The sequence below is a fragment of the Bradyrhizobium sp. HKCCYLR20261 genome (assembly GCF_051168435.1).
Lineage (GTDB): Bacteria > Pseudomonadota > Alphaproteobacteria > Rhizobiales > Xanthobacteraceae > Bradyrhizobium.
This window is the reverse complement of the sequence record NZ_JBNPUZ010000027.1, coordinates 1-57322: the sequence shown is the minus strand read 5'-3', so window position 1 is coordinate 57322 and position 57322 is coordinate 1. Positions and strand designations below refer to the sequence as shown.

The 57322-nt window shown below is 66.4% G+C and carries 50 protein-coding genes and 1 pseudogene (1 of these 51 cut by a window edge); 27 read left to right on the top strand and 24 right to left on the bottom strand.

All coding sequences use genetic code 11. The features are described 5' to 3' along the window. On the top strand, positions 1–96 hold the 3' portion of the coding sequence (gene pyrE / locus ACQR1L_RS33685) for an orotate phosphoribosyltransferase (protein ID WP_434862209.1). Its footprint begins 462 nt before the window's first position; only the last 96 of its 558 coding nucleotides appear in the window; its start codon lies off the left edge, out of view; the stop codon is at positions 94–96. Between the two features lie 175 nt (positions 97–271). Further along, on the top strand, positions 272–1090 hold the full coding sequence (locus ACQR1L_RS33680; protein ID WP_434862208.1) for a DUF2865 domain-containing protein: 819 nt from the start codon (positions 272–274) through the stop codon (positions 1088–1090). Positions 1091–1222: 132 nt separating this feature from the next. On the opposite strand, the gene ACQR1L_RS33675 is transcribed toward ACQR1L_RS33680, so the two are convergent. Further along, positions 1223–1654: a hypothetical protein gene (locus tag ACQR1L_RS33675; protein WP_434862207.1), complete on the bottom strand. Its 432-nt coding sequence runs from the start codon at positions 1652–1654 to the stop codon at positions 1223–1225. Between the two features lie 178 nt (positions 1655–1832). Between ACQR1L_RS33675 and ACQR1L_RS33670 the strand changes: the two genes are divergently transcribed. The 3 genes from ACQR1L_RS33670 (at position 1833) to ACQR1L_RS33660 (ending at position 5770) form a co-directional block, all read left to right on the top strand. Continuing rightward, positions 1833–2135, top strand: coding sequence for a GIY-YIG nuclease family protein (locus tag ACQR1L_RS33670; protein WP_434862206.1), 303 nt, complete (start codon positions 1833–1835; stop codon positions 2133–2135). A gap of 219 nt (positions 2136–2354) precedes the next feature. Then, a complete protein-coding gene (locus ACQR1L_RS33665; protein WP_434862205.1) occupies positions 2355–4862 on the top strand; it encodes a glycogen/starch/alpha-glucan phosphorylase in 2508 nt (835 codons plus the stop codon). A gap of 92 nt (positions 4863–4954) precedes the next feature. Further along, on the top strand, positions 4955–5770 hold the full coding sequence (locus ACQR1L_RS33660) for an acyl-CoA thioesterase (RefSeq protein WP_434862204.1): 816 nt from the start codon (positions 4955–4957) through the stop codon (positions 5768–5770). A 15-nt stretch (positions 5771–5785) separates the two neighbouring features. On the opposite strand, the gene ACQR1L_RS33655 is transcribed toward ACQR1L_RS33660, so the two are convergent. From ACQR1L_RS33655 to ACQR1L_RS33620, 8 genes are all read right to left on the bottom strand, one after another. Beyond that, positions 5786–6223, bottom strand: a complete 438-nt coding sequence (locus ACQR1L_RS33655) for a hypothetical protein (protein ID WP_434862203.1) — start codon at positions 6221–6223, stop codon at positions 5786–5788. A gap of 84 nt (positions 6224–6307) precedes the next feature. Next, the gene (locus ACQR1L_RS33650) at positions 6308–6643 is read right to left on the bottom strand and encodes a hypothetical protein (protein WP_434862202.1); all 336 of its coding nucleotides are present in this window, start codon (positions 6641–6643) and stop codon (positions 6308–6310) included. Between the two features lie 96 nt (positions 6644–6739). After that, on the bottom strand, positions 6740–7006 hold the full coding sequence (locus tag ACQR1L_RS33645) for a hypothetical protein (RefSeq protein ID WP_434860615.1): 267 nt from the start codon (positions 7004–7006) through the stop codon (positions 6740–6742). Between the two features lie 382 nt (positions 7007–7388). Beyond that, positions 7389–8837, bottom strand: a complete 1449-nt coding sequence (locus ACQR1L_RS33640) for an autotransporter domain-containing protein (protein ID WP_434862215.1) — start codon at positions 8835–8837, stop codon at positions 7389–7391. A gap of 720 nt (positions 8838–9557) precedes the next feature. Further along, positions 9558–9824: a hypothetical protein gene (locus tag ACQR1L_RS33635; RefSeq protein WP_434860615.1), complete on the bottom strand. Its 267-nt coding sequence runs from the start codon at positions 9822–9824 to the stop codon at positions 9558–9560. A gap of 403 nt (positions 9825–10227) precedes the next feature. After that, positions 10228–11841 carry a phosphoenolpyruvate carboxykinase gene (locus ACQR1L_RS33630; RefSeq protein WP_434862201.1) on the bottom strand — a complete coding sequence of 538 codons (1614 nt, stop codon included), beginning with the start codon at positions 11839–11841 and terminating at the stop codon, positions 10228–10230. A gap of 254 nt (positions 11842–12095) precedes the next feature. Next, the gene (locus tag ACQR1L_RS33625) at positions 12096–14669 is read right to left on the bottom strand and encodes a CHAT domain-containing tetratricopeptide repeat protein (RefSeq protein WP_434862200.1); all 2574 of its coding nucleotides are present in this window, start codon (positions 14667–14669) and stop codon (positions 12096–12098) included. A gap of 478 nt (positions 14670–15147) precedes the next feature. Then, positions 15148–15876 carry a HugZ family protein gene (locus ACQR1L_RS33620; RefSeq protein ID WP_434862199.1) on the bottom strand — a complete coding sequence of 243 codons (729 nt, stop codon included), beginning with the start codon at positions 15874–15876 and terminating at the stop codon, positions 15148–15150. 217 nt (positions 15877–16093) lie between these two features. Here ACQR1L_RS33620 and ACQR1L_RS33615 point away from each other — a divergent pair, with 217 nt between their 5' ends. The 5 genes from ACQR1L_RS33615 to ACQR1L_RS33595 all read left to right on the top strand — a co-directional run bounded on the left by ACQR1L_RS33615 (position 16094) and on the right by ACQR1L_RS33595 (position 20160). Then, a complete protein-coding gene (locus tag ACQR1L_RS33615) occupies positions 16094–16795 on the top strand; it encodes a response regulator transcription factor (protein ID WP_006611449.1) in 702 nt (233 codons plus the stop codon). A gap of 197 nt (positions 16796–16992) precedes the next feature. Next, a complete protein-coding gene (locus ACQR1L_RS33610; protein WP_434862198.1) occupies positions 16993–18780 on the top strand; it encodes a stimulus-sensing domain-containing protein in 1788 nt (595 codons plus the stop codon). After that, positions 18777–19301: an HPr kinase/phosphorylase gene (locus ACQR1L_RS33605; RefSeq protein WP_434862197.1), complete on the top strand. Its 525-nt coding sequence runs from the start codon at positions 18777–18779 to the stop codon at positions 19299–19301. The genes ACQR1L_RS33610 and ACQR1L_RS33605 overlap by 4 nt, the downstream gene beginning before the upstream one ends. Before the next feature lie 131 nt (positions 19302–19432). Further along, positions 19433–19834 carry a PTS sugar transporter subunit IIA gene (locus tag ACQR1L_RS33600; RefSeq protein ID WP_006611446.1) on the top strand — a complete coding sequence of 134 codons (402 nt, stop codon included), beginning with the start codon at positions 19433–19435 and terminating at the stop codon, positions 19832–19834. After that, positions 19831–20160, top strand: a complete 330-nt coding sequence (locus ACQR1L_RS33595; RefSeq protein WP_434862196.1) for an HPr family phosphocarrier protein — start codon at positions 19831–19833, stop codon at positions 20158–20160. Before ACQR1L_RS33600 ends, ACQR1L_RS33595 begins: the two co-directional genes overlap by 4 nt. A gap of 204 nt (positions 20161–20364) precedes the next feature. Here the strand turns inward: ACQR1L_RS33595 and ACQR1L_RS33590 are convergent, their stop codons facing one another. Further along, positions 20365–21969 carry a glycosyltransferase family 39 protein gene (locus ACQR1L_RS33590; RefSeq protein ID WP_434862195.1) on the bottom strand — a complete coding sequence of 535 codons (1605 nt, stop codon included), beginning with the start codon at positions 21967–21969 and terminating at the stop codon, positions 20365–20367. Between the two features lie 116 nt (positions 21970–22085). Between ACQR1L_RS33590 and lepA the strand changes: the two genes are divergently transcribed. Continuing rightward, positions 22086–23897: a translation elongation factor 4 gene (gene lepA, locus ACQR1L_RS33585; protein WP_434862194.1), complete on the top strand. Its 1812-nt coding sequence runs from the start codon at positions 22086–22088 to the stop codon at positions 23895–23897. A 133-nt stretch (positions 23898–24030) separates the two neighbouring features. Further along, entirely contained in the window at positions 24031–25998 is a 1968-nt protein-coding gene (locus ACQR1L_RS33580) for a methyl-accepting chemotaxis protein (RefSeq protein ID WP_434862193.1), read from the top strand. Positions 25999–26188: 190 nt separating this feature from the next. Here ACQR1L_RS33580 and ACQR1L_RS33575 read toward each other — a convergent pair whose 3' ends face one another. Beyond that, positions 26189–26587, bottom strand: a complete 399-nt coding sequence (locus ACQR1L_RS33575) for a rhodanese-like domain-containing protein (RefSeq protein ID WP_434862192.1) — start codon at positions 26585–26587, stop codon at positions 26189–26191. A 101-nt stretch (positions 26588–26688) separates the two neighbouring features. Here ACQR1L_RS33575 and ftrA point away from each other — a divergent pair, with 101 nt between their 5' ends. After that, entirely contained in the window at positions 26689–27678 is a 990-nt protein-coding gene (gene ftrA, locus ACQR1L_RS33570) for a transcriptional regulator FtrA (protein ID WP_434862191.1), read from the top strand. Between the two features lie 9 nt (positions 27679–27687). Here ftrA and ACQR1L_RS33565 read toward each other — a convergent pair whose 3' ends face one another. Further along, complete coding sequence (locus ACQR1L_RS33565) at positions 27688–29907, bottom strand: putative bifunctional diguanylate cyclase/phosphodiesterase (protein ID WP_434862190.1); 2220 nt, start codon at positions 29905–29907, stop codon at positions 27688–27690. A 377-nt stretch (positions 29908–30284) separates the two neighbouring features. On the opposite strand from ACQR1L_RS33565, the gene mepA reads away from it, so the two are divergent. From mepA to ACQR1L_RS33545, 4 genes are all read left to right on the top strand, one after another. Continuing rightward, a complete protein-coding gene (gene mepA / locus ACQR1L_RS33560; protein ID WP_434862189.1) occupies positions 30285–31226 on the top strand; it encodes a penicillin-insensitive murein endopeptidase in 942 nt (313 codons plus the stop codon). Positions 31227–31391: 165 nt separating this feature from the next. Continuing rightward, complete coding sequence (locus tag ACQR1L_RS33555) at positions 31392–31901, top strand: hypothetical protein (RefSeq protein WP_434862188.1); 510 nt, start codon at positions 31392–31394, stop codon at positions 31899–31901. 66 nt (positions 31902–31967) lie between these two features. Next, positions 31968–32186: a hypothetical protein gene (locus ACQR1L_RS33550; protein ID WP_434862187.1), complete on the top strand. Its 219-nt coding sequence runs from the start codon at positions 31968–31970 to the stop codon at positions 32184–32186. Further along, complete coding sequence (locus tag ACQR1L_RS33545) at positions 32173–32403, top strand: type II toxin-antitoxin system RelE/ParE family toxin (RefSeq protein WP_434862186.1); 231 nt, start codon at positions 32173–32175, stop codon at positions 32401–32403. The genes ACQR1L_RS33550 and ACQR1L_RS33545 overlap by 14 nt, the downstream gene beginning before the upstream one ends. A 113-nt stretch (positions 32404–32516) precedes the next feature. Here ACQR1L_RS33545 and ACQR1L_RS33540 read toward each other — a convergent pair whose 3' ends face one another. Continuing rightward, positions 32517–34310, bottom strand: a complete 1794-nt coding sequence (locus ACQR1L_RS33540; protein WP_434862185.1) for a potassium/proton antiporter — start codon at positions 34308–34310, stop codon at positions 32517–32519. 209 nt (positions 34311–34519) lie between these two features. Between ACQR1L_RS33540 and ACQR1L_RS33535 the strand changes: the two genes are divergently transcribed. Together ACQR1L_RS33535 and map are read left to right on the top strand one after the other, a co-directional pair. Next, on the top strand, positions 34520–35839 hold the full coding sequence (locus tag ACQR1L_RS33535; RefSeq protein WP_434862184.1) for a mechanosensitive ion channel family protein: 1320 nt from the start codon (positions 34520–34522) through the stop codon (positions 35837–35839). Between the two features lie 313 nt (positions 35840–36152). Then, entirely contained in the window at positions 36153–36977 is an 825-nt protein-coding gene (gene map, locus ACQR1L_RS33530) for a type I methionyl aminopeptidase (RefSeq protein ID WP_009027481.1), read from the top strand. Between the two features lie 85 nt (positions 36978–37062). Here the strand turns inward: map and ACQR1L_RS33525 are convergent, their stop codons facing one another. After that, positions 37063–38172 (bottom strand): DUF3616 domain-containing protein, encoded by a 1110-nt coding sequence (locus ACQR1L_RS33525; RefSeq protein WP_434862183.1) that lies wholly within the window; start codon positions 38170–38172, stop codon positions 37063–37065. A gap of 184 nt (positions 38173–38356) precedes the next feature. Here ACQR1L_RS33525 and ACQR1L_RS33520 point away from each other — a divergent pair, with 184 nt between their 5' ends. After that, positions 38357–39160 carry an intradiol ring-cleavage dioxygenase gene (locus ACQR1L_RS33520; RefSeq protein ID WP_434862182.1) on the top strand — a complete coding sequence of 268 codons (804 nt, stop codon included), beginning with the start codon at positions 38357–38359 and terminating at the stop codon, positions 39158–39160. On the opposite strand, the gene ACQR1L_RS33515 is transcribed toward ACQR1L_RS33520, so the two are convergent. Both ACQR1L_RS33515 and mddA read right to left on the bottom strand, forming a co-directional pair. Beyond that, positions 39161–40351 carry an MFS transporter gene (locus ACQR1L_RS33515; protein WP_434862181.1) on the bottom strand — a complete coding sequence of 397 codons (1191 nt, stop codon included), beginning with the start codon at positions 40349–40351 and terminating at the stop codon, positions 39161–39163. It lies immediately after the preceding gene. Between the two features lie 185 nt (positions 40352–40536). After that, positions 40537–41322 (bottom strand): methanethiol S-methyltransferase, encoded by a 786-nt coding sequence (gene mddA, locus ACQR1L_RS33510; RefSeq protein WP_434862180.1) that lies wholly within the window; start codon positions 41320–41322, stop codon positions 40537–40539. Positions 41323–41467: 145 nt separating this feature from the next. Between mddA and ACQR1L_RS33505 the strand changes: the two genes are divergently transcribed. The 3 genes from ACQR1L_RS33505 to radC all read left to right on the top strand — a co-directional run bounded on the left by ACQR1L_RS33505 (position 41468) and on the right by radC (position 44392). After that, on the top strand, positions 41468–43018 hold the full coding sequence (locus ACQR1L_RS33505; protein WP_434862179.1) for an alpha/beta fold hydrolase: 1551 nt from the start codon (positions 41468–41470) through the stop codon (positions 43016–43018). A gap of 46 nt (positions 43019–43064) precedes the next feature. Then, positions 43065–43610, top strand: coding sequence for an MAPEG family protein (locus ACQR1L_RS33500; RefSeq protein WP_434862178.1), 546 nt, complete (start codon positions 43065–43067; stop codon positions 43608–43610). Between the two features lie 68 nt (positions 43611–43678). Next, entirely contained in the window at positions 43679–44392 is a 714-nt protein-coding gene (radC, locus tag ACQR1L_RS33495; protein ID WP_434862177.1) for a RadC family protein, read from the top strand. 33 nt (positions 44393–44425) lie between these two features. Here radC and ACQR1L_RS33490 read toward each other — a convergent pair. After that, a pseudogene (locus ACQR1L_RS33490) lies at positions 44426–45286 on the bottom strand (DMT family transporter). A gap of 104 nt (positions 45287–45390) precedes the next feature. On the opposite strand from ACQR1L_RS33490, the gene ACQR1L_RS33485 reads away from it, so the two are divergent. Further along, positions 45391–46854 carry a PLP-dependent aminotransferase family protein gene (locus ACQR1L_RS33485; RefSeq protein WP_434862176.1) on the top strand — a complete coding sequence of 488 codons (1464 nt, stop codon included), beginning with the start codon at positions 45391–45393 and terminating at the stop codon, positions 46852–46854. On the opposite strand, the gene ACQR1L_RS33480 is transcribed toward ACQR1L_RS33485, so the two are convergent. From ACQR1L_RS33480 to ACQR1L_RS33450, 7 genes are all read right to left on the bottom strand, one after another. Next, positions 46848–47189 carry a hypothetical protein gene (locus ACQR1L_RS33480; RefSeq protein WP_434862175.1) on the bottom strand — a complete coding sequence of 114 codons (342 nt, stop codon included), beginning with the start codon at positions 47187–47189 and terminating at the stop codon, positions 46848–46850. The two genes, ACQR1L_RS33485 and ACQR1L_RS33480, sit on opposite strands and share 7 nt — an antisense overlap. Before the next feature lie 104 nt (positions 47190–47293). Then, positions 47294–48949, bottom strand: a complete 1656-nt coding sequence (locus ACQR1L_RS33475; RefSeq protein ID WP_434862174.1) for a PAS-domain containing protein — start codon at positions 48947–48949, stop codon at positions 47294–47296. A gap of 141 nt (positions 48950–49090) precedes the next feature. Further along, complete coding sequence (locus ACQR1L_RS33470; RefSeq protein WP_434862214.1) at positions 49091–49690, bottom strand: AprI/Inh family metalloprotease inhibitor; 600 nt, start codon at positions 49688–49690, stop codon at positions 49091–49093. Positions 49691–49782: 92 nt separating this feature from the next. Then, a complete protein-coding gene (locus tag ACQR1L_RS33465) occupies positions 49783–50766 on the bottom strand; it encodes a 2-hydroxyacid dehydrogenase (RefSeq protein WP_434862173.1) in 984 nt (327 codons plus the stop codon). Next, positions 50766–51578: an ABC transporter permease gene (locus tag ACQR1L_RS33460; protein ID WP_434862172.1), complete on the bottom strand. Its 813-nt coding sequence runs from the start codon at positions 51576–51578 to the stop codon at positions 50766–50768. The genes ACQR1L_RS33465 and ACQR1L_RS33460 overlap by 1 nt, the downstream gene beginning before the upstream one ends. Continuing rightward, entirely contained in the window at positions 51575–52375 is an 801-nt protein-coding gene (locus ACQR1L_RS33455) for an ABC transporter ATP-binding protein (protein WP_434862171.1), read from the bottom strand. The genes ACQR1L_RS33460 and ACQR1L_RS33455 overlap by 4 nt, the downstream gene beginning before the upstream one ends. 25 nt (positions 52376–52400) lie before the next feature. Beyond that, complete coding sequence (locus tag ACQR1L_RS33450; RefSeq protein WP_434862170.1) at positions 52401–53432, bottom strand: ABC transporter substrate-binding protein; 1032 nt, start codon at positions 53430–53432, stop codon at positions 52401–52403. 92 nt (positions 53433–53524) lie between these two features. Here ACQR1L_RS33450 and ACQR1L_RS33445 point away from each other — a divergent pair, with 92 nt between their 5' ends. From ACQR1L_RS33445 to ACQR1L_RS33435, 3 genes are all read left to right on the top strand, one after another. After that, positions 53525–54340 (top strand): creatininase family protein, encoded by an 816-nt coding sequence (locus ACQR1L_RS33445; protein WP_434862169.1) that lies wholly within the window; start codon positions 53525–53527, stop codon positions 54338–54340. A gap of 148 nt (positions 54341–54488) precedes the next feature. Further along, complete coding sequence (locus ACQR1L_RS33440; RefSeq protein WP_434862168.1) at positions 54489–54764, top strand: hypothetical protein; 276 nt, start codon at positions 54489–54491, stop codon at positions 54762–54764. A 372-nt stretch (positions 54765–55136) separates the two neighbouring features. Continuing rightward, on the top strand, positions 55137–57137 hold the full coding sequence (locus ACQR1L_RS33435; protein ID WP_434862167.1) for a carbohydrate porin: 2001 nt from the start codon (positions 55137–55139) through the stop codon (positions 57135–57137). Positions 57138–57322 lie beyond the last annotated feature (185 nt).

The following is a 57322-nucleotide window of genomic DNA, read 5'->3' as shown; positions in this document are numbered from 1 at the left end:
TTCACGATGGTCGACCGCGAAGAAGGCGCCGCCGAGGCGTTCGCCGCCGCCGGCCTGCCGTTCCGCGCGCTCTACAAGGCGCGCGAGTTCCTCTGAGACTGCACTCGCAAGGCGCATTTGATCGCCCGCGCACACCGCTCATTTACCAACGCCCGTTAAGGTTACCGCAAAGCTGATGGCGCCATGCCGTGGGCATGGTCGGCCTGTTCGCGCATGATCGGCGCGGATTTGCCGCGGCCGGACGGACATTGCGGTGAGAATGGAGCGGGCGTTGCGTAGCGTGTTGTCGTTTCGGCGGAGATCTCGCCGCGTGGCGGTCGCAACCACCATCGGCCTCGTCACGGCCGTCGCGCTGGCGCCGCCGATGGCATCGGCCCAGGGCCTGTTCGATTTCCTGTTCGGCGGTTTCAAGCCGCAGCCGCAGCGGCCGGCGCCGCAAGGCGGCTTGTTCTCAGATCCGTCCGGCAGCAATCCGCAAGGCCCGGCGCAGCCGCGCGTGTCGAGCGGATCGGGCGCGGCGTTCTGCGTGCGCACCTGCGATGGACGCTATTTCCCGCTGACCCGCGGCCTCGCCTCGCCGGCGCAGATGTGCCAGGCGTTCTGCCCGGCGAGCCCGACCAAGATCTACTACGGCTCCAACATCGACTATGCCACGGCGGCCAATGGCGAGCGCTATGCCGACAGCGAGACGGCGTTCGCCTATCGCCAGGCGCTGCGCGCCGACTGCACCTGCAATGGCCGCGATCCCGCCGGGCTCGCGCCGGTCGACCTGTCGCTGGATACGTCGCTGCGGCCCGGTGATGTCGTCGCGACCAGCGACGGGCTGGTCGCCTATTCCGGCACGCGCGGCAGCGGCGGCCAGCCGGCCGACTTCAAGCCGGTCGCGTCCTATCCCGGGTTGAACGCCGACACGCGGGCGCGGCTCGGCGAGCTGAAGGTCGCGCCGGTGCGCGCCGAGATGCTGGCCGCCGATGCCATGGCTGCGGTGCCGCCGCCGGAAACCCCGATCGAGAATGTCAGCGTCGCGCCGCCGATGAGCATCGCACCGAAGCAGCCGACGGGCCGCGCCAAGCGCGCGGATGTGAATTGAGGTCTCACTCCGTCATTGCGAGCCACCGGGTCCGCGCAAAGCGCGGCCCGATGACAGGCTCCGCGAAGCAATCCAGAGTCCCGCACACCACCCTGGATTGCTTCGCTGCGCTCGCAATGACGGAGAACTGGGCTAGCGTCCCACGATCACGCCGATGACGTTCGGCGCCTCGAGATATTTCTCCTCGATCGCCGCCCGCGCGGCGGCGCGGTTGTCGGGCGTCAGCAGGCCGCGCTTCTCGGCCAGGATCATCCAGCAGAAGCCCCACCAGTCGCTCAGCATGCCCTCGTCGTCGACCAGGTCGTAGCCCTGCTCGGCGGCGAAGATGCGCGCCCGCGCCTCGTCGAGACCGTCGAGGAAGGTGTGGTCGGTGGCGGAAAACAAATCGTCGGAAATGTCGTCGGTGGTGTAGCCCCAGACCGACATGCAGACCGCGTTGAACTCGCGGTCGATCTGGTCGTCATCGACGGCGCGGCGCCGCGCGGTCTTGTGCAGCCGCGAAAGCGTGCGCGCGAAATCGGCAATGCGGGTGAGGGCCAGGGGATCGAAGGCGACGGTGGACATGGTGTCCTCGCGAGATGCTCTGATGCCGGATGTGGGCGGATCGAATCGCCATAGGGATAACGATCGCTTGCTAAATTGTTCTTAATTTGTTCTGACGGGAAAAGAAAGCCAATTTTCGTCGTCCCGGCCCCCGAGCCGGGACCCATAGCCACCGAAGCCAATTGGTTGGCACGGACCGATGAGCGCACGGGCCGCATGGACGGTCTATATCCTTGCCTGCGCCCATCACGGCACGCTGTACATCGGTGTGACCAATGATGTCAGGAAGCGCCTCGAGGACCACCGCGCCGGGCGCGGCTCAAAGTTCGTCAGCAGGTACAGGGTCTTTCGCCTCGTCCACGTCGAACGTTTTCCAACTCCGCTAGAGGCCATTGCCCGCGAAAAGCAGCTGAAGAATTGGCATCGCGACTGGAAGGTTGAGCTGATCGAAAAGGATAATCCCGATTGGAGTGACCTCTCGGGCCTCATCTTCGGCCGGTGAGTCTGGATCCCGGCTTTCGCCGGGATGACGAGGAGGAAACTTCGTCGATCCTCTTCTCGCACCTGCAGGAAGTTAAAGCGTTCCAACCGCGGAACTCCGGCCTGAACCTTGCATCTTTTTCCATCACCTTGCTGTGCGGACCAGCCTTTCCCCGGGTTTCGGACCGCGCGCAACCATCGTATGCTTTTACCGGTTCCTCGTAGCATCACAGGTTTCAAGGTGACAGATCAGCCGTCCCAGCGCAGCTTCGTTAGCACCGGCCAGCCCGTCGACGAATTGGCCGTCGCCGAGATCAAGAGCGACATCCTCGCGAAGCTTCGGCTCGCGATCGGCAAGGAGGCGAGCCAGGCGACGCAGCAGGACTGGTATCACGCCGCAGCGCTCACCTTGCGCGACCGCATCGTGCATCGCTGGCTGACGGCGGACAAGGAGAGCTACGACGCCGGGCGCAAGCGGGTCTATTATCTCAGCCTCGAATTCCTGATCGGTCGTCTGTTCACCGACGCGCTCAACAATATGGGCCTGATGAAGGTGTTCGAGACCGCGCTCGGCGATCTCGGCGTCGGCCTGCAGGACCTGCGCAAATGCGAGCCGGATGCCGCGCTCGGCAATGGTGGCCTGGGGCGGCTGGCGGCGTGCTTCATGGAGAGCATGTCGACCCTGCAGATCCCGGCGATCGGCTACGGCATCCGCTATGATTTCGGCCTGTTCCGCCAGGTCATCGTCGACGGCTGGCAGCACGAATATCCCGATGTCTGGCTGTCGTTCGGCAACCCCTGGGAATTCCAGCGGCCCGAGGTGGTCTATCACGTCCATTTCGGCGGCGGCGTCGAGCATGTCGACGACAAGGGCCGCGACCGCGCGATCTGGCATCCCGGCGAGACCGTTCAGGCGGTCGCCTATGACACGCCGATCGTCGGCTGGCGCGGCCAGCATGTGAATGCGCTGCGGCTGTGGTCGGCGCGCTCGCCCGATCCGCTGAAGCTCGACGTGTTCAACTCCGGCGACTATCTCGGCGCATCGGCGGAAGAAGCGCGCGCGGAGGCGATCTGCAAATTCCTGTATCCGAATGACGAGAGCCCGGCCGGGCGCGAGCTGCGGCTGCGCCAGGAATATTTCTTCGTCTCGGCCTCGCTGCAGGATCTCATCAAGCGCCATCTCGGCTCCGACGGCCAGTTGCGGAGTCTCGCGCAAAAGGCCGCCGTGCAGCTCAACGACACGCATCCCTCGCTCGCGGTCGCCGAGCTGATGCGGATTCTCGTCGACCTGCACAATTTCCGCTGGGACGAGGCCTGGAAGATCACGGTCGCGACGCTGTCCTACACCAACCACACGCTGCTGCCCGAAGCGCTCGAGACCTGGCCGGTCGAATTGTTCGAACGGCTGCTGCCGCGGCATCTCGAGATCATCTACCGCATCAATGCGCAGCATCTCGCGCTCGCCGAGCAGCGCGCGCCCGGCGACATCGACTATCGCGCCTCGGTGTCCTTGATCGACGAGAAGAGCGGCCGCCGCGTGCGCATGGGCCAGCTCGCCTTCGTCGGCTCGCATCGCATCAATGGCGTTTCGGCGATGCATTCGGACCTGATGAAGGAGACCGTGTTCCACGATCTCAACCATCTCTATTCCGGCCGCATCACCAACAAGACCAACGGCATCACCTTCCGCCGCTGGCTGACGCTCGCCAATCCGAAGCTGACGGGCCTGCTGCGCGAGGCCTGCGGCGACGCCATCGTCGACGATCCGACGCTTCTCTCGAGCCTCGAGAGCTACGTCGCCGATTCCGGCTTCCACGACAAGTTCCGCGCGGTGAAGCACCACAACAAGGTGCAGCTCGCGCGTCTTATCTCCGAGCGCATGAACGTCCGGCTCGATCCGGGCGCGCTGTTCGACGTGCAGATCAAGCGCATCCACGAATACAAGCGGCAGCTCCTCAACATCCTCGAGGCGGTGGCGCTGTATCTCGACATCAAGGACGATCCGCAACGCGATTGGGTGCCGCGGGTCAAGATCTTCGCCGGCAAGGCGGCGGCGAGCTACCGCTATGCCAAGCTGATCATCAAGCTGATCAACGACGTCGCCGATGTCGTCAACAGCGACCCGGCGATCGCCGGCAAGCTCAAGGTCGTGTTCATGGCCGACTACAATGTCAGCCTGGCGGAAACGATCATTCCCGCGGCCGATCTCTCCGAGCAGATCTCGACCGCCGGCATGGAGGCGTCCGGCACCGGCAACATGAAGCTGGCGCTGAACGGCGCGATCACCATCGGCACGCTCGACGGCGCCAATATCGAGATCCGCGACAATGTCGGCGCCGACAACATCGCGATCTTCGGCATGGAGGCGCCCGACGTCATGATCCGGCGCCAGCAGGGGCTGGATGCCACTGACGTGATCCGGCGTTCGCCGCGGCTCGGTCGCGCCATCGATGCGATCGCGTCGGGCCTGTTCTCGCCCGGCGAGCCCGGCCGGTTCGAGCCGATCGCGCATGCGCTGCGCCATCTCGATCACTACATGGTGTCGGCGGATTTCGACTCCTATTACGAGGCGCAGCGCGGCGTCGACGCGCGCTGGCAGACCACGCCGGCCTGGACCCGCGCCTCGATCCTCAACGTCGCGCGCATGGCGTGGTTCTCGTCCGACCGCACCATCCGCGAATATGCCGACGACATCTGGAACGTGCCGGTCGGGCCAGCGGCCGCGCTGCCGCACGCGCAGCGGGCGTGACACTGCTGCTCAATGACCTGTGAGGTCATTGAGTCCGCCTGCGATTGCTTTTCACCTGACGGCCATCATACGATGGCCGCCAGGAGGAACGCATGACCGAGACAACAGCGCATCTGTTCGACGAGGCTACCCGCGTCACCGCCGGCGACAGCCGCTGGCAGGGCCGCACCAGCCCGGACTACTGGGCCTTCGTCGGTCCGTTCGGCGGCGTCACCGCCGCGACCGTGCTGCGCGCGTTGATCGAGCATCCGCAAATCATGGGCGATCCGCTGGCCGTGACGGTGAACTATTGCGCGCCGATCGCGGAAGGTCCGTTCGATCTCGACGTGCGGCTGATCAAGGCCAACCGCTCGTCGCAGCATTGGTGCGTGGAGCTCAGCCAGGGCGACGCCGATTCGGCAACGCTGGCCACTGCTGTCTTTGCCGAGCGGCGGCCATCCTGGTCGCACCAGCCGGCCGTCAAACCCGACGCGCCCGCGTTCGATCAGGTCAAGCGCTATCCCGATGCCGGGATGTCCTGGACCAGACAATATGATTTCCGCTTCGTGGAAGGCCGCCCCGACTTCGGCAGTCGCTCCGACGAACCGCGCAGCGCCTATTCGCAGCTGTGGATCTCCGATCGCAAGCCGCGCAAGCTCGACTGCCTGTCGCTGCTGTCGATGTCGGACGCGTTCTTCGGCCGCGCCTTCCATGTCCGCGGCGAGCTGATCCCGTTCGGCACGGTGTCGCTGACGACCTACTTCCATGTCAGCCGCGAGGAGCTCGCGGCCGAGGACATCACGCATGTGCTGGCGACCGCCGACGCCAAGGTGTTCAACCGCAGCTATCAGGACCAGCATGGCGAGCTGTGGTCGCCGTCCGGCCGGCTGCTCGCGACCACGACGCAGATCGCCTATTTCAAGGCGTGAAGCGAGCGACGCGGCTTACATCTTCTTCTGCAGGCCCATCGACTTCATGAGGTTGTCGAGCGTCTTCTGCGATTGCGGCGAGGCCCCTTTGCGCACCTCCCGGTAGACATCCGAGTCGGTCATCGATGACTTGCGGTCGTCGTCACCGTCAGCAGCGTCGGGATCAGGCGTCGGCGTCGCAGAGGTGTGGCCCGGGTCGGTTTCGGTCGTCGAGGACGTCGCAGGTCCGGATTTCTGGACGATCGTCGCCGAATTGCCGCCGCTGCTCTGCTCGATCTTCGTATAGCCCGGACGCGTCTCGACCTTCTTGTCGGTGGCCGGCGCGCCGCTCTGGGTCACGGTCGCCGCGTTGCTGCCGTTCGTGATCGATGTCGTCTCGGCCTGCGCCGACAGGCTGGTGAGCCCGGCCAGAGCAGCGGTGAGCAGCAGCGCCTTATGCGGGATCAGCTTCATCTGTCCGTCTCCTTGGCGGTGATGCGACCGGGCGAGGCCTCGCCCGATCGCCGTTGTGTTGCAGGTCAGGCCGAGCGGCGGCCCTTACCATTGATGGACCTTGACGCGGTTGGCGTTGCCGACCTGCATGGCGCCGGCGCTGTTGTCACGGCCGCGCTGATCGAGGCGGGTCGCGTTGCCGTTGCCGAGCTGCGTCGAGTTCGAGCTGTTGTTCATGCCGGTCTGGCGGGCGCTGGCGGTGTTGCCGTTGCCGGCCTGCATCTGGCCGTTCATGTTGTACTGGCAGTTCTGAGTGACGCTGTCGCTCAGGCCGTTGCCGATCTGGGTCTTGGCATGCACGCAGGCGGTGATGCCGCCGGCATAGGCCGGGGCGGAAACCAGCGCCAGCGCGGCACCGGCGATCAGAAGAAGCTTGCTCATCGGGCTGTTTCCTTCGGTTTTATGTTGGCGGCGGTGGTCAGCGGACAGGACGCGTGGCGAGGGGGCGGCACGCGTCCTTCCGCTCCGCCTGGCCGATCAACGGCGGCGCTGCCACACACCCGCGTAGTTGCCGTCGCCGTTCTGGCCGATGCCGGCGTTGTTGTTACGGCCGATCTGATGCACGCCGGCGCCGTTGCCGTTACCGTACTGGATGATCTGGCTGTCGTTGTTGCGGCCCTTCTGGAAGGTCTCGGCGCCGTTGCCGTTGCCGTTCTGCACGATCGAGGACGAGTTGCCGGCATAGGCGCCCGAGGAAGCGAGCGTCAGGACGGCGGCGGAGGCGATGAGGATGGAGCGGAGCATGGTCGTTATCCCTGTTGATCATTCGAACTGCGTCATTGCCGTTCGATGATGGGAGGATAGGCGACCGCAACGTCCGCTTCCGTGCGGGAGGTCACACTGGTGATTGGAGGCGTCGACGCATGACCAGTTTGCCCCACCGGCGCGTCATGCTCAGCTGTCGTCCCGGCCTCGAGCCGGGACCCATATACACCGCTGCCGGCTTGGCGAAGGCTGGAGCCAACTGCGCACGTCGCCACACCGTCCTGTGGTTATGGGTCCCGGCTTTCGCCGGGACGACGGCGGTGGGTGAGGTGCTGACTCGACCACCTCACAGGGCGGCCCGTCTTCAGCGAGACGCGCGGGTGACCACGTAGTCAGAGAGCGAATAGAGCTATGAGCGAGATCAGAATCCGAAGCGGATGCCCGCGTTGACGCCGACGCTGCGGGTGCCGCGGTCGGCGACGACGCCGTCGGCGGAGACGGTGAGGCGCGTATTGGCCGCGAGATCGTAGCCGATGCCGCCGGCGATCCGGACATAGGTGTCGTCGAACGGGCGTACCGGCGTGAACACCGGCACGCCCGGCGCCAGCGTGAACGTCGTCTGCACCACCCGCGTGGTGCTGATGAGGTTCTTTTCGACGGTCACGTCGAGGTAGCCTGTGGTCTTCGGGCCGAACGCCGCAACGCCCGGCTCGAAGCGGACACCACCGCTGACGACCGACGACCGCAACGACTGGCTGCCGACCGTCTGCGTCAGGAAGGGGTCGCCGTTTTCGGCATAATCGCTGACATGGCTCTGCGAGTAGGTGTAGCCGCCGAGCGGCCCGACCTTCACCATGCCGAGATCGAACAGATAGGCCGCCTTGATCGCGGCGACCGCGCTCTGCCCGTTGGTCTTCGGCGTGATCGGCGCGGCAAAGCCGGTGCGCGAGATGTTGTAGCCGTTCCAGCCATAGGCGGCCATGGCGTGAACGAACCACGAGCGGGTGTCGTAGGCCAGGAAGCCGCCGAAATGGTACGAGTCCAGATCTGTGGAGCCGAGCCCCTGCTTGAAGCTGGCGGCGGTCCGGGTGTAGCCGGCCGTCGGTCCCATCGCGAGCTCGGGCGTCAGATAGAACTTCGCGCCCGCCAGCACGCCGCCGGAATCATAGCTGTAGCCGGTCGAGCCGAACGCATCGGCGTGGTCGCCGTGGTGATAATTGCCCTGGACGAATAACGCGACCTTGCACGGCGGCGCGACCGCCGCCGGCACGGCCTTGGTGATCAGCGGCGCCCTGGCCGGCGGCGGCTGATCGATGCACGCCTGGCCCCGTCCGGTGCCGAGCTGCGACAGCAGGTCCCGCGAGAAATCCTGCGCACTGAGCTGGGCCATGGTGGGAAGTGCCGCGGCCGTTTCCGGCGCGAACAGGAGATTCGCCGCCACGCGCTGCAGATAGCCGGTGCCTAGCGCCGTGATGGGAGAGGCCGCCAGCTGGATGGCGAACGCCGACGCATTGTTGCCGGTCTGCGCGATGGCGGCGTTGTTGGTCGGGCCGACCTGGATGATGAAGGCGTGGCTGAAGTCGCCGAACTGGGTGATGTTGGCGGTGTTGGTGCCGTCGACCTGGATGATGGCGGTGCGGTTGTAGAAGCCGTTCTGCGTAACGGTGGCCAGCGGGTTCGGCGCCAGCTGGACGATGCCCGCGATGTTCTGCCCGGGCGGGAGCGCCTGGTTGAGGACGATCGGCCCGTTCAGCGGCAGGAAGCCGTTGCCGTTGGTATCGATGAAACCGACCTGCGCAGCGGCCGGCGCTGCCAGCAGCACGGCGGCTGTCCCGATCACGGAGACCAGCGAAGCCTGCTTCGTCGTCATGGACACCCCGCCCCATCCTGCCTTGAGCATCACGCCCGATGCGCACGTCACGAGGCCGCGAAGTCCAGCTCCACGACGCTCACGGCGACGTGTATCTTAACCGAATGCGCGCCCGCGGCCGTTGCAACAAGGTGACACGGACTGAAATCTTTCGCGGGGCGCGCGGGACTCAAGGATGGGGCTGTCCCCGCTGTCGCCCGGCGGGCGGTGCGTCCCCTCTCCCGCGTGCGGGGGAGGGTTAGGGAGGGGGCCGCTCCAACAGCGGTGCAAATGGCGCCCCCTCTCCAACTCTCCCCCGCACGCGGGGGAGAGGGCAAGGCGGTGGGCGCGGTGGCTTGATTGCCTGAACGAGGAATCGACTGTGGCCGATAGAACGGGCTGAAGGCTGGCCCCGCTGTCACCACGCGGTCGGTACGTCCCCTCTCCCGCTTGCGGGGGAGGGTTAGGGAGGGGGCCCACTCCGGCGGCGGTGCGCGTGGCGCCCCCTCTCCAACTCTCCCCCGCACGCGGGGGAGAGGGCGCAGCGAATGCGCGGAAACTTGGCCAATTCAGAATTGCAGATTTGTCCGGATGGCGCGTCGGACTGGATGGGTCTCACGCAACGAGCTGGGCAACTCTTGCGGACGGTCGACGAGGGGAGCACGTCGGATAGAGCGAGATCAGGACAGCGAACCGGAAGCGGGTGTCAGGCCCCCGCTTCCGTCCGCTCCAACTCACCGATCAACGGCGGCGCTGCCACACGCCGGCGTAGTTGCCGTCGCCGTTCTGGCCGATGCCGGCGTTGTTGTTGCGGCCGATCTGATGCACGCCGGCGCCGTTGCCGTTGCCGTACTGGATGATCTGGCTGTCGTTGTTGCGGCCCTTCTGGAAGGTCTCGGCACCGTTGCCATTGCCGTTCTGCACGATCGAGGACGAGTTGCCGGCATAGGCGCCCGACGAGGCGAGCGTCAGGACAGCGGCGGAGGCGATGAGGATGGAGCGGAGCATGGTGGGTATCCCTTCTGATCATTCGATCCCGGCGTCATTGCCGTTCGATGATTGGAGGATAGGCGGCACCAACGCCGGCTTCCGTGCGGGAGGTCACACTGGTGATCGCGCGCCTTTCACGCGCAAGCGCAGTCGGCTGCGTCACACCCCGGCGTCGTCCCGGCCTTGAGCCGGGACCCACAAACACGATTCCAAGTTTGACGAAGGCTGGAGCGCCCAGCCTGCCTCACCACGCCGTCCTGTGGTTCTGGGTCCCGGCGTTCGCCGGGACGACGGCTGTGGGTGGGGCGCGACCTCGGGCCTTTCGGGCAAAGCCATCTGCTCTAGCGCCGCCATAGTGACCTATTAAATGCAAAATCGGGCCAGCCGCGAGCCGCGGCTGACCCGACGAGCGTTGGCGAACTTACTCGGCCGCGAGCTTCACGTCCGGCGCGGCGGCGCGGACGTCGGCGTCGACCTGGGCTTCGAACTTGGCGAAGTTTTTCTGGAACATGCCGACCAGAGCGCGGGCGGTCTTGTCGAACTCGGCCTTGTCCTTCCAGGTGTTGACGGGATCGAGGATCTCGCTCGGCACGCCCGGCAAGGCGGTCGGCACCGCGAAGCCGAAATATTTGTCGGTGCGGAATTCGACATTACGGAGCGAGCCGTCGAGCGCCGCGGTCAGCAGGGCGCGCGTCACCTTGATCGGCATGCGCGAGCCCGTGCCGTACTTGCCGCCGGTCCAGCCGGTGTTGACCAGCCAGCAGTCGACATTGTGGTCGGCGATCAGTTGCCGCAGCATGTTGCCATACACCGACGGATCGAGCGGCAGGAACGGCGAGCCGAAACAGGTCGAGAACTCCGGCTGCGGCTCGTTGCCGAGGCCGCGCTCGGTGCCGGCGACCTTGGCGGTGTAGCCGGACAGGAAGTGATACATCGCCTGCGCCGGCGACAGTTTTGCGATCGGCGGCAGCACGCCGAATGCGTCGGCGGCGAGCATCACGACGTTCTTCGGATGCGGGGCGCGGCCGGTGCGCGAGGCGTTAGGGATGTAGTCGAGCGGATAGGCCGAGCGGGTATTCTCGGTCTTGGAGCCGTCGTCGAAATCCGGGACGCGGCTGTCCTCGTCGAGCACGACGTTCTCCAGCACGGCGCCGAAGCGGGTCGACGCGGCGAAGATCTGCGGCTCGGCTTCCTGCGACAGCTTGATGCACTTGGCGTAGCAGCCGCCCTCGAAGTTGAACACGCCGGACGGACCCCAGCCATGCTCGTCATCGCCGATCAGGGTGCGGTTCGGATCGGCCGACAGCGTCGTCTTGCCGGTGCCGGACAGGCCGAAGAAGATCGCGGTGTCGCCGTTCGGGCCGACATTGGCCGAGCAGTGCATCGGCATCACGCCGCGCTCGGGCAGATAGTAGTTGAGCGTCGTGAACACGCTCTTCTTCATCTCGCCGGCATAATAAGACCCGCCGATCAGGACGATCTTGCGGGCGAAATCGATGGCCACGACGTTCTGCGAGCGCACGCCGTGACGTTTCGGGTCGGCACGGAAGCTCGGCATGTCGATGATCGTGAGCTCCGGCACGAAGGTGTCGAGCTCGATTGTCTCCGGGCGGATCAGCAGCGTGCGGATGAACAGCGAGTGCCACGCGAGCTCGGTGAAGACGCGCGTCTTGATGCGGAATGCCGGATCGGCGCCGCCATACAGGTCCTGCGCGAACAGGCTCTTGCCTTCGGCGTGCTTGAGGAAGTCCTGATACAGCGTCTCGAACTGCTCGGCCGTGATCGCCTGGTTGCCGGCCCACCACATCTTCTCGGTCGATGCGTCGCGGACCGTGAACTTGTCCTTCGGGCTGCGACCGGTGAACTCGCCCGTATCCGCGCACAGCGCCCCATCAGCCGACAGCACCGCCTCGCCCGCCGCCAGCGAATACTGATAGAGCTGGGGCGCGCCGAGATTCCAATGCACCTGCTTGAGGTTCTTTAAGCCGAACTTGTCGGCACCGAAGGCGCCGTTGCGAATACCCGTCTCTTGCACGAAGAACCCTCCTGAGAGCCCGCATCACTCGCGCGCGAAATGCGTGGCGCGTTGCGCGGTGACCGTTACCGTTTACATCGCCTTACCAAGCGCGGTCGCCGACCTAATACTGATCAACGCTGGTCTTGCCAAGACGATCCGGCCGAATTGGTTATCGCTGCGAGCTGATGCACGTCGCTCATTTTTCGTCGTGCGGTGCTCATTCAGTTGGCAATCATCACGGCTGCCCAGGATGCTGCAATGCAACAGATATATCAGCGCGTTTCGGTTTCGCCGAGCAACACGAACGGCGCCCAAACCGAAGGATCCGCGCCGCCGGACGAAGATGGATCGTCCAGCAGCGCGAGCATCGCCTGGCGCAGCGCTTCGCTGCGACCCATTGTCGGGTGCTCCGTGAGGCGGTGGAACGTGTCGGTCATCAGCCGTGTCGCGGCCGCCGAATCGACCGCCCAATGCGTGACCAGCAGCGCCCGCGCGCCGGCATAGAAGAACGCCCGCGCGAGACCCGATAGCGCCTCGGCGCCGGGCTTGTCGCCCGCAATCGTGTTGCAGGCCGACAGCACGACGAAATCGGCATTGAGCTTCAGCTGCGCGACCTCGCTCGCCGTCAGCAGCCCGTCATCGAGCACTGACGGAGCGGACGGCAGGCTGAGCGCCAGCGACGGCTCGGCGATGCCCTTGACGTCGCCGGCGACGAGACCATGCGTGGCGAAATAGACGATGCGGAAATCCGACAGCTGCGCCCGCTTCACGGTCGTCTCGCTGGCATCGCTGCCGAGATGAAGATCGGCCGCGGCCACGCCCAGATCGGTCGCCACCGCCTTGAGCTCGTCGGCCGTGTCGGGAAGCTGCGGCAAGGCGCGCGCGAGCTGAGCGCGGTCGACGCCGGCGCCGCGCCAGAACTCCGTATAGGCCAACGTCGCGATGCTGCGCGCGGCCTGCTTGTCGACCGCCCGCGGCGGCGCGCCGGCGCGACCAGGATCGAACACCGGATCGCCGAAGCCGATCATGGGCCGGCTGCCGCGCCGCGTCTGCGCCGCGCCCCGCAGCGCCTTCAGGCTGCCGATCGACGGCAGCACGGCAACGGCCTGACGCCGCAACAGCCAGGCCGCATCGCGGTAGCCGGCCGCGCGATCCGGAATAGCTTGCGCCGGCGGCTCGGTGACCAGGAGGTGGAACGGCAACGCCGTCAGTGCGCCTGACGGCACGATCAGCAGGCTGCGCTTGCCCTTGATCTCGGCGTCGATCGGCCCCAGCAGCGTCTGGTAGAGCTCGTGGGCCGTGACGAGGTCGAACCGGTCGGACGTCGCGGCCGTGGGAGCGAGGCCGCGGCGAAAGCGCATGACGTCCCGCGCCAGCGTATCCGAATCACGCGATATCGGCTTCCACGCGAAGCTGTCGCGGGTGACCGCCAGCACGAAGGCCGTGCGCTCGGCGAGGCCGAATGCGACCAGCGCCTCGTCCTCGGCCAGCAGCGACTGGATGTCGCCGAGCCGAAGCGGGAGCGGATTCGCGAGCGCCGCAAAGTCAGGAAACTCCCGCGCCAGCGTCGCGCGCACGCCGGTGCGCTCAGCGGTGACAGCTGCCAGCCGCGCCTTGTCGCGGGTCTCGGCGGCGCGATCGCGCTGCGCGGCGGGACGCGATACCGCGGCGATGATGGCCTTGTCGAGCGTCTCGGTTTCAGCCGTGAGATCCTGATCCTTGCGCACCAGTTCGGCCAGCCGATCATTGCCGGCCGCGAGCCTGACCGCGAGCTTGTCGACGGCGGCCGCCGCCTGGGACTGGGCGCCGCGCTGGATCACGTCGATGGCCTCGTCAAACGCCCTCGGCTGCGGCAGCAGGCCGTCGCGCCCGGCCGCAAACAGCACGGGCAGCGCGACCTTCGGCTGCGCCTGCCCGCGCTGAACGAGGCGCTCGACCAGCGGCAGCGCATCGGAGTGACGTCCCGCGGACAGATAGAGACCGGCGAGATTGTTCAAGGCGGTGATCGCATCGGGATGATCGGGCCCCAGCGCGCGTTCGCGGATCGCGAGCGCGCGGACGAACAACGGCTCCGCCTCGTCGGCGCGCTGCTGGCGCTGCTTCAGGTCGGCGAGGTTGTTCAGCGAGCGCGCGACATCGGGATGATCGGGGCCGAGCAGCTTTTCGCGGATGGCGAGGGATTGCCGGATCAGCGGCTCAGCCTCGCGGTCGCGGCCATCGCTCTTGGTGAGCTGGCCGAGATTGTTGAGCAGCGTCGCGACCGGGGCGCTGTCATTGCCCGCGGCCTTGCGATAGATCGCCAGCGCCCGCTTGAACAGCGGCTCGGCATCGCCATGGCGGTCCTGGCGTTCGTACAGCGTGGCGAGATTGTTCAGCGCCTGGCCGACATCGGGATGGCCGGGGCCGAGCGCCTTCTCGCGGATGGCGAGCGCGCGCACGAACAACGGCTCGGCCTCGGCATAGCGCTGCTGGCGTTGATAGAGCGCGGCGAGATTGTTGAGCGCCGGCGCGATCTCGACGCTGTCGAGCCCCAGCGCCATCTCGTACAGCGCCACCGCGCGCTTGTAGACCGGCTCCGCCTCGGCATCGCGACCGAGCGAGGCCAGCGCCTGGCCGAGATTGGTCAGGGCGGCCGCGAGTTCGCGCTTGTTCGACGTCGCCTCGAGTCGCGTCACCATCGCCTGCGCCAACGGCAACGCCTCGCGGTATTTGCCGGCGCGGCTGAGCGCGATGATCCGGCCGCTCTCGGCGGCAAGATCGGTCTTCTGGGCGAGAGCTGGCGGGGCGGACGCGCTTGCGAGCAGCACCGCTCCGACCGCGATCGCCACGCGTTTGCAGCCTCTCATGCCGGACCTCCGCCCATCACGGAGACTTAGTCGCGGCGCCACGCGTCTGCGTTCGACGCAAAGGGGAGATGCCCAGGAAAGAGGAGCATACGATCACCGCCAATATCGGTGTCGGCTGTTCTAACCGACGCCGCCACCGCGGCGCTGCGCTCCCTCTCCCCGTTCTTACGGGGAGAGGGCTGGGGTGAGGGGCAACCGCACGGGAGGTCTCGGTGAAAGGGTTTGGCGGGGTCACGCAGCTGGAGTGGGTATGATGGACAAAGGCTCTTCGGTAGATATCAACGGCATTGCGAAATACAGTCTGAGCGCGATCGCTATTTAGAATCCCCGTGTGGCTGCCCCTCACCCCAACCCTCTCCCCGTGAAGAACGGGGAGAGGGAGCGCACCGCTTGCGAGGCGCGCAGATGCGATTCGACCAATGCACGCTCGAACTAATGATCAGCCTTCGAACGAACGATCAGTCCTTCCAAGCAACTATCAGTCCTTCGCCCGCGCCTCATCAGCAAGCCGCACCAGCATCTTGCGCAATCCTCCGGGCGTGGTGACGCGCTCGGGAAAATCGAGCCGTAGCGTCCGGCCGTCGGCCATCAGATCCAATCCGTCAGGATCGCAGCCGCTGCAGCGCCACTCCGCGGGCTCGGCGCCGAGCAGCTTCGTCGCATACAGGCCGAGCGCGTCGCGATGGTCCTCGTTCATGTGCTCGATGGCGCCCTGCTCCGCGGCGAGCAGCTCAGCCGCATCGGAGACATCCGTGAGAAACTGCTCCGGCTTGAGATCGACGATACGGCCGAAACCCGCGACGAGGTGCGTGCCGGAAAGACGAATGAGGAAGAACGAGAAGTCGGCAAAATCGGCATAGTCGCTCGCCGACGGATGCGCATTGAGATACCGACGGCGCAGGCTTTCCCTGTTCTCATCAGTTGCCTGCTCGGCCTTGCCCGACAGCATGATCCGGGCACCTTCGAGCGGATCACCGGGCGCGCGCTCATCGAGCATCAGCGACACGCGCGAATCTGCTAGTATGTTCTTCGTATGCACCGCCAATCGCGAGATCAGGATGACCGGCGCACCATCGGCGGCGGTGGCGACGTTCACGAGGGAGCAATACGGATCGCCGGAGCCCGTCATCAGGGTCGCGAGCGCGCCTTGGCGGCTTCGTCGCAGCAGGGACCGGGTCACGCGGTTAGGGTTAAAGCTCTCGGACATCGTCTTTCCCTCGTCCATCCGGTTGCAATGAAGGCCTTTTTTCGGCTAAACGGGCCACAAACTTGGGCATGGCACAAGACTTTGCCATGGTATTTGTGGAACTCGGTCACACTTCAGCCCAGCTTGCATTGCTCGTTGACCATGTTCGAAGCCCAAATACGCGGCCCTTATCTCGATTCTCGAAGTCTCGGCGTAACCAGACTCTGAAAGCAGGCTCATGCCCACAATCGCCTTGGTCGATGACGACCGCAACATTCTGACATCCGTCTCGATCGCGCTCGAGGCCGAAGGCTATCGCATCATGACCTATACCGATGGTGCATCGGCGCTGGACGGTTTCCGGACCAGCCAGCCGGACCTGGCCATCCTCGACATCAAGATGCCGCGCATGGACGGCATGGAGACGCTGCGGCGCCTGCGGCAGAAGTCCGACCTGCCGGTGATCTTCCTCACCTCCAAGGACGAGGAGATCGACGAGCTGTTCGGCCTGAAGATGGGCGCCGACGACTTCATCCGCAAACCGTTCTCGCAGCGCCTGCTGGTCGAGCGCGTCAAGGCCGTGCTGCGCCGCTCGCAGCCGAAGGATCCGACGGCGCTGCCGAAGGAGAACGACGCCAAGGCGCTGGATCGCGGCCTGCTGCGCATGGATCCGGAGCGGCACACCTGCACCTGGAAGAACGAGCCGGTCACGCTCACCGTCACCGAATTCCTGATCCTGCAGGCGCTGGCGCAGCGTCCGGGCGTGGTCAAGAGCCGCAACGCGCTGATGGACGCGGCCTATGACGACCAGGTCTATGTCGACGACCGCACCATCGACAGCCACATCAAGCGGCTGCGCAAGAAGTTCAAGATGGTCGACGAGGAGTTCGAGATGATCGAGACCCTGTACGGCGTCGGCTATCGCTTCAAGGAAACCTGAGGCATTGCTGGGAGCGACGTCATGCGAAATTGCGCGCTGACGTCGCGATCTTGATTGGGTAGATTACGACGCCTGCGCGCATATTGAGCGCAGTTGCCGGAACGGGGCCATTGTTGCGGCGAATTGGTGCGGCGAGTTGAGGTCTCACGGGAGACCGCCGCACGACCCTTGCGAAATCCGGAATCGGAGCACTCCCATTGCTCGATCGAACGCAGCTTGACCCAGCGTTGAACTCCCCGGACGAGGTGGTCGAGGAGACGCCGCAGGTCTCCGGCTGGCAGCGTCCGGTCAGCTGGCTGCGCCGCGCCGGCCAGTTCCTGTTCGCGCTGTCGTTCTCGAGCCTGACGAGGCGGATCGTCTCGCTGAACATCGCCGGCCTGCTCGCGCTGGTTGCCAGCATCCTCTATCTCTCGCAGTTCCGCGCCGGCCTGATCGATGCGCGCGCGCAGAGCCTGCTGGTGCAGGCGGAAATCATCGCCGGCGCCATCGCCGCCTCGGCGACGGTGCAGACCAACACCATTACCATCGATCCCGAGCGCCTGCTCGATCTCAAGCCCGGCGAGAGCTATGGCGCACCGGACGAATACTCACCGCTCGATTTCCCGATCAATCCCGAGCGCGTGGCGCCGGTGCTGCGGACGCTGATCTCGCCGACCAAGACGCGGGCGCGGATCTACGATCCCAATGGCGGCCTTCTGCTCGACAGCCGCAATCTCGAGAACGTGCTGCGCTTCGACCTGCCGCCGCCGTCGAGCGAGAAGCCCGGCTTCGTCGAGCGCGCGCTGATCTCGGTGCGCACCTGGCTCAATCGCGGCGACCTGCCGCTGTACCGCGAATACGGCCCGGAGAACGGCAACGGCTATGAGGAAGTCTCGGACGCGCTGAAGGGCCAGAAGCGCAGCATGGTCCGCGTCAACTCGCGTGGCGAGGTGATCGTCTCGGTCGCGGTGTCGGTGCAGCGCTCGCGGACCATCCACGGCGCGCTGATGCTGTCGACGCAGGGCGACGACATCGACCAGATGGTCACCGCCGAGCGTCTGGCCATTCTGAAGGTCGGCGGCGTCGCCTCGGCGGTCATGATCGTGCTCTCGCTGCTGCTGGCCAGCACCATCGCAGGCCCCGTCCGACGGCTGGCCGACAGCGCCGAGCGCGTCCGCCGCCGCATCAAGACCCGCGTCGAGATCCCCGATTTCACCCGCCGCCGTGACGAGATCGGCCATCTCTCCGGCGCGCTGCGCGACATGACGGACGCGCTATACGCCCGCATCGAGGCGATCGAGATGTTCGCCGCCGACGTCGCCCACGAGCTCAAGAACCCCCTGACCTCGCTGCGCTCCGCGGTCGAGACGCTGCCGCTGGCGCGCAACGACAACAGCCGCGCCCGCCTGCTCGCGGTGATCGAACACGACGTCAAGCGGCTCGACCGCCTGATCTCGGACATTTCCGATGCCAGCCGGCTGGATGCCGAGTTGCAGCGGCAGGACATGACCCTGGTCGACCTGCGCCGGCTCTTGAACACGCTGACCTCGGTCGCCAACGAGACCAAGAAGAACGGCACCGACGTCGCCGTCGAGGTGCGGTTCGAGGGCCGCGGGGTCAACGACACCTTCTCGGTGCCGGGCCATGATTCGCGGCTCGGCCAGGTGATCTCCAACCTGCTGTCGAACGCGCAGTCATTCTCGGCGGCCGGCGGCAAGGTGCGCATCACCTGCCGGCGGGTGCGCTCCGAGATCGAGATCACGGTCGACGACGACGGTCCGGGCATTCGCGAGGACGCCCTGCAGCGCATCTTCGAGCGCTTCTACACCGACCGGCCGCATCAGGGCTTCGGCCAGAACTCGGGCTTGGGCCTGTCGATCTCCAAGCAGATCATCGACGCCCATGGCGGACGGATCTGGGCGGAGAATCGGCCCGGCCCGGTCGATGCCGACGGCAATCCGACGTCCGCCGGCGCGCGCTTCATCGTCCGGCTGCCGGCGTCGTGACCGCCGAATCGGCCAGCATCCATGCGTCGGCCGTCCAAGTGGGGGAACTCGCGATCCTGATTCGGGGTCCGTCCGGCTCGGGCAAATCGCGTCTCGTCTTCGATCTGATTCTCGCCGGCCGCGCCGGACAGCTGCCTCGCGCGACCCTGGTCGGCGACGACCGTGTTCATCTCGCCACACGCGGCGGAGAAATATGGGTGAGCCCTGCCCCCGCTTTGGCCGGCCTGATCGAGGTCCGCGGGCTCGGAATCCGGGGGTGCGACCATGTGTCGGAGGCAAAACTGGGGCTCGTCGTCGACCTCATGGCCGGGGATGCCGCCCGTCTGCCGAACGCCGAAGCGCTCCGTGTCACACTCAACGGTATCGAATTGCCGCGAGTCCCCGTGGGCCCGGGGTTCGCCCCCTTCCCAATGGTTGCAGCAGCACTGATTACCACTAATACTTCATGTTCCGGTAATCTTTCGGCCGATTGTGTGGAGCAAATTGGTAACCATATCAGCCCCACTATCGCCACCGATTAGACCGCCGCTAGCTCTCCTGCCGTATGCCAGAATCCGGGAGCCTCGCGAATATGCCCTCTTGCGCGAGGGCTCCGGATGGTCAAAGTGGCGCGTTCGTGCGGTGCACCCAAGGCGCCCGCGAGGAGTATCCGATGATTGGCCTGGTACTGGTGACCCATGGGCGCCTCGCCGACGAGTTCAGGGCGGCGCTCGAACACGTCATGGGTCCTCAAAAACAAATCGAAGCGGTTACGATTGGCGCCGACGATGATTCCGATCTCTGTCGCAGCGACATCATCGAAGCCGTGAACCGCGTGGACACTGGCGACGGCGTCGCCATCCTCACCGACATGTTCGGCGGCACGCCGTCGAACCTTGCGATCTCCTGCATGAGCCGGCCCAAGGTCGAGGTGCTTGCGGGCATCAACCTGCCCATGCTGGTCAAGCTCGCCAAGGTGCGCGAAGAGCGTTCGCTGCCCGACGCCATCGCGATGGCGCAGGAGGCGGGCCGCAAATACGTGACCATCGCCAGCCGGGTGCTTGCCGGCAAATGAGCGACGAGGACGCGCCGCAGGATAATATCGCCGGGCCGGCCGTGCCGGCCGACGCGATCTCGCGGGAGCTCCTGATCACCAACAAGCGCGGCCTGCACGCGCGGGCCTCGGCGAAGTTCGTGCAGATGGTCGAGAAGTTCCAGGCCGAGGTCTGGGTCACGCGCGGCGGCGAGACCGTCGGCGGCCGCTCGATCATGGGCCTGATGATGCTCGCGGCGGCGCCGGGGACGAAGATCCTGGTGTCCGCGACCGGCCCCGAGGCCGAAGCCGCGCTGCAGGCGATCACTGATCTGGTGAACGACAAGTTCCACGAAGAAGGCGTGTGAGCTTCTTTCACCTCTCCCCGCTTGCGGGGAGAGGTCGGATTGCGTCGTCAGATGCAATCCGGGTGAGGGGGGCTTTCCGCACGGTCGGTGGGCGTGGCGGCCCCTCACCCCAGCCCTCTCCCCGTAAAGAACGGGGAGAGGGAGCGCACCGTTTTCCGCTCAGCAGCTCGACCACCAATTTGGACGGCCTCCGGCCGCGCGGGGCTACTTCCCCGGCCCTTGAATATACACCTTCCAAACGATGGCAGGGCCGGCCTGGCCGTGGAAGAAGCGCTGGGTGGTCATGACCAGCGGCTCGGCCTTGGGCGCCTGCTTGAGCATCCACGCCTCGCATGCAGCGATGCGGTTGTCGGTGGTGTCGCAGATGCCGATGAAGCCTTCGCGCTTGAGGTCATCGAGCGTGCTCAGCCCTGAGCTCCAGGTCTCCTCGGCCGTATAGGGCACCGTGAACGGCCGCGGATGGTCGGGGCTGTAGAAGGTCATCGGCGTGTTCATCTCGGAGAAGCCGGCGACCAGCGGCCAGGGCGAGCCGAAGCGGGCGTGCCAGGCCTTGGTCAGTTCCCGCGCCAGCTCCGAGCGCGCGCCGTAACCGGTGGCGCCGTTCGGATTGGCGGCCATCTCGCGCCGGGCGATCCAGGGCGAGGCGATCAGGGTCAGCAGCGACAGCACCAGCCACACCGCGGCGAGCCGCGGCAGCGTGGTCAGGCGCAGCCGCAGCGCGGGGATCGCCACCAGCGCCAGCGGCACCAGGAAGAACAGCGAGATGCCCCAATCGGTCTTCATATAGATCGTGAAGGCGAGGCCGCCGAGCGGCGGTCCGACTGCGACGATCGCCTGCACCAGCCAGACATTCAGCGCCTGGCTGCGATTGACGCCGGGATTGGGTCCGCGCCGCCAATTGGCGAACGCGAACCGCGGCGGCCAGGCCAGCACCAGCGCCGCCAGCGCCACCGGCAGCGCCAGCAGCGCCAGATTGTGGCCGACATAGCCCAGCACCAGCGTGGCCGCCCGGCCGCGATCCGACAGCGAATAGACATCACCGGCATAGGTCAGCGCCACGAAATCGACCTGCCACAGCCAGATGAGATGCGGGATCATCGCGATGAGCATGGCGACGATCGCGACCCAGGGCGCAGGCGAGGCCAGGAAGCGCAGCCGCTCCGGATGCAGCAGCGCCGCCAGCCCGATGGCGCCGATCATGGTCAGCACCCAATATTTGGTCATCATCGCCGCCGCGCCGGCGAGGCCGAGCCACAGGCCGGACACGGCGCTGCGCTTCTCGAAGGCGTTGAGATAGGCCAGGACGACCAGCGGCAGGGTCAGGAGCTGCAGCAGATCGGCGTTGTATTTGAATCCCTTGAAATTGAAGATCGGATACAGCGCGACCATCACCAGCACGAAGAACGCCCGGCGGCGGTCAACCACCTTGAGGCTCGCCAGCCAGATGATGACGAGCCCGGCGCTGTTCACCGCCATGGCCAGCGCATAGGTCGCCCAGTCCTTGACCGGAAACACCGCGAACCACAGCCCGGCAATCCAGCCCGACAGCGGCGGATGCTTGCCGTAGCCGAACAGGAATCGGCTGCCCCAGGCATAGGCCTCGGCGACATCCATATGGACGTCCTGCGCCGCCTTGAGATTGGTCAGGATCGCCGTCCACAGCACCGCGTGGACCACGGCAAAGCCGATCACGACCCAGATCGAGGTTGCGGGCGCGGTGGCGCGCGCCACCAGCCAGGCGGCCAGCCGCTGCGGTCGGAAACGGCCGCGCATGCGCGCCGCGACAGGCGGGAGAGAGGTACTCGACATCCGCTCTCGGTAGCCTGTTTTAGGGCTGCGGGGAATCAGCTTGCCGTGAAGAAAGGCCCTGGAAATTCAGCAATATGGTTGCTGGTGAGGGGCCTGTGATGCTATTTGCGCGACCCATGACGACCGTCCCCATTCCCAACATCCGCAACTTCTCCATCGTCGCCCATATCGACCATGGAAAGTCCACGCTGGCCGACCGCCTGATCCAGATGACCGGCGGGTTGTCGGACCGCGAGATGGCGGGCAAGGAGCAGGTGCTCGATTCGATGGACATCGAGCGCGAGCGCGGCATCACCATCAAGGCGCAGACCGTGCGCCTGCAATACCGCGCCAAGGACGGCAAGGATTACATCTTCAACCTGATGGACACGCCCGGCCACGTCGACTTCGCCTACGAGGTCTCGCGGTCGCTGGCGGCCTGCGAGGGCTCGCTGCTGGTGGTCGACGCCAGCCAGGGCGTCGAGGCCCAGACCCTCGCCAACGTGTACCAGGCGCTCGACAACAACCACGAGATCGTCCCGGTCCTGAACAAGATCGACCTGCCGGCCGCCGAGCCGGACAAGATCAAGCAGCAGATCGAGGACGTCATCGGCATCGACGCCTCCGACGCTGTCATGATCTCGGCCAAGACCGGCCTCGGCATTCCCGACGTGCTGGAGGCGATCGTCACCCGGCTGCCGCCGCCGAAGGGCGATCGCGAGGCGACCCTGAAGGCGCTGCTGGTCGACAGCTGGTACGACGTCTATCTCGGCGTCGTCGTGCTCGTGCGCATTGTCGACGGCGTCATGAAGAAGGGCCAGCGCATCCGGATGATGGGTACGGGTGCCGCGTATGACGTCGAGCGCGTCGGCTTCTTCACGCCGAAGATGCAGCAGGTCGACGAGCTCGGCCCCGGCGAGGTCGGCTTCATCACCGCCGCGATCAAGGAGGTCGCTGACACCCGCGTCGGCGACACCATCACCGACGACCGCAAGCCGGTCTCCGAGATGCTGCCGGGCTTCAAGCCGGCGATTCCGGTCGTGTTCTGCGGCCTGTTCCCGGTCGACGCCGACGACTTCGAGACGCTGCGCGCGGCGATGGGCAAGCTTAGGCTCAACGACGCCAGCTTCTCGTTCGAGATGGAAACCTCGGCCGCGCTCGGCTTCGGCTTCCGCTGCGGCTTCCTCGGCCTGTTGCACCTGGAGATCATCCAGGAGCGGCTGTCGCGCGAGTTCGACCTCAACCTGATCGCGACCGCGCCGAGCGTCATCTACAAGATGAAGCTGACCGACGGCGAGGAGATCGAGATCCACAATCCCGTCGACATGCCCGACGTCGTCAAGATCGCCGAGATCCAGGAGCCGTGGATCGAGGCCACCATCCTGACACCGGACGAATACCTCGGCAGCGTGCTGAAGCTCTGCCAGGACCGCCGCGGCAATCAGAAGGAGCTCACCTATGTGGGCGCCCGCGCGATGGTCAAATACGATCTGCCGCTCAACGAGGTCGTGTTCGACTTCTACGACCGGCTGAAGTCCGTCTCCAAGGGCTACGCGTCGTTCGACTATCATCTGACCGACTACAAGCCGGCCGACCTCGTCAAGATGCAGATCCTCGTCAACAACGAGCCGGTCGATGCGCTGTCGATGCTGGTGCACCGGACCCGCGCCGAAGGCCGGGGCCGCGCGATGGTCGAGAAGATGAAGGACCTGATCCCGCCGCACATGTTCCAGATCCCGATCCAGGCGGCGATCGGCGGCAAGGTGATCGCGCGCGAGACCGTGCGCGCGCTGCGCAAGGACGTCACCGCCAAGTGCTACGGCGGCGACATCACGCGCAAGCGGAAGCTTCTGGAGAAGCAGAAGGAAGGCAAGAAGAAGATGCGGCAGTTCGGCAAGGTCGACATCCCGCAGGAAGCCTTCATCGCCGCGCTCAAGGTGGATAGCTGAGGCCGGGCCGCACACGGTCCGCTGGAGGCAAGCGGCGGACACCTCCCGGCAGAATCTGCATTCCCGTGCAACTACGGTATCTGTTCCTTAATGGTATTCTGGGACCCTTGCTGCAAAGCAAGGAATGCCCCGAATGTCCCGCCTTCGATCGATCTCCGCCCGCCTCATCGTCGCCCTTTCGCTCACTGTCGCCATCGCCTGCGCCGTGCTCGGCACATTCTCGGTGATGCAGCAGCGGTCGCTGACCCGCCTCGCCTTGGAACAGCAGCTCAAGCTGCAGTTCGACAGCGTGGCCGCCGGCATCGATTACGAGGGCCGCGCCGCGCTGGCGGTGAGCTCGACGCTCGCGGCGTTGCCGCCGGTCGCCGATGCCTATCTCAAGGGTGACCGCGAGGCGCTGGGCACCCTGCTCGGCGGCGCCATGACCTCGCTGAAGGCGCAGGGCATTCCGCTGGTGAACGTATGGGCGCCGCCGGCCACCAACTTCTACCGCGTGCATGAGCCGAAGGTGTTCGGCGACGACACCTCAAAGCGCCGCATCACGGTGGTCCAGGCCAACCAGACCGGCAAGCAGATCGCCGGGGTCGAGCAGAGCCGGCTGTCGCTCGGCATCTTCGGCATGACCCCGATGGTGCGCGACGGCAAGGTGATCGCGACCGTCGACGTCGGCGCCGCCTTCGGCAAGGAATTCGTCGACCGGGCCAAGCAGCGCTACGGCATCGATCTCGCCGTCTACTGGATCAACGAAGGCCAGCCGAAGCGGCTGTCGTCGACGTTCGGCGACGAGACGGTCGCCACGACCGACGAAGTGCAGGCGGTGTTCAAGGGCGCGCCGATCCAGCGCGAGGCGACGCTGGCCGGCCAGCCCGCGGCGCTGTATGTCGGCCAGATCAAGAACTACGCCGGCGATCCGATCGCGGTGCTCGAGGTGATCAAGGACACCACCGCCTATCAAGCCGCCGCCAGCAGCGCGCAGCAGCAGCTGATCCTCGGTACGGTCGTCATTCTGCTGCTCGCGGTCGCCGTCGCATTGTTCGTCGCCCGCGGCATTTCGCGACCGCTGGTCGCGATCACCGCCGTCATGCATCGCCTGTCGAGCGGCGACACCGAAGTCACGATTCCCGGTGGCGAACGCAAGGACGAACTCGGCACCATGGCGCGGGCCGTCGACGTGTTCCGGCGCACGATGATCGAAACGAGCAGCCTGCGCGATGCGCAGGAGGCGACGCAGCAGCGCGCCGAAGAGGAGAAGCAGGCGCTGCAGCGGCAGATGGCCGACCGCTTCGAAGCCGACGTCAAGGGCGTGGTCTCGGCGGTGGCTAGCGCGACGCAGGACATGGAGCGTGTCGTCCGCGAGATCACGGTGAGCGTCAACGGCGCGTCGCAGCGCGCGGCTGCTGCCGCCGCCGCCTCCGAGGAGGCGTCCAGCGGCGTGTCCACGGTCGCCGCCGCCTCCGAGGAGCTGGCATCGTCGGTGACCGAGATCGGCCGCCAGGTGACGCATTCGAGCAAGGTGGCCGACGGCGCCGTCATCAAGGCGCGGCAGACCACCGAGATGGTCGGCAGCCTGGCTGCCGCCGCCGAGAAGATCGGCGACGTGCTGCGCCTGATCGATGCGATCGCCAGCCAGACCAACCTGCTGGCGCTTAACGCCACGATCGAGGCGGCGCGCGCCGGCGAGGCCGGCCGCGGCTTCGCGGTGGTCGCCGCCGAGGTCAAGGAGCTCGCCGGCCAGACCGCGAAGGCGACTGAGGAGATCGCCGGCCAGGTCACCTCGATCCAGGCCGCGACGTCGGATTGCGTCACCGCGATCGGCGACATCAGCACCACGATCCAGGAGATCAGCGGCATCGCCGCGACCATCGCCGCCGCCGTCGAGCAGCAGGGCTCGGCGACGCGCGAGATCGCGCGCAGCGTGCAGCAGGCGGCCTCCGGCACCACCGAGGTCTCACAGAACGTCGTCGGCGCCAGCGATGCCGCCGAGCAGTCGCGGCAGCTCGCCGATCACGTCATGGTGGCCACCCGCGACCTCGGCCAGCACGCCGACGCGCTGTCGAAGAGCATCGACTCGTTCCTGGCCGGGCTGCGCAAGGCGGCCTAGGGAGGGGTGCCAAGACGGCCCGCCACAAAACCGGTGTCGTCCCGGCCTCGAGCCGGGACCCATGACCACCGACGCCGGAGTTGGAGCGAGCTGAGGCTACAGCGGTGTCTCACCGGAGGCGTCACGGAGTATGGGTCCCGGCGTTCGCCGGGACGACGCCGTTCCTGGCGGAGGGGAGCCGGGCTCTCGCTCAGTCGCTCGCCGTCAGCGCAAAGCCTTCATCGATCCAGCCGGTCACGCCGCCGATCATCATCTTGACCGGGCGGCCGAGCCGCGCGAGGCGGATGGCGGCGCGGTTGGCACCGTTGCAATGCGGGCCGGCGCAGTAGACGACGAAAAGCCTGTCCGCAGGAATGTCAGCCAGCCGTTCGGCGGTGATGCTACGGTGCGGCATGTTGATGGCGCCCGCGATGTGTCCCTTCGCGAACGAGACCGGGCCGCGAACGTCGGCCAGGATGAAATCCACCTCGGGCGCGCGCAGGCTCTCGTGGACGTCCCAGCAATCCGTCTCGAAGGCAAGCATGTCCTCGAAATGCTGAAGCGCCCTTGCCGACGGCGCGGCGGAGACGTCGGTGACGTGTGTGGTCATGGCTTGTCCGTGCAATCTGGAGATCATCGAGGTCGCAATCTCGCGCAGGCCGGCTCTCGCCCCAAGTGACGGATCTGACAAAGTCCGGTAAGTTTCCGCCAATGTCGCAAACTGCCCCCAGCGCCCGCCCGCGCGATCCGGGCCTCGTCGCCGTCGTCACCTATGACGGGCTGTGCACGTTCGAGTTCGGTATCGCCGTCGAAGTGTTCGGTCTGCCGCGGCCGGAATTCGATTTCCCCTGGTATCAGTTCAAGGTCGTGTCGGCCGAGGGGCGGCGGTCGCGCGCGATCGGCGGCATCGTCGTCGAAGCCGGCGCGCCGCTGGCGCGGCTGAAGGACGCCAGGACCATCATCGTGCCGGGCTGGCGCGACCGCAACGAACGGCCGCCGGAGCGGCTGCTGCGGGCGATCGCGCAAGCCTCCGCGCGCGGCGCGCGCTGCCTGTCGATCTGCTCCGGCGTTTTCGTGCTGGCGGCAGCCGGCCTGCTCGACGGCAAGCGCGCCACCACGCATTGGCGGCACATGCCCGACCTCAAGCGGCTCTATCCCGGCATCAGCATCGAGGAGGACACGCTCTATGTCGACGAGGGCAATGTCATCACCTCGGCCGGCAGCGCGGCCGGGATCGATGCCTGCCTGCATCTCGTCCGCCGCGACTTCGGCAGCAAGGTCGCGAATTCGGTTGCGCGCCGTCTAGTGATGCCGCCGCATCGCGACGGCGGCCAGGCGCAATATGTCGCCGCTCCCATCCAGTTGCGGCCGGGGCGGACGATCGGCGAGGTCATGGACTGGGCGCGCGCCCGGCTGGCGCAACCGATCGCGATCGGCGCGATGGCGAAGCGTGCCGGCATGAGCGAGCGGACCTTCCTGCGCCGCTTCGCGGAGGCAACGGGATCAGCGCCGGCCGCATGGCTGCAACAGGAGCGCATGGCGCGGGCACGCGAACTGCTGGAGACCGCGACCATGCCGCTGGCCGACGTCTCGGCGCAGTGCGGTTATCAGTCGCTGGAGACATTCCGGGTCGCCTTCCGCCGCAGCGTCGGTACGTCGCCCGCCGCCTACCGCGCGCGGTTCAAGGCCGCTGCGGGATGAGGCGCACGCTTAGGCCACCATGGCCTTGCCCGCCGTCGTCCCCTCCGCGGCATCCCGCTGCGCCTGCAGCAGACCGACGATCTCGGCATTGGGGCGCGGACGGCTGAACAGATAGCCCTGCCCTTCGTCGCAGCCCTCGGCGCGCAGGCAGCGCAGCTCCGCCTCGGTCTCCACGCCCTCGGCGGTGATCGTCACGCCGAGCCCCTTGCCGAGGCTGACGATCGAGCGGACGATGGCCTGCGCCTCGCGATTGGCGGCGAGATCGCGGATGAAGGACTGGTCGACCTTGATCTTGTCGAACGGGAAGCTGCGCAGATAGCTCAGGCTGGAATAGCCGGTGCCGAAATCATCCATCGAGATGCGCACGCCGAGCGCGCGCAGCGCATGCAGGGTCGCCAGCACCTGGCCGCTCTTCTCCAGCACCAGCGTCTCGGTGATCTCGAGCTCGAGCCGGCTCGGCGGCAGGCCGGACTGCTTGAGCACCTCCATCACCTGCGACAGCACATTGCCGACGCGGAATTGCAGCGGAGACATGTTGACGGCCACGCGCACATCATCAGGCCAGTTCGCCGCGTCCCGGCAGGCCTGGCGTAGCATCGTGCGGCCAAGCGCCGAGATCAGCCCGGTCTCCTCGGCGACCGGAATGAACTCCGATGGAGGAATCATGCCACGCTCGGCATGCGGCCAGCGCACCAGTGCCTCGAAGCCGGTGATGCGGCCGGTCGAAAGGTCGACCAGCGGCTGATAGTAAGGCCGCAGCACATCGTGCTGGATGGCGTCGCGCAGCTCGATCTCCAGCCGCCGGCGGCTCTGCGCCCGCGCATCCATGCCGGTCTCGAAATAGCTGAAGGTGCCGCGCGTCTCGTTCTTGGCGCGCGACAGCGCCATGTCCGCGTTCTTGAGCAGCTTCTCGGCGTCGTCGCCGTCATTCGGCGCCATCGCAATTCCGATCGTCGCGCCGATCGTGACCGAGCTGCCATCGATGAGATAGGGATCGGCGAGCGCCTGCAGCAGGCGCCGGCAGAGCAGCGCCGCGTCCTCCGGTCGCGCCAGGCCGCCCTGCACGACGGCGAACTCGTCCGAGTTCAGCCGCGCGACGATGTCCTCCTGGCGCAGGATCGAGCGCAGCCGCTTGCCGACGCCGCGCAACAGCCGGTCGCCGACGGCATGGCCGAGCGTGTCGTTGATCGATTTGAAATTGTCGAGACCGAGCACCAGCACGGCGATCTTCTCGGAGCTGCGGCGCATCTGCGCGAGCTTGTCGTCGATCCTCTGGCGCAGCAGGTTGCGACTGGGCAGGCCGGTCAGCGCATCGTGCTGCGCCAGGAAGGCGAGCCGCGCCTCGGCGCGCTTGCGCTCGGTGATGTCCATCAGCGCCAGCAGCACGGCGGGCTGCTCCTGATAGACGAGGTGGCGGGAGTAGATCGCGAGGTCGATCAGGGTGCCGTCAGCGCGGACGTGCTTCCAGGTGCGGGCCGCGTTCTCCTCGCCGGACGGATCGCCGGCCCACGGCGGCTCGCTCTCATAGGCCTGGAGATTGCGGATGCTGAGCTGCTCGAAGGCTGCACGGTCATAGCCATAGTGCTGGGCCGCCGCCGCGTTGACGCCGAGCACCCTGCCGTCGCCGCTGGCGCACACGATCATCGGGACCGGATTGCCGTCGAACAGCAGCCGGAATGATTCCTCGCGCTGCTTCAGCTCGGTGATGTCGACACGCAGTCCGATGATGCCGCCATCAGCGGTCAGACGCTCGTCGATGAGAATGGTGCGGCCGTCCGACAGGCGCTGCTCATGACGGCCGCTTGGATGGAACAGCCGTTGCAGACGTTCGGCGATCCAGGCGTCCTCGCGGCCCACCGCATCCGGATATTCACCGCGCGCGATGCCGATCCGGATGGTGTCCTGCAGCCGCGCGCCGGGCTGGAACAGATCCGAGCTGCGGTTGTAGATCTCGGCGTATTTCTTGTTCCAGAGGATGTAGCGGCCTTCGGCGTCCAGGAAGACGATGCCTTCGGGCAGCAGGTCGATCGCTTCCATCAGGCGATCATGGGCCGTCTTGGCGTCGGCGATGGCGGCTTCCCACTCGGCGCGCTTGCCGGATTCGTCGGTCGCAGCCGTCGTCTGCAGGTTGTGCCGCCGCAGCTTCGGGGCGGGTCTGGCCGGACGGGAACCACGAGCGCGGGGCACGCAATTCAGCTTCTTGGGCTTGGGTGGCCGAACGGGCCGCATCGCACGCCTCACTCTCCTTACTGGGGCCATTGTCTCAGCCAAGTGTCTGAAAAAATGGTATCTTGATGCAGAAACCTAGCATCACTGATTGCGCGAGCAAGACCACACACTCTCGCATCGCGGGAGCCTTGCGCCGGCAACATGGTCAACCAAAAATTGCGCCACAACCGACGGTAAGCGCTGCACGATTTCAGCGGCGCCGAATTGCGCGCATTCCGTGCAATCGCCCCCCAATTTGGGTTCAACTACCGAACTAAATCAGGCAATTGAGCCTTGTTGGGGATGTCGTGCCAATTCCGCGGCAGGGTTACACAACCGTTAAGATTCGGTGCCCGGCGTGCCCTTCCCTGCTCGCCGGCAGGCGCTAGACTGCCGCAATGCATGCCCGTCTGATTCTGATGACCGCACTGAGTGCGGCTGCGGTGACCGCCGCGGCACCAGCCCTTGCGCAGGACAAGGGCACCGTGGAGCCAAAGGCGCTGCCGCCGCTCGCCCATCCGGACGATCCCGAGACACCGGCCAAGGAGCTGTTCGCCCGCCGGCTGCAGCCTTCCGCGCAGCCGACCAAGGTGATCGGCACCTACAATCGCGGTTGCATCGCCGGCGCCGAGCGCATGCCGATCAATGGCGAGGACTGGCAGGTGATGCGGTTGTCCCGCAACCGCAATTTCGGTCATCCCAACATGATCGCGCTATTGAAGCGGCTGGCGGATCGCGCGCGCAGGGACGCCGGCTGGCCCGGCATCCTGGTCGGCGACATCGGCCAGCCGCGCGGCGGCCCGGCGCTGAGCGGCCACGCCAGCCACCAGATCGGCCTCGACGCCGACATCTGGCTGACGCCGATGCCGGAGCACCGGCTGTCGCGCAACGAGCGCGAGGAGATGTCGGCGGTGATGATGGTGCGGCAGGATCGTCTCGACGTCGATCCCCGCGTGTTCACCAAGGGCCATGTCGCGGTGATCCGCGCGGCGGCGCTCGAGCCCTCGGTGCAACGCATCTTCGTCAATGCCGCGATCAAGAAGGCGCTGTGCCGCGAGGCCAAGGGCAACCGCAGCTGGCTGAGCAAGGTGCGTCCGTGGTGGGGCCACGACTATCACTTCCACATCCGCATGGTGTGTCCGCCGGGCAATCCGGATTGCCACGGCCAGACCGACCAGGACGGCGGCGACGGCTGCGGCGACCTCGACTACTGGTTTTCGGACGCCGTGCTGCATCCGCCGCCACCGAAGGAGCCGCCGAAGCCGCCGCAGCCGATCACCATGGCGCAGCTGCCACCGGGCTGCCGCGCCGTGCTGCACGCGCCGGACGCCAGGAATTGAGGCACGACACACGCGATTGCGAGTCGCGGCAGCGCACGCCGATCCGCTAGACTGCGGCCATCGCGCCGTAAGCGTGATGATCACCCATCGGGATGACGGTCCCACGTCTTCATTGATCGCCGCGGCGCATCGAGCCGCCGCGCATCTGTCCTGCGAGCCGTCCTCATGCGCCTCCCTCGATCCGCTCCGACTGCCCTTCTCCTCGCTTTGTTTGCAACCACGGCGTCAGCCGCTGAGCCGAGCGGCTGCGACAAGTTCAAATGGGACATCGCGCGCGAACGCGCCGCGCTGACGGCGGCCGACCGTCAGGCCCTCGACTCGGGCGCCGAGATCGCCGCGCTGCCTGCCTCGGGCATGGCCCTGACACTGCATCCACTCGCCGATGCCAGGCTGCCCAGCCCGCCGGAACGCGCGCCCAAGGACGGCACCTTCGCTGGCGTGATCCGCATCGCGAGCGTGAAGACCGGCGTCTACACCGTGAGCCTGTCAGCCGCAGCCTGGATCGACGTCGTGCAGGACGGCAAGGTCCTCAAGCCGATCGCCTTCAGCGGCGCCACCAATTGCGACGGCATCCGCAAGATCGTGAAGTACGAGCTCGGCGCACAGCCGTTCGTGCTGCAGATCAGCGGCGCGCCGGAGGCGGCAGCATCAGTCGCGATCCTGCCGGCGGAGTGAGCTTGCAGAATATCTCGCGAATTGACGGGGGGTGCGCTCCTGCCGGAGATGCGGTATCATGTCTTCATGATCAAGGCACTGGAACACGCAATTTCGGCGCTGGAGCGGCTACCCGCGGCGGATCAGGAGCAGATCAGCCGGGAGCTGATTGCGCATGTCGATAAGCTTCAGGCACTTCGCGATATGCTCGACCAGGGCATTCAGTCTCTCGATGCCGGCAAAGGTCAGACGCTGGATATCGAAGAGTTGATCAAGCGGAAAAACGCGGGACATGTCCGCGGGTGAGCGTCGCGCGCTCTGGTCGCCGGGGGCCGCCAGCGACCTCGACCGACTTTGGGACTATCTAGCCGTTGCTGCCGGGTCACCAACCGCCGACCGCATGCTTCGCGATGTTCAGCGTACCGTGATCGTCTTGATCGAATTTCCGCATGCGGGGCGTGCTCGCGACGAGTTGCAGCCGGGTCTACGTTCGATATCGGTCGGAGCTCACGTCGTGTTCTAACGAGTCACAGGGGACGGACCACAGATCGTCCGTGTCATTGACGGACGGCAAGACATAGCCGCGATCTTCGCAGACCAGAATCCCCCAGCGAATTAGTGCCGGGGTGGACACTCTCACACCCCCGCCACCGACGACCAGACCTCGGCGAGCTTGCGCTTGACCTGCTCCTTCCGTGTCGGGGCCGGCTGCTCCTCTTCGTCTTCGGGCAGGCGCAGGCCGACGACATTGACGCGGCCGCCGGAGATCGAGCGTGCCACCAGCACGATGGTGTCGAGGGCGACGGTTGAGCCTTCCTTCGGCGCGTTGTCGAGATGAATGTCGAAATAATCCGCGAGCGTCAGCTTGTCCTCGCCCTCGCCAAGCTTCACGCCGTAGATGCCCGCGACCTCGTCGAGCGTGTGCTCGGCCGAGACCATGAAGTCGCCGAGCAGGTGCGGATCGGGGGCGGAGGACGGCGGCATGTCGACGAAGAAGCGGTCGAGCGACTCGGCCTTCTCCGGCGGCGCCAGCAGATAGAGATAGTCGCCCGGCGCGACCGGCTCGGCCTCCGCGGGCGACAGGATCTGCTGATTGCGGATCACGAGCGTCGGCTTCGACCAGGATGGAATCAGCCCGCGGCGGAAGTACAGGCTCTTCGGACGGATCGCATAGCCGACCAGCTGCTGCTCGAGCTGGCCGGGCAGGTCGAGCTCGATACGGCGCGGGCCGCGGTCGGTGCGCGGCAGCGCGACGTGCAGCTTGCGCGCGGCGACCCCGAGCGTCCAGCCCTGCGCCAGCAGCGAGATGATGACGACGACGAAGGCGACGTCGAAATAAAGATAGGCGTTGGACAGGCCGACCAGCATCGGGATGGAGGCGAGGAAGATCGCGACCGCGCCGCGCAGGCCGGTCCAGGCGATGAACGCCTTCTCGCGCCAGTTGAAGCGGAACGGACGGAGACAGAGGAAGACCGCGACCGGGCGCGCCACCAGCATCAGCACCAGCGCGACCGCGATTGCCGGCAGCAGGCTGTCCAGCAGACGCTGCGGCGACACCAGCAGGCCGAGCAGCACGAACATCACGATCTGGGCGAGCCAGGTGGCCGCGTCGAGGAAGGTGACGACCGAGTTGTGCGCCCGCGTCGGCCGGTTGCCGACGATGAGGCCGGCGAGATAGACCGCGAGAAACCCGGAGCCGTGGACGATCTGCGCGAGGCCGAAGATGACGAGCGCAGCCGTGGTGACGAACGGCGCATGCAGGCCCTGCGGAAGCGCGACCTTGTTGAGGCCGATCACCACCAGGCGGCCGCCGACGATGCCGAACAGCGTGCCGAGCACGGCCTCACGGACCAGCTCGAACACGAAATGCCCGACGCTGCCGTGGCCGACCGAGATCAGCTCGACCAACATCAAGGTCAGGAACACTGCGAACGGGTCGTTGCTGCCGGACTCCGCCTCGAGCGTCGCGCCGACGCGCGGACGCAGCCGCAGGCCCTGCGCATGCACCAGCAGGAACACGGCGGCGGCATCGGTCGACGCAACGACAGCGCCGACCAGCAACGCCTCGGTCCAGCCGAGGTCGAGGGTGTATTTCGCAATGGGCGCGGTGATGAACGCGGTCAGCAGCACGCCCGCGGTGGCGAGCACCATCGACGGCGCCAGCACGGTGCGGATGCTCTGGAAGCGCGTGCGCAGGCCGCCATCGAACAAAATCAGCGCCAGCGCCACCGAGCCGACCAGATAGGTGGTACGAACGTCCTGAAATTCGATATGACCAGGGCCTGAATCGCCCGCCAGCATGCCGATCACCAGGAACACGAGCAGCAGCGGCGCGCCGAAGCGCAGGGCCAGCAGGCTCGACAGGATGCCGGCCATGACCAGGATCGCGCCAAGGAGGATGGCAATGCTGACGGCGTCGAGGGATGACATGAAAAAACGTTGATCGATCCGAGTTTTACATCCTTATCGTCGCCACACTTGCACGCCAACCGGATTTGCTCTTATCGCGGCGATATGCCCATTTTTCCATCCCTGCCCGCGTTCGGGGTATATTTCGCGGCAATCGCCTGTGACGAAAACGAGCTAAATCCCGCCAATCGGGCTCCCGCGCGCCTCCGTTCCTTTCCGAGATCCCTCTGATGGACTTCGATTTAAAAGACGTTCTCGAATTCCTGCAGACCGTGGCGCGCTCGATCGGCGCCGAGGTCACCTCGCCCTGGTTCTATCTGCAGCTTGGCATGGTGCTGAGCGGCGCCGGCATCGCGTTTGCGGCGAGCGCCGCGGTGCGCGCGCGCATCGACGTCACCTCGCTGGCGATGGGTTGGCCCGGCCCGCTTCGCCAGTTGCTGCGGGTGCTGCTGGAGAGCGTGACCACCGTCGTCTTCGTGATCCTGATGCGGATCGCGCGCACCGGCATGGTGCTGTGGACCTGGCCGAGCCGCTCCTATCTGCTCGCTGTCGCCCTCAAGCTGGCGCTGGCCTGGCTCGTGATCCGGCTGATCACCTCGGTGATCCGCAGCACCTTCATCGTGCAGATCGTGTCGATCTCGGCCTGGCTGGTGGCCGCGCTCAGCATCATCGGCCAGCTCGACAACGTGGTCGATGCGCTCGACTCGGTTTCCGTCGTGCTCGGCGGCCTCAGGCTGACGCCGCTTCTAGTCATCAAGCTCGGCGTCCTGCTGCTCGGCGTGCTCTGGCTGACCAACATCGCCAGCAATTTCGTCGAGAGCCGGATCACGCGCTCCACCGACCTGACGCCATCGATCCAGGTGCTCCTGATCAAGATGGTCCGCATGGGCCTGATGATCTTCGGCATCGCGATTGCGATCAGCGCCGTCGGCATCAACCTCTCGGCGCTCGCGATCTTCTCCGGTGCCGCCGGTGTCGGTATCGGTCTCGGCCTGCAGCGCATCGTCGCCAATTTCGTCGCCGGCATCATCCTGCTTGCCGACAAATCGGTGAAGCCCGGCGACCTCGTCACCATCGGCGACAGCTCGGGCCGCATCAGCGCGATGAACACGCGCTACATCTCGGTCGCCGCCGGCGACGGCCGCGAGTTCCTGATCCCCAACGAGGATCTCGTCACCCAGAAGGTCACCAATTGGACCTATACGGACAAGAACACGCTGGTGAAGGTGAATTTCGGCACCAATTACGACGCCGATCCGCGCGTCGTCGTCAAGCTCGCCACCGACATCGCCGCCGAGATGCCGCGCACGCTGAAGTCCAAGCCGCCGAACTGCCTGCTGACCGAATTCACCGAGGCCGGCATGAAGTTCTCGCTGACCTGCTGGATCGCCGACCCCAGCTACATGGACAGCGTCAAGAGCGAGGTGATGCTGGCGCTGTGGGACGCGTTCAAGCGCGAGGGCATCCGCGTGCCCTATCCGGTGCGAGAGCTTCGCGTTCGCGGCGGTGCCCTGCCGGTCGAAACCACTGTCGAGGTTCCGACGGCCTGAGGGCACCGACGTTTTCCTATCCCGTCGCACCGGCTCAAGAGGGATTCTCCTCGCGCGTTTGAGCAATTGATCCGCCCCGCATTCCACTGCGCCCTCTCCCCCGCTTGCGGGGGGAGAGTTGGAGAGGGGGCGCCACTTGCACCGCCGCCGGAGCAGCCCCCTCCCTAGCCCTCCCCGCACGCGGGAGAGGGAACAGACCGTGCGCGCGGCGCCCGCGCGGGCCGGCCGCGCCGTGCAGTCCCGGCTTGCACCGGGGGGCAGGATCATTAAATTAGGCGATCACCCCACGCCCCCCCGGGAACGAAACAGGCCCATGAGCTATATCGAAGCCACCGATACCGCTGCGCGCAAGAACGGCCAGATCAAGCTGCATGGCCCGAGCGGCTTCGCCGGGATGCGCAAGGCCGGCGCGCTGGTGTCGAAGTGCCTCGACGCGCTCACCGACATCGTCAAGCCGGGCGTTCCGACCTCGCGAATCGACGATGTCGTGCGCGACTTCGCCTTCAGCCATGGCGCCTATCCGGCGACCTTGATGTATCGCGGCTATCGCTACTCGACCTGCACCTCGATCAACCATGTCGTCTGCCACGGCATGCCGAACGACCGGCCGCTGAAGGAGGGCGACATCATCAATGTCGACGTGACCTTCATCGTCGACGGCTGGTACGGCGATTCCAGCCGCATGTATGCAATCGGGCCGATCTCGCGGAAGGCCGAGCGGCTGATCGAGGTCACCTATGAATCGATGATGCGCGGCATCGCCGCGGTGAAGCCCGGCGCTACCACAGGCGACATCGGCCACGCCATCCAGAGCTTCGTCGAACCGCAGGGCATGAGCGTGGTGCGCGATTTCTGCGGCCATGGCCTGGGACGGCTGTTCCACGACGAGCCGAACATCATCCATGTCGGCCGCCCCGGCGAGGGCGTGCTGCTGAAGCCCGGCATGTTCTTCACGATCGAGCCGATGATCAATCTCGGCAAGCCGCATGTGAAGATCCTGTCCGACGGCTGGACGGCCGTCACGCGCGACCGCTCGCTGTCGGCACAGTTCGAGCATTCGGTCGGAGTCACCAATGACGGCGTCGAGATCTTCACGCTGTCCGAGCGTCATGGCGAAAAGCCGCTGACGCAGGTGTGAGCTTGTCAGGACGTGTGAGCTCGCCAGAACGTTAGAACGTGCCGAGTCCGGCCCGTCACCTAATCGACCGGGCCAGCCGCGCTGCTCAATTGCGCTTGGGTTTCGGCAGTTCGACAGCTCCGCGATGCGGGGCGCCGTTCGGCAGCGAATCGAACAGCACGACGAAGGTGAGCCGGTCGGCGCTCGCCTCGAGCACGGCCAATCCTTCTGCTTTGCCGACGACCGGCTTTCTCTTGATGGTTTGCTGGACGGTCGCGAGCGTCCCCAGTTCCTCGGAGGCTCCGCTCGCGGGCTCGACGACGAACAGCTTGAACGGCACCTCCGGACCATGCGGCGCGCCGGCGAGCACCAGCAGCCGCCCGTCCGGCAACGCCGCCAAGTCGCGGATGCCACGTCCATCGAGCCTGATCGGCACCGCCTTCGCCGTGGCAGCACTCCGCTGAGGTCCCGCAGCAAACAGGTCGGACACCGTCGCCGGCACGAGATAGGCGTTGCCGCCGATGACGGGCGCGCGCAGGCCGAACCACAGCTTGTCGCCCTGGGCGGCGATGCCCTCGATGTTCAGCCCGTTTTCGGATTCGAGATCCTTGCCCAGGAAATCACTGATCGTTGTGGCGCTTCGCAGCAGATCGGACACGCGATAGGTCGTCTCCGCCTCGGCCGAGGTAGCTGGATTGGCGCTGACGCGCGCCAGAATGAACGATGACCGCTGGAACTTGTTCATCTTGCGCGAGCAGCCATGGGAGCCGATCACGTAGTAATAGGGCTCCGCATAGGCGACGCCTTCGCCGTCCAGATCGTCCTTCTCCTCTTTTTCCTCGTCGGCATCATCTTTCTTGCGGCCGGCCTCTTTCTTATCGTTGCATGCCACTTCCGGCGGGGCGCCCAGCGTCTTCTTGCTCGGCTCCTTGTCGACCAGTGTCACCATCGCGCCGGCCGTGATCCGATCGGTCTCCAGAACGGCGCGCTGGGCCGTCCGGTTCTCGTCGTTGATCAGCAGGCAGTTGCGCTTGCCCTGCTGCGGCGCCAGGCACGCGATGCCGCTGAGATCCTTTGCCGCCTTGCCGGGCTTCTTCTCGAAGGTGCCGGACACGTCGAGGCTGGTGAGAGGAATGGTGCCGCCCTGCGCGGCAACCAATCCCATGCTGCCGTCGATGACCATCGAGGCGACGAGAATTGCGCATGCCAATCGCATCATGACCTCCCGAGAATGAGCGCGTGCTGAAAACAACCGACGATTGCACAGCCATCGGAGAGCTGCAACGGCATCATCTGTGGCCCGTGCGGTTCCCTGCGCGTGTGCTGCGCATCGTGCAGGTCTGATTGTTGCCATGCCCGGGTGATTTGTGAGCAGCATCGGCATGCGATTGGAGGCGCTCTTGGCGAACGCAACACGCCGCGGCTTTCTCGGACTTGTCTCCGCGGGGGCCGCGCTGCTCGCACCTTCAGCACACGCAGAGTCGGAGTCCTCGACGCTTTCAGCGGGCGCGGACGACGCCTGCGTCCTCACGCCGCAATCCGAATCGGGCCCCTATTACTTCGATCCCAAGCTAGTGCGGGCCAACATCGCCGAAGGCCGGCCCGGCGTGCCGCTGTCGCTCCGGCTGCGTGTGATCGAGGCCGGCGCCTGCACGCCGATCTCGGGCGCCCGCGTCGATATCTGGCATTGCGACGCCCGCGGCATCTATTCCGGCTATCCGGGCCAGGGCGACACCCACAAGCTCGACCAGAGCGGCAAAACCTTCCTGCGCGGCACGCAGATGGCGGATGCCGCGGGCTGGGCCGCATTCAAAACGATCTATCCCGGCTGGTATGCGGGACGCGCCACCCACATCCACTTCCGGGTGTTCCTCGACGACGCCACCGTGCTGACCGGGCAGACCTTCTTCCCCGAAGCGCTGAACGAGTTCATCTACACCAACGTGCCCGACTACACCGGACGACCGAAGCAGCGGCTCGTCGTCAACGCCAATGACCGCGTCGCCACCGACGCCGATCCCGACCATCGCGCCTATTGCGCGATCAAGGAGGAGCGCGATCAGTACCTTGCGACGCTGACGCTCGCGGTGAGCCGCAAGCCTGCGGCGGCTGTCGAAATGCCCACCGGCAAGCTGCCGCCAGCGCCCTGGATCAAGGACCGCCTGGCCGCGCTGGTGCCGGGGCTGAAGCGCAGCCCGTTCTGATCAGCGCCGCTCGGTGAACTGATAGGCCAGCGCGATGAGCGGCAGCACTGTTCCGAGAACGGCCGCGAACGTCCAGCCGCCATGCGCATAAGCCCAGGCGCCGAGGCCCGAGCCGGCCGCGCCAGCGACGAAGAAGGTGGTCATGTAGAGACCGTTGAGCCGGCTGCGCTGGCCGGCGCCGAGCACGAACAGCACGCGATAGCCGAGGATCAGGCTGAGTTGCGCGCCGCAGTCGATCGCGATCGCCGCGAACACCAGCGCCGCCAGCGACCAGTTGGTTCCCGATGGCGCCAGCAGCGTGACCGCGTAGCCGATCGCGCACATCAGCATCGAGGCGATCGTCGCCGGCCGGGTCCAGCCGCGATCGGCGATGCGTCCGGCGACCGGCGCCATGATCGCACCGGCGACGCCGGCCAGCGCGAACAGCGCGATGCCGGTCTGCGACATCCGGAAGTCGGGCCCCGCCAGCAGCTGCGGCGATGTGGTCCAGAACACGCTGAAGCAACCAAATAGCGCAGCCTGGTAGAACGCACGGCGGCGCAGCGCCGGGGTGTCGCGATAGAGCTGCGCCATCGAGCCGAGCAGTTGGCCGTAGCTGAGCCGCGCCTGCGGCTCGCGCGGCGGCAGCGCCACGCGCAGCACGACGGCCAGGCTCAGCATGGCCACGGAAGATGCCGCATAGATCACGTGCCAGGAGGCATGGGCGGCCACGAAGCTCGCCAGCGGCCGCGCCAGCATGATGCCGAGCATCAGCCCGGTGGTGACGTTCCCGACCGTCCGGCCACGGATCGCCTCCGGCGCCATGTGGCCGGCATAGGGAATGAGAATCTGCACCGCGACCGAGCCGAATCCGATCAGCAGCGCGGACAGCAGGAAGGTCGGCGGGCTCGTCGCCAGCGCCGCGCAGGCCAGCGCGGCGGCACCGATGATCACAGTCGCGACGATCAGTTTGCGATTCTCGATGAGATCGCCGAGCGGCACCACGAACAGGAGCCCCGCGCCATAGCCGATCTGGCTCATCGTCACCAGCAGGCCCGCGAGCTGCGGGCGAAGTCCGAGGTCGGCGCTGATCGGACCGATCAGCGGCTGGGCGTAATAGATGTTGGCAACGATCAGCCCGCAGGAGAAGGCGAGCAGCAGTGTGATCCAGGCCGACAGCTGGTCGCTGGAATCAGACGTCAGGGTGGTCAACGCAGATCTCTCTTAAGGCAGGGACGGCCGCCATTGGGCCGATGCGGACGCGGGCTGTCGAGACGCGATTTTGCATCGCAACATTCACGCTCGACATAGGTTCGGGGCTCTCCCGCACCAAGTCACGTCTGCGTGGCCATGCGACTGCGCATGGCCTGCCCTGCACGAGGCAACCGCCAGCGGCCTCAGGGATTGCTGCGCGGGGCCGGCGAGGCCTCACCATCTGCGTTGAACCGGCTGCCCACCAGCCGCGGCAGCAGCATCGGAACCCTCTGGCGATAGCGCTCGTAGCTCGCGCCGAACTGGGCGACCAGATCGCGCTCTTCCAGCCACACGCCGACCAGGATGTAGACGGTGTTGAGGGCTGCGAACAGGAGATGACCGACCGACATCTCCGGCGTCGCCCAGAAGGCGATCAGGAAGCCGAGCATCAGCGGATGGCGCACGAGGCGATACAGCAGCGGCGTCTTGAACGGATGCGCCGGCGCCTCCGTCCCGCGGACGGCGAAGATCGCCTGGCGCAGCCCGAACAGGTCGAAATGATCGATCAGATAGGTCGAGGTCAGCACGAGCAGCCAGCCGAACCAATGCAGCCCGGTCAGCACCGTCGCCGCAATGCCGTCCAGGCGCCAGACCAGCGTTGGAATCGGCCGCCACTGCCACAGCAGCAGCAACAGCACCAGGCTCGACAGCAGCACATAGGTGCTGCGCTCGGCGGCTTTTGGAATCATGCGCGTCAGCATGCGCTTGAAGGCTGGACGCGCCATCACGCTGTGCTGGACCGCAAACAGCGCGAGCAGCAGCACATCGATCATGACGGCCTCGACGACCGGGCCGGAGACGCCGACGTCGATCGACTTGCCCGTGATAAGGTTGGTGTTCCCGACGAAACCGACCGCCCATCCGAATGACACAAGAAAGACGGCATAGCTCACGGCGGCATAGAGCAGAATGAGGAGACGGCCAAACATGTCTATTTCCTTGTTGCTTCGAGGACGGCCTGCCGCCATCGACGCGTCCGATCGTTCGATCGCGCGCGTCCCTGGCGAGACCGAGCCGTAGCAACCGAGCGTCCCCCAAGCGTCCCCCGACGCGTCTCCCACAGGCCGCCTCCCGATGGTTCAGTTCCGCGTCCAGACATTCGGCTTTCCCGAGCTGCAGCGAGACGGTCGACCGTGTCCGCTGGCGCTGCGCAAGGGCGTTGCCTTGCTGGTCTATCTGGCGGAAACCAAGGGGCCGGTCGGGCGCGACAGCGTGGCCGCGATGTTCTGGCCGGAGACGCCAGACGACGTCGCTCGGGCGCGGCTGCGCCGTCTGCTGCACCGGATCCAGCTGACGCTCGGCGACGGCTGCCTTGCCGTCGACCGGTCGACCATCAAGTGGGCCGCGAGCGCCATGCCGGAGGTCGATTCCGCGCAGTTCGAAGCCGCCTGCGATGCCGGCGACTTCGAGCAGGCCTGCCGCCTCTACACACATGACTTCCTCGACGGCTTCACGGCCGGCGACTGCCCGCAATTCGACGAATGGGCCTTCTTCCGGCGCGAGGCCCTGCGCGGCCGCGCAGTGCAGGCGCTGGAGCGCGTGGTGCAGGACCGCAGTGCCGCCGGTGACCATTCTGCCGCGGCGGCCCATGCTCACCGCCTGGTGGCACTCGATCCCCTCAGCGAGGTCTATGGCCGCGCCTTGATCCGCAGCCTGCTGATGGCCGGCGATCGCGCCGCCGCCGAGCGCCAGCTCGAGGCGCTGACGCAGCGCCTGCGGGACGAACTCGGCGTGGCGCCCGAAGCCGAGACGCTGGCGCTGTTGAAGCAAGGGGCAGCCGAGCCCGGCCCAAGCGTGCCGCCGACACGCTATGTCCGTGGCGGCCATGTCCATCTCGCCTACCAGACCTATGGCAGCGGCCCGCTGGACATCCTGCTGCTGCCCGGCTTCGTCTCGCATGTCGAGCGCGTCTGGGAGGAGCCGCGCTGCCGGGCGATGCTGTCCGCGCTGGCCGCCATGGGCCGGCTGATCCTGTTCGACCGTCGCGGCATCGGCCTCTCCGACCGCGTCGGCTTCAGCCCGAGCGTTGCGGCGACCGCCGCCGACATCGCCACCGTGCTCGATGCCGCCGGCAGCCGCCGCACGCTGCTGCTCGGCGCCTCCGAGGGCGGCCCCGCCTGCGTCGCCTTCGCCGCCGATCATCCCGAGCGGGTCGCCGGGCTGATCCTGTTCGCCTCGCTCGCCAAGGGCAGCGCGACGGCGGACTATCCTCACGCGCTACAGGCCGCCCAGTATGACATGTGGCTGCAGCAGCTCGTCGCGGAATGGGGCGGGCCGGCGGGCATCGAGACATTCGCGCCGAGCCTGGCCGGCGATCCCCAGGCGCGCGCCTGGTGGGCCGGCCTGCTGCGGGCGTCTTCCAGCCCCGGCGCCATCAGGGGCCTGCTCGAGGCCTTGAGGGATACGGATGTCCGGCACCTGCTGGCGCGAATCGCCGCGCCGACCCTGGTGCTGCACCGCCGCCGCGATCGCGCCGTGCTGGTTGCCGCGGGACGGCATCTGGCCAGCCACATTCCCAAAGCACGCTTTGTCGAGCTCGACGGTGCCGATCACTGGGTGTTTGCCGGAGATCAGCAGCCGGTGCTCGCTTGCATCCGGGACTTCATCGGCCATCTCCCGGTCTAGGCGGGACGACCCAATCGATGTAGTCCCGAGACGGGAGGATTCGTCGGTGAACGAAGACCACGCCGGTTTCCAACGCGAGCAGCGGCAGGTCGCCATTGGCATGGCCGCGGCCGCCCTGGTTGCCATCGCCGCGATCGCATTCGCGCTCTGGCGCGCCGCAGGGGGCCCCGCGCAACCGGTGGCGGAGCGGCTCGCGGTTGCCCTCAAGCTCGATCTGCTCGTGATCGTGTGGCTGCTCGCATCCATCGGCAACGTCGCCCGGCTGCGCTTCTTCTCGCCCCAGGACATCGCAGGCAGCGCCAGCACCGCGCCGAGTGATGCCGTCCGGGGCGGCAACGCGATCCTTCAGAACACGCTGGAGCAGGTGGTGCTGGCCGTCACGGTCCATCTGGCGCTGGCGGCGGCGCTGCCCGCGCCGACGCCTGTGCTGATGACGCTGGTGGTGCTGTTCGGTCTCGGACGCCTGCTGTTCTGGCGCGGCTACACCCGCGGCGCGGCCGGCCGCGCCTTCGGCTTCGCGCTGACCTTCTATCCCACGGCGTTCGCGCTGATCGCAGGCATCGTCCTCGTGTTGACCGGCCGGGCGGCCTAGCCGTCACCGGCAGCCGTCGCGAACACTTCGAGGTTGCAAAACCGGCGCGGCGCGGCATGCTGCGGCGGATGCCGGATAAGACCTCCCCTGTCGATGTGACACCCAGCGAGCCGCCGCATTATCTCGGCCATCGCCAGCGACTGCGCGAGCGCTTTCACAGCGCCGGTCCCGATGCGCTCAACGATTACGAACTGCTGGAGATGGTGCTGTTCGCGGCGCTGCCGCGGCGTGACGTCAAGCCGCTGGCCAAGGCGCTGCTGAAGACGTTCGGCTCCTTCGCCGAGGTGATCCATGCGCCGGAGCCGCGGCTGCGCGAGATCGACGGCGTCGGCGACGCCTCGATCACCCAGCTCAAGCTGATCGCAGCCGCCGCGCATCGCATCGCCAGGGGCGAAGTCCGGCAGAAGCATGCGCTGGCGTCGTGGCAGGACGTGATCACCTATTGCCGCACCAGCATGGCCTTCGCCGAGAAGGAGCAGTTCAGGCTGCTGTTCCTCGACAAGCGCAACCAGCTGATCGCCGACGAGGTGCAGCAGACCGGCACGGTCGACCACACGCCGGTCTATCCGCGCGAAGTGATCAAGCGCGCGCTGGAATTGTCGGCCACCGCGATCATCCTGGTGCACAACCACCCCTCCGGCGATCCGACGCCGTCGCAAGCCGACATCCGCATGACCAAGACCATCGTCGACATCGCCAAGCCGCTCGGGATCACCGTCCACGACCACATCATCGTCGGCAAGAACGGGCACACCAGCCTGAAGGGCTCGGGGCTGATGTGAGGCGGAGCGACCGCAGTCATCGCGACAGTCAGCTCACGCCCAGCGTCGTGCCATCGCGACGCAGAGAACGACGATCGCGGCGGCGCCGACCATCGACGATGACACCGGTTCGTGCAGCAGCAGGCTCGCAAAGACGAGGCCGAGGAACGGCTGCAGCAATTGCAACTGGCCGACGGTGGCGGTGCCACCACGCGCGAGGCCGCGGTACCAGAAGGCGAAGCCGACGAACATGCTGAAGACCGAGACATAGCCGAGGCCGAGCCAGGCCGCGGCCGTGATCGCCTGAGACGAGCCCGGCCAGGTCCACGCCGAGACCACGAGCATCAGCGGCAATGACAGCAGCAGCGCCCATGAGATCACCTGCCAGCCGCCGAGCCGGCGCGTGAGCATCGCGCCCTCCGCATAGCCGAGGCCACAGACGATGATCGCCGCGACCATCGCGAGATCTCCGATCGGCGACGCCACGCCATCCTGCATCAGCGCGAAGCCGGACACTGCGGCGGCGCCGAGCGCGGCGAACAGCCAGAACAGAGGCCGCGGCCGCTCACCGCCGCGCAGCACGCCGAACAGAGCCGTCGACAGCGGCAGCAGTCCGACAAACACGATCGCATGGGCCTAGGTGATGTGCTGGAGCGCGAGCGCCGTCAGCAGCGGAAAGCCGACGACCACGCCGAGCGCCACGATGCCGAGCGACAGCAGGTCGCGCCGCCCGGGAAGCGGCTGCCGCAACAGGACGAGACACGCTGCCGCGAGCAGCGCCGCAAGCGTCGCGCGCGCCCCCGTCAGGAACAGCGGCGCAAAGCCTTCCAGCGCTGCGCGTGTCGCCGGCAGCGAGCCGCTGAAGATCGTCATGCCGATCGCCCCGCTGCCCCAGCCTTCGATTGATCCCTTCATCGTCTTCCTCCCGGCTGCCTCCGATCTAGCCGGCGCGGCCTTGTTGCGGCAGCCACAGATCAGTACAATCCTGGCAAACTGTACTGGTTATCGGAGCAATACACTTGAAGGCGATCACCACGGCTTCCCACGATCGGGGTCCGCGCACGGCAGCCGTGATCGCGGCCATTCGCCAGCGGCTGGAGACGCGCGCGCTCGGCCCAGGTCAGCGACTGCCGTCGATCCGCGCGTTCGCGGCGAGCATGGGCGTGGCGCCGGCGACGGTCGTGGAGGCCTATGACCGGCTGGCCGCGGAGGGCATCATCCGCGCCCGCCGCGGATCTGGCTTCTATGTCGCCGATCTCGCGCTGCCGCCGCTCGCTCTCGCCGAGCGTGAGCCGCACCGTCCCCGTGCGGTCGATCCGTTCTTCGTGTCGCGTCAGTCGCTCGATGCTGGCACGGCGACATTGACGCCGGGTTGCGGCTGGCTGCCGGCCGACTGGATGCCGCAGGACGCGCTGCGTCGCGCGGTCCGCGCGCTGGCGCGCAGTGAAGACGGCGTACTGACCGATTATGGCGCCTCGCGCGGGTCGCCGGCGCTGCGACGCGTACTGCAGGCCCGCTTGGCCGGCCTCGGGATCGAGGCGTTCAGCGAGCAGGTGCTGCTGACCGCGTCGGGCACGCAGGCGATCGACCTGATCTGCCGCATGATGCTCCGGCCCGGTGACGCGGTGCTGGTCGACGACCCCTGCTATTTCAATTTCCTGGCGCTGCTGCGTGCGCACCAGGCGCGGATCGTGAGCGTGCCGATGACGCCGAGCGGGCCCGACATCACACAGTTCGAGGCGGTGCTGTCGGCCGAGCGGCCGCGGCTCTACATCACCAATTCCGGACTGCACAATCCGACCGGGGCGTCACTGTCGCTGCAGACCGCGCACCGCCTGCTCAACGCCGCCGCCGCATCCGACACGATCATCATCGAGGACGACATCTACGGCGACTTCGAGCCCGAGCCGTCGCCGCGGCTGGCCGCGCTCGACGGACTGCAGCGCGTCATCCTGGTCGGCAGCTTCTCCAAGACGCTGTCGGCATCCGTCCGCTGCGGCTACATCGCGGGCCGGGCGGACTGGATCGAGCCGCTGATCGACCTGCAGATCGCGACCGGCTTCGGCGGCCCCGGACAATTCGCCGCAGAGGCCCTGGCGCAGGTCGTGACCAGCGGCGCCTATCGCAAGCATATCGAGGAGCTGCGCGCGCGGCTGTCGCGCGCACGTCCGCGCGTCGCGGCGCGGCTGCAGCGCCTCGGCATCACGCCCTGGCTGATGCCGCGCGGCGGCTATCATCTGTGGTGCAGGCTGCCGGACGGATGCGCGGCGGTCGACGTCGCCCAGGCCGCGCTGGCCGACAATGTGGTGCTGGCGCCCGGCGACGTCTTCAGCACGGCGCAAACAGCCGGCATGATGATGCGCTTCAACGTGGCGCATTGCGAGGATGTGCGCGTGATCGCCGCGCTCGAGCGCGCCCTGCAGCAATCCGCGGCGCGACACGGCGCGCCGTCAGACTCTGTTGCGATCAGCAGGACTCAGTAGCAGTAGCGCGGATGCGCGCGGACCCAGGAGCCGTCGCCGCGCTGCAGATAGCAGCCGTTGCGATAGGAGTAATAGCCGCCGCGGCGCCGCTCGCCATCGGCTGCGATGGCGGCTCCCGTTCCCGCGCCGATCACGGCGCCGATCGCAGCACCGCGTCCGCCACCGATCGCACCGCCGAGAATGGCGCCGCCGGCACCGCCGAGGATCGCACCGCCCAGCACGTCCTGCGCGGCGGCCTGATGCAGCGGCGCAAGGGTCGTCGCAAGCGTCGCAAAGGTCAGCAGCGCTGCGGCACTGAGGCGGGTGGCAAGAGAAATCCCCAGGCGTCGGGTCATGTACACGTCTCCGTTCCGGGCAAGCTAGTCCGCCCGAGCCGGCCGTTCTTGATGCAGATCAAGGCGGCGTCAAGGCGGCGTATCCCGACATCGCCGCGTTCCGCTCATGCCGCCGCGCGCTGATCCTGCGTGCGATCCTCGACGATGCTGAGAAGGTATTTCGGCTCGCCCTCGCCCGTGGAAACCGGCAACCGGCGCACGACGACATCGCGCTTGCCGTTGCCGGGCGTCTCGATGCTGTGCGTCTTCGGCACCTGGTCGACGACCGCCTGGCCGAGCTGCTCGCGGTCGAAGGTCTCCAGAAGCTCCCCCGTCGGCTCCGGGAACAGCTCGCGCGCGGCGCGGCCGATGATCTCGGAACGGGGCAGGCCGAACAGCACCTCGGTGGCGCGGTTGACGAACACGTAGCGCAGCGACTGCGCGTCCTTGGCGACGACGGCCTGCGGAATGTTTTCGAGCAGCGCGGCCAGAAAGTATTCGGCGCGCGCCAGCACGCGCTCGTTGCGCCGCTGTGCGGTGAAGTCCTCATGCGTCGCGATCCAGCCGCCGCCGTCCATCGGGCGTTCGGCGATGCGGATGACGCGGCCGTCGGCCAGCTCCATCTCGAAGGTCTCGGCGCGCCGTTGCTTCATCCGCTCACGCAGCGCGGCGAGAAACTCCGACGGCTTCTCGCGCAACAGTCCGAGCTTGGCGCGATGCGCCAGGATCTCGCGCATATGCGCGCCGGGCTTCGCGATCGAGGCGGGAACGCCGTAGAGCTTGCGATACTGGTCGTTGACCATCAGCACGTAGCCGAAGCTGTCGAGCATGATGAGCCCCTGCGCCATGTTGGCGACGGCGGCGTCGAGCCGCTGCTGGCTGCTGATCGCGCCCTGCTCCAGCCGCTCGTTGTCACGCAGCACATCGGCATGCTGCCGTTCGATCTCGACCTCGTGCTGCTCGAGCTCCTGCAGGCGGAACGTGCCTTCCTGGTAGGTCTCGACGGCATGCGCGACACGTCCGATCTCGTCATGCCGCCGCGCATGCGGAATTTTCAGCTTGATGCGGCCGGCGGCGATGCGGTCGGTGACTTCGGCGACGTCCAGGAGCGGCATCAGGACGCCCCAGCGCAGCACCAGCGCCGCGGCCGCGATCAGGGCGATCAGCAGCAGGCCGAGGCCGCCGAGATAGACCAAGGCAAGACCACGCTCGTCCACGAGCTCGTTGAGCTCGCCCATGCGCTCGTCGTAGAGCCGCGACAGGGCCTCGAGATCCTCGTTGAGCGCGGTGCGGACCGCGCGGTTCTCGTCGTTGTCACCGAGCTCGCGCGCCGCGGACGAACCGACTGAAATCGTCCGGCGCGCCATTTCCGTCCGGAATGCAATGAACTGGTCGATGCGCTTCCGGAACGGTGCGAACACGGCCGCATCATCGTCGGCGAGCGCGGCCTGCCATTCCTCAACGACCTTGGCGAGCTGCGCGATCTTCGCCAGTTGCGAATCGGCGTAACGCCGCGCCACGTTGCGATCGAACGACATATAGATGCCGCGCGATTCCATCACGACGGCGTAGATCAGCGCATTGGTGCGTTCGATGTTGCGGGAGGCGACGGCGAGGTGCTCGAGCCGGTCGTAGAACATGCGCTGTTCGCGCAACGCCGACAACGCGCCGAGCGTCAGCAGCATCACCAGAACGGCGAAGCCGATGGCGGCCATCGAAATCTTGTCGTTGAGGCTGAACGACGGCAGCGAATGGGTGAACCTGCGCACTGGACTCTGCATGGCTGGCTCCCGGCCTTGGGACAACCATCAGACGCAGCATCTGTAAACGACACGTTTAAATCGCTTCTGCAACTCGCAACGAAGCGTTAACCGGCATGACCGAACTGTTAACGTCAGCGAATGGCGCGCGCGGTCCCGGCCTCACTGCCGCAGCATGATCAGCGGATTCGCGCTGTCCGGCACCAGCCGCCACTGCGCATTGTCGTCCGCCTCGAACCGCCAGGTCTCGCCGCGGTCGGACATCAGCATCATCTGGCCGTGCTCGAGCCGCCACTGCGACGGCGCGAAAGCCGCGACAGCGGGATCGCATTTCGGCTTCACGAACACCTGGAAATTGTCGTTGCCGGCGTCGTTGTTGGTCAGCACCAGGCTGCAGATCACAGCGCCGTTGCCGCGTACCATGGCCCAGTCGCCGATCATCTGGTCCATCGACTTGGCCAGCGACCGCGCTGCCGCGAGGTTCTGCAGGATGTAGACGCCCTCGCCCTGGCGCAGGCCCTCGAAAATGCCGGCCTCGACCTCGGTGAAGTCGATCACCGCCTCGCCGTTAGCGGATTGCAGGCTGACGATGTCGTCGAGCCCCTTCACGTTCCAGCCGGCGATGTCCTTGGTGAAGGGCAGCGCGGTCGCGCAGCCCGGCTCCATTTCGAGCTTCATCCCGCGCTGCGCCGCCTCGGGCTTCAAGGTCAGCACGCAGGTCTTGCTGCGCTCGGTGGTCGCAAGCTCCCATTGTCCGATCATCGCTTTCTTCAGGCCGCCCGCATCCTGCGCAGGCGCGGGAACGGTGGCCAATGACGACAGCAATGCGATCAGCAATGGGAGCGAGCGTTTCATCAGCGGCCTTTCACCGGCGTTTCCGGAACGGGCGTCAGCGGCGGCTTGCCGGCAAACCAGACCTTGAGATTGTCGACCACCAGCTGATCCATCGCGTTGCGGGTTACGATGGCAGCGGAGCCGATGTGTGGCAGCAGCACGACATTGTCCATCGCCTTGAGCGCGTCCGGCACCGCCGGCTCCTTCTCGAACACGTCGAGGCCGGCGGCGAGAATCGTGCCGGACTTCAGCGCATCGACCAACGCCTGCTCGTCGATAACGGAGCCGCGGGCCACGTTGACGACGACGCCGCGCGGTCCGAGCGCCTTCAGCACCTCGGCATTGACGATCTTGTTGGTCGAGGCGCCGCCGGGCACGATCACGACCAGCGTATCGACGTCCTTCGCCATCGCCAGCAGATCGGGATAATGCTTGTTGGCGACGCCGGCCGCGGGCTTGCGCGAATGATAGACGACCGGAACCAGCGAGGCCTCGAGTCGGCGCGCGATCGCCTGGCCGATGCGGCCCATGCCGACCATGCCGACGGTGCGGTCGCGCAGCGAGCCGACGCTGAGCGGATACGGCTTCTGTTCCCATTCGCCCGAGCGCACGTATCGGTCGGCCTTGATGAACTCGCGACAGGTTGCGATCAGCAGGCCCAGCGCGACATCGGCAACCTCCTCGGTCAGCACGTCCGGCGTGTTGGTGACGACGATGCCGCGCTGGCCGGCGTGAGCCGCCGCGACGTGGTCATAGCCGACGCCGAAGCTCGCGACGATCTCCAGCTTCGGCAGCATGGCCATGACCGCAGCATCGGTCTTGACGGTGTGGAAGGTCACGGCAACACCGCGAATGCGCCCCTTCACGTCCGCTGGCAGCGCTTCGAGGTCGGCCTGCGTCGTCGCATGATGCACATTGAAGCTGTCCGGGAACCCTTTCTCCAGGATCGGCCGCAACGGCCCATAGATCAGAACATCGACCTTGTCAGACGAAGTCGCCGCCATCAGTTATCCTTTCCAAGCGCGCTCTCATGCCAGCGCCGTAAAACGAGGTGCGAAACTAGCGCCAGCAAGGCATAGATGACAATCCCGGCCACCGACAGCAGCACCAATGCAGCAAACATGCGAGGTATGTTGAGTCGATAGCCGGATTCCGCGATGCGATAGGCGAGTCCCGATCCGGCACCGGCGCTGCCGGCCGCGATCTCGGCGACGACCGCGCCGATCAGCGACAGGCCGCCGGCGATGCGCAGGCCGCCGAGAATGTAAGGCAGCGCGGCGGGCAGCTTCAGATAGCGCAGCGCCTGCCAGCGCGAGGCGCCATAGAGCTGAAACAGCCCGGCAAGGTTGCGGTCGACAGAATTGAGTCCGAGCGCGGTGTTCGACAGCACCGGAAAGAAGCCGACGATCCACGCACAGGTCACCACGGCGGTCTGCTGCGGCAGATAGATCAGCAGCAGCGGCGCGATCGCGATGACCGGAGTCACCTGCAGCACCACGGCATAGGGAAACAGCGCCCATTCCAGCCATTTCGACTGGTTGAACAGCAGCGCCAGCGCGATGCCGCCAAGCGCCGCGGCGACGAAGCCTTCGAGCGTGGTGATGAGGGTCGTCACCAGCGATTGGAAGAGGATGTCCCAATCGCTCACCAAGGTCTTCAGCACCAGGAGCGGTCCCGGCAGCACATAAGGCTGGATGTCATTCAGGCGGACGGAAAGCTCCCACGCCGTCATCACGGCAATGAAGACGACCGCCGGAGAGACGAGGCTCGCAAGCCGCGCCGCCGATACGGAGACACCGCGCCGACCGTCGCTCACAGCGCATGCACTCCGGTGTAGGCCGGAGCCAACGCATCCGAGACACGACGGCAATACGCCGCATAGTCCGGCGAAGCGCGGAACGCATCGTCGCGTGTCCCGGCCTCGATCGGGATCTCGGCGCTGAGCCGGCCGGGCCGCGCCGTCATCACCAGCACCCGCTGCGACAGATAGACCGACTCGAACACCGAGTGAGTCACGAACAGAACGGTCATGTTCAGCTTGCGCCACAGCGCCAGGAGATCATTGTTGAGCCGGAACCGCGTGATCTCGTCGAGCGCGGCGAACGGCTCGTCCATCAACAGGATGTCCGGCTGCGTCACCAGCGCCCGCGCCAGCGACGCGCGCATCTTCATGCCGCCGGACAATTCGCGCGGAAACGCGTCGGCGAAATCGGCGAGCCCGACCTGCGCCAGCGCCGCGTCGACCCGCAGGCGCGCATCGGCGGCCGGCAGATGCGCGAGCTTCAGCGGCAGGCCGACATTGTCACGCACGCTGGTCCAGGGCATCAGGGTCGGCTCCTGGAACACGAAGCCGATGCGGTGGCCGGACTGCGTCGCGGAGGCTGCCGCCGCCACATCCAGCACGCCGGACGTCGGCGCCACGAGCCCCGCGATCAGGCGCAGCGCCGTCGACTTGCCGCAGCCGGAGGGTCCCAGCAGCGACACGAATTCGCCCTTGGCAATCGTCAGGTCGATCGGCCCCAGCGCTGCCACGCCGGACTCGTAGACCTTGGTGACGCCGCGCAGGCGCACGGCGCTGCCGTCGGCGCGCGCGGACGAAGGGGACGAACTCATCTGCTGATCGCGCCGCTCGCGCGTCCTACTTGTTCGGCCGGAGATCGAGACCGACGCCCTTGTTGACGAAGCGCAGCGTATAGGACTTGCGATAGTCGATCGTCGGCTTGACGACACCGGCGCGCACCATCTTGTCGAAGAAGCTGGTGATGCGCTCCTCGGTCATGGCGCCGATGCCCTTGTCCATGCTGTCGCCGGAATCGACGATGCCGTATTCCTTCATCTTGGCGATCGAATAGGCCAGGAGATCGTCGGTCATCTCCGGATTCATCTTCTTGATGAGCGCATTGCCGGCGGAGTTGTCGCCGTAGATGTAGTTGTACCAGCCGATGATCGAGGCATCAACGAAGCGCTGCACCAGATCCGGCTTCTTCTCGATCAGGTCGCGCCGCGTCTCGATCAGGGTCGAGTAGGTGTTGAAGCCGTTGTCGGCGAGCAGGATCACGCCGGGCTTGAATCCGGCGGCGCGCTCGACCGCGAAGGGTTCCGACGTGACATAGCCCTGCATCGCGCTCTGCGGCGTCGCGATAAAGGGCTGCGGATTGAACGTGTAGGGGCGGACGTTCTTCTCGGAGAAGCCATATTCCGACTTCAGCCATTGATAGTAGCTGGAGATGCCCTCCTTGGAGACGAACAGGGTCAGCGGCTTCAGCTCCTCCAGCTTGGAGATCCTGGACTCCGGATGGGTCAGGAACACCTGCGGGTCCTTCTGGAACATCGCCGCGATCGACACGACCGGCACGTTGTTGGCCACCGCATCGAACGCCATCAGCGTGTTCGCCGCCATGAAGAATTCGATCTTGCCCGAGATCAGCAGCATCCGGTTGTTCTCGTTCGGGCCGCCCGGCACGATCGTCACGTCGAGGCCGTAGCGCTTGTAGGTGCCGTCCGCGACCGCCTGGAAGAAACCGCCATGCTCGGCCTCGGCCACCCAATTGGTGCCGAAGGAGACCTTGTCCAGGGTCTGGGCCTGCGCGGCCGAGACCGCCGCGCCAGACGTCCCACCGATCACCAGCCATGCCGCCATTAACGTTCGCGCGAGAAGCGATTGCGCCATCTCTGGTCTCCCCGGTTCTTTCTGGCTGAACATGTTAAGATCAATGGAGCGATAACTACCCTGCCCGACGGACGAAGGAAACTGCGCGCGCGATGACCCTGCCGCCCCGCGATTGGACCGAGCTGAACTGGCCCGCTCTGGAAACGCCTGACGTCGCCGGCTGGATTGCGGTGCTGCCGCTCGCCGCCACCGAGCAGCACGGGCCGCATCTGCCGCTCGGCACCGACGTCTACATTGCCGAGGCGTATCTCGCGGAGGTCCGCGCTCTGCTGCCGCCAGCACTCCCGGTGACCTTCCTGCCGGTGCAGCCGGTCGGGATTTCGACCGAGCATATCGATTTTCCGGGCACGCTGACCCTGCCGGCCGAGGTCGCGCTGCGGAGCTGGCGGGCGCTCGGCGACTGCATCGCGCGCGCAGGCATTCGCAAGCTCGTCATCGTCAGCAGCCATGGCGGCAACAGCGCCGCGATGAGCCTGGTCGCGCAGGATTTGCGCGCGGTCCATCGCATGCTGGTGGTGACGACCTCCTGGTCGCGCTTCGGCGCGCCTGACGGGCTGTTCTCGGCCAGCGAGATTCTCCACGGCATCCATGGCGGCGCGATCGAGACCTCGATCATGCTGGCGCGCTATCCGCAATTCGTGCGGAGCGAGGCGATCGCCGATTTCGCATCCTCGGGCGCGGCGATGGCGCGCGACAACCGCGTGTTGTCGACACAACGCCCCGCGCCGCTGGCCTGGCAAACCCAGGATCTCCATGTGAGCGGCGCCGTCGGCGATGCCACGCAGGCCTCTGCGGAGAAGGGCGCGCACGTGCTCGATCATGGCGCCCGCGCATTCTGCGCGCTGCTGCAGGACGTCGATAACTTCGACGTGAACACGCTTGGCGCGGGCCCGTTGGCCGGCCACTGAGCCAACCGCAAACCTCTGCATCCCCTCACGAATTCGACGCGGCCCCAGTCGGCCGCAGCGCGAATCGAACCGCTTTCGAAAAGGCTTCGTCCAATTCGGCAAGCGGCCAGGACCGGCCGCCCCAACGCGAAACACAGGAGCCTTCGCCATGTCGATCAAGAGCAAGATTGCCGCTGTCGCCCTCGCCACGCTCGCCGTCACCGGCGGCATCGCCGCCACCTCCACACCCGCCGCCGCGGGCGGCTATCATCCCCATTGGGGCTGGGGTGTCGGTGCCGGCCTGGTCGGAGCCGCCGTGGTCGGCAGCGCCATCGCCGCCAGCAACGACGCCTACTACTACGGTGGTTATCGGGTCTGCCGCTGGGTGCCGCAGTATGACATCTATGGCCAGTATGTCGGCCGTGTCCGGGCCTGCCGCTACTGATGCTGCGGCGATCGCTTCGCCGGGCCGCGCAACCAGCGCGCGCTTCACCACGCCCGCCGTCCCGCCCAGGTCCGCGCCTGATCGTTAACGCCGCACCCTCTCTGCCCCGATCCCGATCGTCACAACCCGTCCGGCCAACCCCGGGCGGGTTGTTTGTTGCTCGACGGCCACACCTTCAGTCGGATCGCTCGGATCATTGCGCAAATCTTGCTATTGCGAATTAATCGCAATATAAATCATCCACAAATCGACCGTGTTCGTCCACATTTTCGCTCGAAGATCGACGACTCCGTATTCTTCTCGTGACTGTGCTCGGGCAATGAGGTTCTGACTTCAGCCCGGAATCGCGTGCTTTGCCTGGGGACTGCCGCCATGATCGAATCGAACTGCACCCGGGAGATGATCATTGCCGGCGCCGTCGCGATGGCGGCGCTCGGCCCTTTCGCCAGCGCGTCAGCCGAGGCCGCCGATCTGCCGGTCAAGGCCCGGATGGCGCAGACGGTGTTCGACTGGACAGGACTCTATGTCGGCGTCCACGCCGGCTATACCCGTGACCATGCAGCGGCGACGCTGACCGATCCATTCGTCACGGTCAGCGCCGGCAGTCCGTTCAGCGGACTCACCGGCGGCGTGCAGGCCGGCTACAACTGGTTGACCCGCTCGGGCCTGCTGCTCGGTCTCGAGGGCGATTTCAGTTTCCCGAACTATCTGACCTCGAACCACACCGTGGCGATGCTGAACACGCCGGGATCAAGCGTGTCCGAGCTGTGGGATTATGTCGCAACCGCGCGTGGCCGCGTCGGCTACGCCCAGGGCGACTGGCTGGTCTATGCCACCGGCGGCCTCGCCTGGACCGGCGGCCGCTTCATCAACACCGATCCGGCGGGCAATGAGGAAAAGAAGCTGGCGACGCGGCTCGGCTGGGTCGCCGGCGCCGGCATCGAGCGCGGCTTTGCGCCGCACTGGAGCTGGCGTCTCGAATATCTCTACAACCGGTTCGAGAATGGCGGCGTCCGCTTCTCCAACGGCGCCAGTTACAATTCAGCGCTGGAATTCCAGACTTTGCGTTTCGGGCTCAACCGCAAGCTCGACTTTGCCGATGGCCCCGACCTCAAGCTCAAGAACGATCCATCGGACACCGAGTCGGACCGCTGGGAGATCCATGGCCAGGCCACCGTGATCGGCCAGGGATATCCGTCCTTCCGCGCCCCCTACACCGGGACCAACAGCCTGACGCCCGCGCGCCAGTTCCAGCAGACCTGGAGCAACAGCCTGTTCATCAATGCGCGGCTGTGGGACGGCGGCGAGGTCTACTACAATCCCGAGCTGCTGCAGGGCTTCGGCCTCAGCAACACCGTGGGCATCGCCGGCTTTTCGAACGGCGAGGCGCAGAAGTCGGACTTCCCCTATCCGCACTACAACACGTCGCGGCTGTTCCTGCGCCAGACCTTCGGCTTCGGCGGCGAGCAGGAGCAACTCGGCTCGGGCCAGCTGCAGCTTTCCGGCAAGCAGGACATCTCGCGGCTGACTTTCCAGATCGGCAAGTTTCCGGTGCTCGACGTGTTCGACGGCAACGCCTATGCCAAGGACGCGCGCAAGGATTTCATGAACTGGTCGGTGTGGGCCCCCGGCGCCTTCGACTACGCCGCCGACAAGCTCGGCCTGACCTATGGCGCCACCGCCGAGCTGAACCAGAAGAACTGGGCGCTGCGCACCGGCTACTTCCTGATGGATGCCGTGTCGAACTCGAACAATTTCGACATGAAGGTGTTCCGCCGCGGCAGCTACGTCGTCGAGCTGGAGACGCGCTATCAGCTGTTCTCGCAGCCCGGCCATCTGCGCACCATCGCCTGGTTCAACAGCGTGTTCTCCGGCAGCTATCGGGAGACGCTGGACAATCCCGCGCTCAATCTCGACATCAGCCAGACCCGCCGCGGCCGCAGCAAATATGGCTACGTGGTCTCTTTCGACCAGGCGATCTCGGACGAGTTCGGCCTGTTCGGCCGCTGGAGCTGGAACGACGGCAAGACCGAGATCATGGCGTTCACCGACATCGATAACAGCCTGTCGCTCGGCGCCTCGATCAAGGGCAACCGCTGGGGCCGCCCCGACGACACGATCGGCCTCGCCGGCGTGACCAACGGCCTGTCCGGCGACCACCGCGCCTTCCTCGCCGCCGGCGGACTCGGCCCGCTGATCGGCGACGGCGCGCTCAACTACCGGCGCGAGACCATCATCGAGGCCTACTACGCCTATGCGATCAACAAATACCTGACCTTCACGGCGGACTATCAGTTCGTCAACAACCCCGCCTACAACGCCGACCGCGGACCGGTGTCGATCTTCTCGGGCCGCCTGCACGGGGATTTTTGAGGTTGATGTCGGTGCCTCGCTCGCCGTCATTGCGAGGAGCCAACGCGTCCGCGCAAAGCGCGGCCCGATGACAGGCTCCGCGACGAAGCAATCCAGACTCTCGCCCTCGACTCTGGATTGCTTCGCTGCGCGTAACTGCCCAGGTGTCCGTCTGTATCGCTTGACTGGCCACATGTGTTTGTGAG

Excerpts from the sequence above, each read along its gene's own strand:
- ACQR1L_RS33675 (WP_434862207.1), bottom strand. The coding sequence starts at position 1,654 with ATGTCCACCGTCGCCTTCGATCCCCTGGCCCTCACCCGCATTGCCGAT.
- ACQR1L_RS33670 (WP_434862206.1), top strand. The coding sequence starts at position 1,833 with ATGAGCGCACGGGCCGCATGGACGGTCTATATCCTTGCCTGCGCCCAT.
- ACQR1L_RS33660 (WP_434862204.1), top strand. The coding sequence starts at position 4,955 with ATGACCGAGACAACAGCGCATCTGTTCGACGAGGCTACCCGCGTCACC.
- ACQR1L_RS33655 (WP_434862203.1), bottom strand. The coding sequence starts at position 6,223 with ATGAAGCTGATCCCGCATAAGGCGCTGCTGCTCACCGCTGCTCTGGCC.
- ACQR1L_RS33650 (WP_434862202.1), bottom strand. The coding sequence starts at position 6,643 with ATGAGCAAGCTTCTTCTGATCGCCGGTGCCGCGCTGGCGCTGGTTTCC.
- ACQR1L_RS33645 (WP_434860615.1), bottom strand. The coding sequence starts at position 7,006 with ATGCTCCGCTCCATCCTCATCGCCTCCGCCGCCGTCCTGACGCTCGCT.
- ACQR1L_RS33640 (WP_434862215.1), bottom strand. The coding sequence starts at position 8,837 with ATGACGACGAAGCAGGCTTCGCTGGTCTCCGTGATCGGGACAGCCGCC.
- ACQR1L_RS33635 (WP_434860615.1), bottom strand. The coding sequence starts at position 9,824 with ATGCTCCGCTCCATCCTCATCGCCTCCGCCGCTGTCCTGACGCTCGCC.
- ACQR1L_RS33625 (WP_434862200.1), bottom strand. The coding sequence starts at position 14,669 with ATGAGAGGCTGCAAACGCGTGGCGATCGCGGTCGGAGCGGTGCTGCTC.
- ACQR1L_RS33620 (WP_434862199.1), bottom strand. The coding sequence starts at position 15,876 with ATGTCCGAGAGCTTTAACCCTAACCGCGTGACCCGGTCCCTGCTGCGA.
- ACQR1L_RS33615 (WP_006611449.1), top strand. The coding sequence starts at position 16,094 with ATGCCCACAATCGCCTTGGTCGATGACGACCGCAACATTCTGACATCC.
- ACQR1L_RS33600 (WP_006611446.1), top strand. The coding sequence starts at position 19,433 with ATGATTGGCCTGGTACTGGTGACCCATGGGCGCCTCGCCGACGAGTTC.
- ACQR1L_RS33595 (WP_434862196.1), top strand. The coding sequence starts at position 19,831 with ATGAGCGACGAGGACGCGCCGCAGGATAATATCGCCGGGCCGGCCGTG.
- ACQR1L_RS33590 (WP_434862195.1), bottom strand. The coding sequence starts at position 21,969 with ATGTCGAGTACCTCTCTCCCGCCTGTCGCGGCGCGCATGCGCGGCCGT.
- lepA (WP_434862194.1), top strand. The coding sequence starts at position 22,086 with ATGACGACCGTCCCCATTCCCAACATCCGCAACTTCTCCATCGTCGCC.
- ACQR1L_RS33580 (WP_434862193.1), top strand. The coding sequence starts at position 24,031 with ATGTCCCGCCTTCGATCGATCTCCGCCCGCCTCATCGTCGCCCTTTCG.
- ACQR1L_RS33575 (WP_434862192.1), bottom strand. The coding sequence starts at position 26,587 with ATGACCACACACGTCACCGACGTCTCCGCCGCGCCGTCGGCAAGGGCG.
- ftrA (WP_434862191.1), top strand. The coding sequence starts at position 26,689 with ATGTCGCAAACTGCCCCCAGCGCCCGCCCGCGCGATCCGGGCCTCGTC.
- ACQR1L_RS33565 (WP_434862190.1), bottom strand. The coding sequence starts at position 29,907 with ATGCGGCCCGTTCGGCCACCCAAGCCCAAGAAGCTGAATTGCGTGCCC.
- mepA (WP_434862189.1), top strand. The coding sequence starts at position 30,285 with ATGCATGCCCGTCTGATTCTGATGACCGCACTGAGTGCGGCTGCGGTG.
- ACQR1L_RS33555 (WP_434862188.1), top strand. The coding sequence starts at position 31,392 with ATGCGCCTCCCTCGATCCGCTCCGACTGCCCTTCTCCTCGCTTTGTTT.
- ACQR1L_RS33550 (WP_434862187.1), top strand. The coding sequence starts at position 31,968 with ATGATCAAGGCACTGGAACACGCAATTTCGGCGCTGGAGCGGCTACCC.
- ACQR1L_RS33545 (WP_434862186.1), top strand. The coding sequence starts at position 32,173 with ATGTCCGCGGGTGAGCGTCGCGCGCTCTGGTCGCCGGGGGCCGCCAGC.
- ACQR1L_RS33540 (WP_434862185.1), bottom strand. The coding sequence starts at position 34,310 with ATGTCATCCCTCGACGCCGTCAGCATTGCCATCCTCCTTGGCGCGATC.
- ACQR1L_RS33535 (WP_434862184.1), top strand. The coding sequence starts at position 34,520 with ATGGACTTCGATTTAAAAGACGTTCTCGAATTCCTGCAGACCGTGGCG.
- map (WP_009027481.1), top strand. The coding sequence starts at position 36,153 with ATGAGCTATATCGAAGCCACCGATACCGCTGCGCGCAAGAACGGCCAG.
- ACQR1L_RS33525 (WP_434862183.1), bottom strand. The coding sequence starts at position 38,172 with ATGCGATTGGCATGCGCAATTCTCGTCGCCTCGATGGTCATCGACGGC.
- mddA (WP_434862180.1), bottom strand. The coding sequence starts at position 41,322 with ATGTTTGGCCGTCTCCTCATTCTGCTCTATGCCGCCGTGAGCTATGCC.
- ACQR1L_RS33505 (WP_434862179.1), top strand. The coding sequence starts at position 41,468 with ATGGTTCAGTTCCGCGTCCAGACATTCGGCTTTCCCGAGCTGCAGCGA.
- radC (WP_434862177.1), top strand. The coding sequence starts at position 43,679 with ATGCCGGATAAGACCTCCCCTGTCGATGTGACACCCAGCGAGCCGCCG.
- ACQR1L_RS33480 (WP_434862175.1), bottom strand. The coding sequence starts at position 47,189 with ATGACCCGACGCCTGGGGATTTCTCTTGCCACCCGCCTCAGTGCCGCA.
- ACQR1L_RS33475 (WP_434862174.1), bottom strand. The coding sequence starts at position 48,949 with ATGCAGAGTCCAGTGCGCAGGTTCACCCATTCGCTGCCGTCGTTCAGC.
- ACQR1L_RS33470 (WP_434862214.1), bottom strand. The coding sequence starts at position 49,690 with ATGATCGGACAATGGGAGCTTGCGACCACCGAGCGCAGCAAGACCTGC.
- ACQR1L_RS33465 (WP_434862173.1), bottom strand. The coding sequence starts at position 50,766 with ATGGCGGCGACTTCGTCTGACAAGGTCGATGTTCTGATCTATGGGCCG.
- ACQR1L_RS33455 (WP_434862171.1), bottom strand. The coding sequence starts at position 52,375 with ATGAGTTCGTCCCCTTCGTCCGCGCGCGCCGACGGCAGCGCCGTGCGC.
- ACQR1L_RS33450 (WP_434862170.1), bottom strand. The coding sequence starts at position 53,432 with ATGGCGCAATCGCTTCTCGCGCGAACGTTAATGGCGGCATGGCTGGTG.
- ACQR1L_RS33445 (WP_434862169.1), top strand. The coding sequence starts at position 53,525 with ATGACCCTGCCGCCCCGCGATTGGACCGAGCTGAACTGGCCCGCTCTG.
- ACQR1L_RS33440 (WP_434862168.1), top strand. The coding sequence starts at position 54,489 with ATGTCGATCAAGAGCAAGATTGCCGCTGTCGCCCTCGCCACGCTCGCC.
- ACQR1L_RS33435 (WP_434862167.1), top strand. The coding sequence starts at position 55,137 with ATGATCGAATCGAACTGCACCCGGGAGATGATCATTGCCGGCGCCGTC.